The organism is Polycladomyces zharkentensis (assembly GCF_016938855.1).
Classification (GTDB): domain Bacteria; phylum Bacillota; class Bacilli; order Thermoactinomycetales; family JIR-001; genus Polycladomyces; species Polycladomyces zharkentensis.
Genome location: NZ_JAFHAP010000005.1, coordinates 1 through 57,671 on the forward strand (window position 1 = coordinate 1; position 57,671 = coordinate 57,671).

General features: G+C 48.4%; 60 protein-coding genes (1 of these 60 running past the window's edge). 47 read left to right on the plus strand and 13 right to left on the minus strand.

The window, feature by feature from the left end:
- The first annotated feature begins 158 nt into the window (after positions 1-158).
- The 8 genes from JQC72_RS04495 (at position 159) to JQC72_RS04530 (ending at position 4,357) form a co-directional block, all read left to right on the plus strand.
- Positions 159-476, plus strand: coding sequence for a hypothetical protein (locus JQC72_RS04495; protein ID WP_205493262.1), 318 nt, complete (start codon positions 159-161; stop codon positions 474-476).
- 206 nt (positions 477-682) lie between these two features.
- Entirely contained in the window at positions 683-946 is a 264-nt protein-coding gene (locus JQC72_RS04500; protein ID WP_205493264.1) for a hypothetical protein, read from the plus strand.
- Positions 947-1,047: 101 nt separating this feature from the next.
- A complete protein-coding gene (locus JQC72_RS04505) occupies positions 1,048-1,464 on the plus strand; it encodes a hypothetical protein (RefSeq protein ID WP_205493266.1) in 417 nt (138 codons plus the stop codon).
- A 25-nt stretch (positions 1,465-1,489) separates the two neighbouring features.
- Positions 1,490-1,888 carry a CDI toxin immunity protein gene (locus JQC72_RS04510; protein ID WP_205493267.1) on the plus strand — a complete coding sequence of 133 codons (399 nt, stop codon included), beginning with the start codon at positions 1,490-1,492 and terminating at the stop codon, positions 1,886-1,888.
- A gap of 136 nt (positions 1,889-2,024) precedes the next feature.
- Entirely contained in the window at positions 2,025-2,300 is a 276-nt protein-coding gene (locus tag JQC72_RS04515) for a hypothetical protein (protein WP_205493268.1), read from the plus strand.
- A gap of 9 nt (positions 2,301-2,309) precedes the next feature.
- Positions 2,310-2,690: a hypothetical protein gene (locus JQC72_RS04520; RefSeq protein WP_205493269.1), complete on the plus strand. Its 381-nt coding sequence runs from the start codon at positions 2,310-2,312 to the stop codon at positions 2,688-2,690.
- Positions 2,691-2,814: 124 nt separating this feature from the next.
- Complete coding sequence (locus JQC72_RS04525; protein ID WP_205493270.1) at positions 2,815-3,249, plus strand: hypothetical protein; 435 nt, start codon at positions 2,815-2,817, stop codon at positions 3,247-3,249.
- A gap of 493 nt (positions 3,250-3,742) precedes the next feature.
- Entirely contained in the window at positions 3,743-4,357 is a 615-nt protein-coding gene (locus tag JQC72_RS04530; protein WP_205493271.1) for a hypothetical protein, read from the plus strand.
- A gap of 28 nt (positions 4,358-4,385) precedes the next feature.
- On the opposite strand, the gene JQC72_RS04535 is transcribed toward JQC72_RS04530, so the two are convergent.
- Positions 4,386-4,676: an alpha/beta fold hydrolase gene (locus JQC72_RS04535; RefSeq protein ID WP_205493273.1), complete on the minus strand. Its 291-nt coding sequence runs from the start codon at positions 4,674-4,676 to the stop codon at positions 4,386-4,388.
- A gap of 134 nt (positions 4,677-4,810) precedes the next feature.
- Entirely contained in the window at positions 4,811-5,521 is a 711-nt protein-coding gene (locus JQC72_RS04540) for an alpha/beta fold hydrolase (RefSeq protein WP_205493275.1), read from the minus strand.
- A 168-nt stretch (positions 5,522-5,689) separates the two neighbouring features.
- Between JQC72_RS04540 and JQC72_RS04545 the strand changes: the two genes are divergently transcribed.
- The 17 genes from JQC72_RS04545 (at position 5,690) to JQC72_RS04620 (ending at position 21,956) form a co-directional block, all read left to right on the plus strand.
- Positions 5,690-5,941, plus strand: a complete 252-nt coding sequence (locus JQC72_RS04545) for a hypothetical protein (RefSeq protein WP_205493277.1) — start codon at positions 5,690-5,692, stop codon at positions 5,939-5,941.
- Positions 5,942-6,674: 733 nt separating this feature from the next.
- Positions 6,675-7,034, plus strand: coding sequence for an immunity 8 family protein (locus JQC72_RS04550; RefSeq protein ID WP_205493279.1), 360 nt, complete (start codon positions 6,675-6,677; stop codon positions 7,032-7,034).
- Between the two features lie 15 nt (positions 7,035-7,049).
- Positions 7,050-7,283, plus strand: a complete 234-nt coding sequence (locus JQC72_RS04555) for a hypothetical protein (RefSeq protein ID WP_205493281.1) — start codon at positions 7,050-7,052, stop codon at positions 7,281-7,283.
- Positions 7,284-7,467: 184 nt separating this feature from the next.
- Positions 7,468-7,887, plus strand: a complete 420-nt coding sequence (locus JQC72_RS04560) for a hypothetical protein (protein ID WP_205493283.1) — start codon at positions 7,468-7,470, stop codon at positions 7,885-7,887.
- A 487-nt stretch (positions 7,888-8,374) separates the two neighbouring features.
- Positions 8,375-9,280 (plus strand): ABC transporter ATP-binding protein, encoded by a 906-nt coding sequence (locus tag JQC72_RS04565; RefSeq protein ID WP_302104521.1) that lies wholly within the window; start codon positions 8,375-8,377, stop codon positions 9,278-9,280.
- Positions 9,277-9,987: an ABC transporter permease gene (locus JQC72_RS04570; RefSeq protein WP_205493287.1), complete on the plus strand. Its 711-nt coding sequence runs from the start codon at positions 9,277-9,279 to the stop codon at positions 9,985-9,987. Before JQC72_RS04565 ends, JQC72_RS04570 begins: the two co-directional genes overlap by 4 nt.
- 17 nt (positions 9,988-10,004) lie before the next feature.
- Positions 10,005-10,742 (plus strand): ABC transporter permease, encoded by a 738-nt coding sequence (locus JQC72_RS04575; protein ID WP_205493289.1) that lies wholly within the window; start codon positions 10,005-10,007, stop codon positions 10,740-10,742.
- 69 nt (positions 10,743-10,811) lie between these two features.
- Positions 10,812-11,549: a winged helix-turn-helix domain-containing protein gene (locus JQC72_RS04580; RefSeq protein ID WP_205493291.1), complete on the plus strand. Its 738-nt coding sequence runs from the start codon at positions 10,812-10,814 to the stop codon at positions 11,547-11,549.
- Positions 11,518-12,258 (plus strand): response regulator transcription factor, encoded by a 741-nt coding sequence (locus JQC72_RS04585; RefSeq protein WP_205493293.1) that lies wholly within the window; start codon positions 11,518-11,520, stop codon positions 12,256-12,258. The genes JQC72_RS04580 and JQC72_RS04585 overlap by 32 nt, the downstream gene beginning before the upstream one ends.
- Before the next feature lie 126 nt (positions 12,259-12,384).
- Positions 12,385-13,965 carry a sensor histidine kinase gene (locus tag JQC72_RS16710; protein ID WP_205493295.1) on the plus strand — a complete coding sequence of 527 codons (1,581 nt, stop codon included), beginning with the start codon at positions 12,385-12,387 and terminating at the stop codon, positions 13,963-13,965.
- A gap of 152 nt (positions 13,966-14,117) precedes the next feature.
- The gene (locus JQC72_RS16425; RefSeq protein WP_302104504.1) at positions 14,118-14,243 is read left to right on the plus strand and encodes a gallidermin family lantibiotic; all 126 of its coding nucleotides are present in this window, start codon (positions 14,118-14,120) and stop codon (positions 14,241-14,243) included.
- A gap of 183 nt (positions 14,244-14,426) precedes the next feature.
- Positions 14,427-16,511, plus strand: coding sequence for a lantibiotic dehydratase family protein (locus JQC72_RS04595; protein ID WP_302104523.1), 2,085 nt, complete (start codon positions 14,427-14,429; stop codon positions 16,509-16,511).
- A gap of 92 nt (positions 16,512-16,603) precedes the next feature.
- Positions 16,604-17,422, plus strand: coding sequence for a thiopeptide-type bacteriocin biosynthesis protein (locus JQC72_RS04600; RefSeq protein WP_205493299.1), 819 nt, complete (start codon positions 16,604-16,606; stop codon positions 17,420-17,422).
- Positions 17,423-17,647: 225 nt separating this feature from the next.
- Complete coding sequence (locus JQC72_RS04605) at positions 17,648-19,396, plus strand: ABC transporter ATP-binding protein (protein WP_205493301.1); 1,749 nt, start codon at positions 17,648-17,650, stop codon at positions 19,394-19,396.
- A complete protein-coding gene (locus tag JQC72_RS04610; protein ID WP_205493303.1) occupies positions 19,347-20,699 on the plus strand; it encodes a lanthionine synthetase C family protein in 1,353 nt (450 codons plus the stop codon). The genes JQC72_RS04605 and JQC72_RS04610 overlap by 50 nt, the downstream gene beginning before the upstream one ends.
- 15 nt (positions 20,700-20,714) lie before the next feature.
- A complete protein-coding gene (locus JQC72_RS04615) occupies positions 20,715-21,251 on the plus strand; it encodes a flavoprotein (protein ID WP_205493305.1) in 537 nt (178 codons plus the stop codon).
- A 102-nt stretch (positions 21,252-21,353) separates the two neighbouring features.
- Complete coding sequence (locus tag JQC72_RS04620) at positions 21,354-21,956, plus strand: nitroreductase family protein (protein ID WP_302104505.1); 603 nt, start codon at positions 21,354-21,356, stop codon at positions 21,954-21,956.
- A gap of 66 nt (positions 21,957-22,022) precedes the next feature.
- Here the strand turns inward: JQC72_RS04620 and JQC72_RS04625 are convergent, their stop codons facing one another.
- The gene (locus tag JQC72_RS04625; RefSeq protein ID WP_205493306.1) at positions 22,023-22,712 is read right to left on the minus strand and encodes a hypothetical protein; all 690 of its coding nucleotides are present in this window, start codon (positions 22,710-22,712) and stop codon (positions 22,023-22,025) included.
- Between the two features lie 270 nt (positions 22,713-22,982).
- Here JQC72_RS04625 and JQC72_RS04630 point away from each other — a divergent pair, with 270 nt between their 5' ends.
- From JQC72_RS04630 to JQC72_RS04650, 5 genes are all read left to right on the plus strand, one after another.
- Positions 22,983-23,741 (plus strand): GNAT family N-acetyltransferase, encoded by a 759-nt coding sequence (locus JQC72_RS04630; RefSeq protein ID WP_205493307.1) that lies wholly within the window; start codon positions 22,983-22,985, stop codon positions 23,739-23,741.
- Positions 23,742-23,745: 4 nt separating this feature from the next.
- Entirely contained in the window at positions 23,746-24,702 is a 957-nt protein-coding gene (locus JQC72_RS04635; protein WP_205493308.1) for a lysophospholipid acyltransferase family protein, read from the plus strand.
- 254 nt (positions 24,703-24,956) lie between these two features.
- A complete protein-coding gene (locus tag JQC72_RS04640; protein WP_205493309.1) occupies positions 24,957-25,916 on the plus strand; it encodes a metal-dependent hydrolase in 960 nt (319 codons plus the stop codon).
- Between the two features lie 172 nt (positions 25,917-26,088).
- Entirely contained in the window at positions 26,089-26,880 is a 792-nt protein-coding gene (locus tag JQC72_RS04645; protein WP_205493310.1) for a hypothetical protein, read from the plus strand.
- Positions 26,881-26,892: 12 nt separating this feature from the next.
- Positions 26,893-27,678 (plus strand): hypothetical protein, encoded by a 786-nt coding sequence (locus JQC72_RS04650; RefSeq protein ID WP_205493311.1) that lies wholly within the window; start codon positions 26,893-26,895, stop codon positions 27,676-27,678.
- A gap of 133 nt (positions 27,679-27,811) precedes the next feature.
- Here the strand turns inward: JQC72_RS04650 and JQC72_RS04655 are convergent, their stop codons facing one another.
- Positions 27,812-28,963 (minus strand): cysteine desulfurase family protein, encoded by a 1,152-nt coding sequence (locus JQC72_RS04655; protein ID WP_205493313.1) that lies wholly within the window; start codon positions 28,961-28,963, stop codon positions 27,812-27,814.
- A gap of 238 nt (positions 28,964-29,201) precedes the next feature.
- On the opposite strand from JQC72_RS04655, the gene nadB reads away from it, so the two are divergent.
- From nadB to JQC72_RS04685, 6 genes are all read left to right on the plus strand, one after another.
- A complete protein-coding gene (nadB, locus tag JQC72_RS04660) occupies positions 29,202-30,413 on the plus strand; it encodes an L-aspartate oxidase (protein ID WP_205493315.1) in 1,212 nt (403 codons plus the stop codon).
- Positions 30,362-30,706 carry an L-aspartate oxidase gene (locus tag JQC72_RS04665; RefSeq protein ID WP_205493316.1) on the plus strand — a complete coding sequence of 115 codons (345 nt, stop codon included), beginning with the start codon at positions 30,362-30,364 and terminating at the stop codon, positions 30,704-30,706. Before nadB ends, JQC72_RS04665 begins: the two co-directional genes overlap by 52 nt.
- A gap of 15 nt (positions 30,707-30,721) precedes the next feature.
- On the plus strand, positions 30,722-31,573 hold the full coding sequence (gene nadC, locus JQC72_RS04670; protein ID WP_205493317.1) for a carboxylating nicotinate-nucleotide diphosphorylase: 852 nt from the start codon (positions 30,722-30,724) through the stop codon (positions 31,571-31,573).
- Positions 31,570-32,673 carry a quinolinate synthase NadA gene (gene nadA / locus JQC72_RS04675; protein ID WP_205493318.1) on the plus strand — a complete coding sequence of 368 codons (1,104 nt, stop codon included), beginning with the start codon at positions 31,570-31,572 and terminating at the stop codon, positions 32,671-32,673. Before nadC ends, nadA begins: the two co-directional genes overlap by 4 nt.
- A 114-nt stretch (positions 32,674-32,787) precedes the next feature.
- A complete protein-coding gene (locus tag JQC72_RS04680; RefSeq protein ID WP_205493319.1) occupies positions 32,788-33,420 on the plus strand; it encodes a hypothetical protein in 633 nt (210 codons plus the stop codon).
- 788 nt (positions 33,421-34,208) lie between these two features.
- Entirely contained in the window at positions 34,209-35,621 is a 1,413-nt protein-coding gene (locus JQC72_RS04685; RefSeq protein ID WP_205493320.1) for a sodium:solute symporter family protein, read from the plus strand.
- Between the two features lie 156 nt (positions 35,622-35,777).
- On the opposite strand, the gene JQC72_RS04690 is transcribed toward JQC72_RS04685, so the two are convergent.
- Positions 35,778-36,419, minus strand: a complete 642-nt coding sequence (locus JQC72_RS04690; RefSeq protein ID WP_205493321.1) for a TetR/AcrR family transcriptional regulator — start codon at positions 36,417-36,419, stop codon at positions 35,778-35,780.
- A gap of 220 nt (positions 36,420-36,639) precedes the next feature.
- On the opposite strand from JQC72_RS04690, the gene asnB reads away from it, so the two are divergent.
- Complete coding sequence (gene asnB, locus JQC72_RS04695) at positions 36,640-38,460, plus strand: asparagine synthase (glutamine-hydrolyzing) (RefSeq protein ID WP_205493322.1); 1,821 nt, start codon at positions 36,640-36,642, stop codon at positions 38,458-38,460.
- Positions 38,461-38,567: 107 nt separating this feature from the next.
- Positions 38,568-39,734: an NADP-dependent oxidoreductase gene (locus JQC72_RS04700; protein ID WP_335342394.1), complete on the plus strand. Its 1,167-nt coding sequence runs from the start codon at positions 38,568-38,570 to the stop codon at positions 39,732-39,734.
- A 600-nt stretch (positions 39,735-40,334) separates the two neighbouring features.
- Here the strand turns inward: JQC72_RS04700 and JQC72_RS04705 are convergent.
- Positions 40,335-40,556: a hypothetical protein gene (locus JQC72_RS04705; RefSeq protein ID WP_205493324.1), complete on the minus strand. Its 222-nt coding sequence runs from the start codon at positions 40,554-40,556 to the stop codon at positions 40,335-40,337.
- A 170-nt stretch (positions 40,557-40,726) separates the two neighbouring features.
- On the opposite strand from JQC72_RS04705, the gene JQC72_RS04710 reads away from it, so the two are divergent.
- The gene (locus JQC72_RS04710) at positions 40,727-40,885 is read left to right on the plus strand and encodes a hypothetical protein (protein WP_205493326.1); all 159 of its coding nucleotides are present in this window, start codon (positions 40,727-40,729) and stop codon (positions 40,883-40,885) included.
- 6 nt (positions 40,886-40,891) lie between these two features.
- Complete coding sequence (locus JQC72_RS04715; protein WP_335342402.1) at positions 40,892-41,266, plus strand: SMI1/KNR4 family protein; 375 nt, start codon at positions 40,892-40,894, stop codon at positions 41,264-41,266.
- Between the two features lie 990 nt (positions 41,267-42,256).
- Here JQC72_RS04715 and JQC72_RS04720 read toward each other — a convergent pair.
- The 3 genes from JQC72_RS04720 to JQC72_RS16790 form a co-directional block, all read right to left on the minus strand.
- Positions 42,257-43,021 carry an amidohydrolase family protein gene (locus JQC72_RS04720; RefSeq protein ID WP_205493330.1) on the minus strand — a complete coding sequence of 255 codons (765 nt, stop codon included), beginning with the start codon at positions 43,019-43,021 and terminating at the stop codon, positions 42,257-42,259.
- A 122-nt stretch (positions 43,022-43,143) separates the two neighbouring features.
- Entirely contained in the window at positions 43,144-44,040 is an 897-nt protein-coding gene (locus JQC72_RS04725; protein ID WP_205493332.1) for a L,D-transpeptidase family protein, read from the minus strand.
- Positions 44,037-44,672: a L,D-transpeptidase gene (locus tag JQC72_RS16790; RefSeq protein ID WP_419179837.1), complete on the minus strand. Its 636-nt coding sequence runs from the start codon at positions 44,670-44,672 to the stop codon at positions 44,037-44,039. Before JQC72_RS16790 ends, JQC72_RS04725 begins: the two co-directional genes overlap by 4 nt.
- A gap of 135 nt (positions 44,673-44,807) precedes the next feature.
- Between JQC72_RS16790 and JQC72_RS04735 the strand changes: the two genes are divergently transcribed.
- From JQC72_RS04735 to JQC72_RS04765, 7 genes are all read left to right on the plus strand, one after another.
- A complete protein-coding gene (locus JQC72_RS04735) occupies positions 44,808-45,173 on the plus strand; it encodes a cupin domain-containing protein (RefSeq protein ID WP_205493335.1) in 366 nt (121 codons plus the stop codon).
- Between the two features lie 81 nt (positions 45,174-45,254).
- Positions 45,255-46,658: an amino acid permease gene (locus JQC72_RS04740; RefSeq protein WP_205493336.1), complete on the plus strand. Its 1,404-nt coding sequence runs from the start codon at positions 45,255-45,257 to the stop codon at positions 46,656-46,658.
- Between the two features lie 411 nt (positions 46,659-47,069).
- On the plus strand, positions 47,070-49,136 hold the full coding sequence (locus JQC72_RS04745) for a BglG family transcription antiterminator (RefSeq protein ID WP_205493337.1): 2,067 nt from the start codon (positions 47,070-47,072) through the stop codon (positions 49,134-49,136).
- Between the two features lie 4 nt (positions 49,137-49,140).
- Positions 49,141-49,404, plus strand: coding sequence for a PTS sugar transporter subunit IIB (locus JQC72_RS04750; protein ID WP_205493338.1), 264 nt, complete (start codon positions 49,141-49,143; stop codon positions 49,402-49,404).
- 40 nt (positions 49,405-49,444) lie between these two features.
- Positions 49,445-50,704: a PTS ascorbate transporter subunit IIC gene (gene ulaA / locus JQC72_RS04755; protein WP_205493339.1), complete on the plus strand. Its 1,260-nt coding sequence runs from the start codon at positions 49,445-49,447 to the stop codon at positions 50,702-50,704.
- A 942-nt stretch (positions 50,705-51,646) separates the two neighbouring features.
- A complete protein-coding gene (locus JQC72_RS04760) occupies positions 51,647-52,405 on the plus strand; it encodes a class I SAM-dependent methyltransferase (protein ID WP_205493340.1) in 759 nt (252 codons plus the stop codon).
- Positions 52,406-52,638: 233 nt separating this feature from the next.
- Positions 52,639-53,829, plus strand: a complete 1,191-nt coding sequence (locus tag JQC72_RS04765) for a DUF819 family protein (RefSeq protein ID WP_205493342.1) — start codon at positions 52,639-52,641, stop codon at positions 53,827-53,829.
- A 245-nt stretch (positions 53,830-54,074) separates the two neighbouring features.
- Here the strand turns inward: JQC72_RS04765 and JQC72_RS04770 are convergent, their stop codons facing one another.
- The 4 genes in view from JQC72_RS04770 to JQC72_RS04785 are tightly spaced (at most 58 nt apart) and all read right to left on the minus strand, a layout consistent with a single transcriptional unit that may run on beyond the window.
- Complete coding sequence (locus tag JQC72_RS04770; protein WP_205493344.1) at positions 54,075-54,365, minus strand: hypothetical protein; 291 nt, start codon at positions 54,363-54,365, stop codon at positions 54,075-54,077.
- A 58-nt stretch (positions 54,366-54,423) separates the two neighbouring features.
- Positions 54,424-55,065: a hypothetical protein gene (locus JQC72_RS04775; protein ID WP_205493346.1), complete on the minus strand. Its 642-nt coding sequence runs from the start codon at positions 55,063-55,065 to the stop codon at positions 54,424-54,426.
- Positions 55,062-55,931 (minus strand): ABC transporter ATP-binding protein, encoded by an 870-nt coding sequence (locus JQC72_RS04780; protein ID WP_205493348.1) that lies wholly within the window; start codon positions 55,929-55,931, stop codon positions 55,062-55,064. The genes JQC72_RS04775 and JQC72_RS04780 overlap by 4 nt, the downstream gene beginning before the upstream one ends.
- On the minus strand, positions 55,928-57,671 hold the 3' portion of the coding sequence (locus tag JQC72_RS04785) for a hypothetical protein (protein ID WP_205493350.1). The gene runs 344 nt beyond the window's last position; the window shows 1,744 of its 2,088 coding nt (coding positions 345-2,088); its start codon lies beyond the right edge, outside the window; its stop codon occupies positions 55,928-55,930. Before JQC72_RS04785 ends, JQC72_RS04780 begins: the two co-directional genes overlap by 4 nt.

Sequence of the window (57,671 nt, forward strand, 5' to 3'; positions counted from 1 at the left end):
TGGATCAATGATTGATTCACCGGACACGCCCTAGAAAAAAGGGTATGAGGGAGGAGGTAAAAACATTTGGACCCAAAAAGACTATTTTCAGCCATTATAAAAGGGGAAAAGGTAAGCCTTTCAATAATGTAGAAAAGTGAAGGGATGGAAATTAACCGATGAATATTCACGATGAGATGAGTATAGTGTTGAACGCATTATCGCTATTGAACAGGAAAAGTAAAAAAGAAATACTTACCCAAGAAGAAATAAAAGAACAAGAGGAGAATTTGTTGGATTTTGAGAAGAAAATGAAAAAGATAGAGGAAGTAATCAATCAATTGAGGTCAGCTGACAGCAGAGATGTGCAATCGGTTACCGATTTACTTCATGAGTTACATTTTTTATTTGAGGAATACCTCTGGCAAATCGATGAAATTCATACCTTGGTTAAGAAAATGTTTTATTACGAAGATTACAATCAACCTGATGAATGATGATTAAGGACCACTAGAAAAAAATCCATCATCGTTGTAATGGATGAAAATGTAGAAGAGCGAAATTTTCCAAGACGGCTGACTCAGGAGAAAATGAACGCAAATCGCAAGAAAATACGGATCAACCATTATAGACGCTGTCCGGATAGAGGAGTGGATACTCCGATAAAAGTCAGACTGGCTGATATGATCATGGCAGTGAACATGTGGGGAAACAAAACAAAGAAACAGGGGACTTGAAAATGGTGATTTGTCCTTTTTGTGATCAAGGAGTAGTCTATAAAGCAAAAGTAAGGGAATTCAGTGAAGAAATATATATATGTGGTGAGTGTGATACTGTTTGGGAATCAAGTGACTTAAGTGAAGAAAAATGTACAAGGTTTGATGTTTATATGAATAAAAGAGGTCGTGAAGGTGTATGGTCAGAGTTGACGGATTTAAACCATATCTGGAGGAATGGGTCTATATAGACTGAAGTCTGTTTTATTAATAGCCTCAGAGGATCAACTGTAGAAACATTATTGTTGCTCGCCGGAGAGACGGTTATCAGTCAGATGAGAGGAGCCATTGAGTGAAGGTGAATGTTGAATGGTGCAGGAGAGATCAAAATATGGTCCCAAAAATCCCGTATTTTTTTGGTTATGTGATATTGAAATCCAACTTATCGATTGAAGAAGTGGGGAACATTTTATCAGATCGATTGTTTGGAGGACTTCCTTTCGGAGGAAAGGAACAATGCCTATATGAAGAGGTTCCGGCAATTTTTATTGAGCCGTTTATTCTCGGCTTTAACATCATATTAAGTGGCTACGGTGGATTTGGTGAAGATGAGGGATATGTATTGGAAACACGACAGGATAAAAAATTTTCGATCGATTATGTTCAATCTTCTCATTATAGATTAGATGAATACCTTTATTTACTGGTAAAAGACGCTCTAAAAGACATCAGTGAAATCGTGGTGGAAAGGGCAGTATATGAAGAATAATAGACTGGGTGACCGGAGGCTGGCAATGGTGACATTGTTTGAAGAATGCATACATGCATTGGGGGAAAATTGCAAAGTACTTTCCAAAGAGGAAACCAATCGTTTATTCTCCAAACTTGGAGAGAAGTTTCCTTTTACTTCTTGGGGGCGGATTGATTGGGAAAAAGTAGATAATCGATTGTATTTGGCATCCAGTGATGAGATAATAAGATACTTCAAAAGAGAAACGAATCCATTCAATGGCATTGTATATATCATATGGGATGAAGCCGCGTTACCTGCTGTAAAAAGTGATTTGCAAACGATACTTCAGGTAATTGATGATGTTACTGCCGTGAGTTTTGACACATGGCTCTATTGTCCTTCTGACGAGTATGTAATAGAGTTTTACCATGAAGGAGAAATCGTTTTGGGAATGAGGTAAGTATATTTTCTCGACGATTCACTTCTCAGTTTGATTGGACAGGAAAATCACTCGCATTGAGGGATGCCAATTGTTTGTCAGGTTGTTTGCTGAATGCGGCAATCAAGAGTCCGCTTTGGAAATATACCGGGATGTCATGGACGGTCTGAAAGAAGAAGTGATAAAGGAAAAGATAATCAGTGTCAAGCCGTACTGGAAAATGAACGGCATTTATGTGGTTGAAGCTGAGCTGGATTTCAAAAATGGTTTGAGCGAAGAAAAATGTCATGCTTTTTTGACATCTATTGCTGATCAATGGCTGTGTTTTGGCGATCCGCCCAATGAAGTTTTGGCTTCAGTGACGACGGAAGGATGCAGCTACATGAAGAAGGGCGTGTATTTGATCAATATCCATTTCAGTGCGGAAGGATAAAGGAGCACGATGAATGCATTTCCCGGTATCGTGGTAAATGACGGACGAGAAAAGTTTCTTATTCACACATTCAAGCAAAAGTTCGTGGATGAGACTTTGCTTCCTCAAAGAATCCTGTTTTGGAATTCCTTTCAATACAATCCTCAAAGACTGACTTTGGATGATGCGAAACAATTATCACTGTATGACGCTCATGATTTATTCTTTTACAATGAACGGAACAAAAAAATTTACACAGCGGTCGATTACGGCTCACTTATCCGTTATATGGAGAACCTGGAGCCTTGGGAAGAGGTTGATGGGATCCTTTTTGATAAGGAACTGAACTGGGTTTTGGCGTTCACACAGGAAGATGTTTTGTTAGCTGTCGGGCTGGATCATGTGAAATAAATGGGTTTAGCTGTCATCTTCACTGTTCAAGCCTGTGACGGTTTGTATACACAATCAATCCGGCATTTGTTGAGGCCGGTTCTGTTGTTTGAGTTGAACGTTCTAGATTAAAGGAAGTGAATATGTGGTTGTCTTTGGCGACAAGTATCATTTTGCACTTGGTTACAAATTAAAAAACAACCCATTTGGAGAAAAGGGATTGGTAGGAGAATCCTGGGGTCAATTTGAAATGTGGGTGGATGGAGCGGATATTTGTAAATACATGAGAAATCGCGAAAGAAAGAAATATGAATGGAATTTAATCTACATCATGGCGTGGTTGAATGACCATTTGGAACATATTCTTGATGAGGACCCATTCCCTTTACCTGTAAAAGGAAAACATGCGATTGAGTTACTGAAGCACAGTCAAGAATTTGATTCCGACGATGATGAAGAGTTTGATCATGGTATGACAAAAAGCAGGAATGGGAGTTTAAACACTCCTGGTTTTCCTGTAGAGCGGGTTTCTATTTGCCTTACGTATGTTTTAGAAAGGTTCATGACCAAATCGAAATAGCCTGGGACAACAATGATCTGTATGATGACGTTGTTTTTTTACAAAAAGAGGGAGTAAAATATGTAGAGATCAACTTCTTTAAACAAATATCATGTAACATGGTTATTGATTTCGCAAACAACATGCTGACAAAATTCCCGGGGGATTTAAAGCTCACTGACGTCATTGCGAATATGAAAGCAATTTTAAACAAATAGCGATGCGCTTCACTGTAAACCAAATAACCTTTTTACTAAATTTAACCAATTTGGTGCACGTGGTGGTTGCGACAGATGATGCACATAGGAGGGGCTGACCTGGCCGCCCAACTGAATGCGCGCGTCATGCGCAGCGAAGGAACGGAACAGCTGGAAATTCTCGAGGTCGGATGTGGAATGAGTTTGAAGCTTTATGTTCCGCTAACGATGGTTTGTTAATAGCCCTCAACTGATTATGATCCGAAAGGGGCAAGAAGTTTGGATTGAAAAATCGATTGCAAAAACGGGGGAGTACAGTGAACCTAGCAACTTTATTTGTCAAAGAAAAGAAAGAGTTTGATGAATTAAGACGAATGGCAAATGATGTATTTTATTTGGAACGAAGATTGCCTGAGCAAGTATTTCGAGAACAATTCCATCATTATTTGTTTGAACAATTTGATTGGGCAATGTGTGATGAATTTTGGAATGTAATCCAACAATTAGCCGAAGAAACGAAAGATGACTTTGTGCTGACTGCGGTATTGGATCCTGATCCAGTAGGATATTATTACAAAACGTTTCATTACTATAATTGGATAAAGATACCTGTTGCGTTATCATCTGATGAATATTTTGCAGTTCTAGAATCAGGGCCGGAGGAAAGTCCGGCCGATGCAGTGCTGTACAATTCTTATACTGTTATTTGGCTGTCCCCATCTATGAAGTGGGCCATATGGGGAGAAAGAAACGACGGGATATGTGTTTTGGGATTGCAGGATACAAGTGTTGGTAACGACTTATTGCCTTTTTTAAAAACTTGGCGTCCCATTGATGAAACAGTTTTATCGTGGATTGCGCTTCATTATGTGGATCAAAAACTTCCACAAGAAATTGCTGACACTCTGGTCCTGAATTATTCTAATGGCTAGAAATTCAATCAAAGCATATTGCCTCGATCTATTTCACTTTTGAGGCAAAGTCAAGGAGTACTTTCGTGTATTCATCCGGCTTTTCAAAGTGGACAAGGTGACCTGAATCGACTTCGACAACTTCCACGCCTTTCAGCAGTGATTTTACCTTTGCCACATCTTGATCATCCATTGCCGCCATCAGCACGCCATTTTCGTCGTAGTACGAGCCATAATGGTTGTACCAATAATTCGTATGGATCAGCACTGCTGGAACTTTGATAGCCGCAAGGCTGGCTTCGGTATCAAAGCCTTTATACCACGAGTTGTCATACCACACGGCACCAAATGCCGGGTCGTAATGCGCCAGGCCTTGAAAATAGATATTTACGCTCGGCGGCAGGAAAAAGATCTCAAGGGGTTGGCCCGGATGCTTGTGAATATAATCGACCGAATAGTCAATGATACTTTGCTTCAGGCCACCAAAGAACGCAAAGTATTGCTGTTCTGGACATAGTATTTCTGAAAGTTCATCTCTTGTTTTTGTGAAACAAAGTCATGCGTCACCCTGGCGAGGTCACCGCCGGCCGTTTTCTTGGCGCGCGGCATGATCGAAGAGAAGTAGGGTGGATCTTCAAGCACCACGCCCTTTACAAGCTCTGGTCGGTTGGCGGCAATCCATGTCGTAATGAGGGCGCCCGATGAATGGCCCGAAACAACCGCCGGTTCTTTGATGACTTGTTCCATAAATTCAGCAATGAGCGCACCTACACGAACGTTCGTATACTCACTCTTCGGCAAACGGGCCGACTTGCCATGGCCGTAAACATCAACAACAAACACGTGATACTTCTTTGAAATCTCGGGCAGTACCTTCATATAGTCTTGCCACTTAGAGCCTTGGCCATGGATGAGGAGCAGGGGAACGCCGTTATCTGGCCCTTCGGCGTAATTCGTTTTATATCCCTGGATCGTCACCTGCTTCTCAGTAAAGCCGGCTTGTTTCACCTTTTCCATGCCGGACTTGTAGTACGTCAGATTCTGATTCATGTAGCCGGCGAGAATAAACGCCACAAGCAGAACAAATACAATAACAACCCACATCATGATTCGTAAAACCTTTTTCTTTTTTGATAGTTGCTTTGCTGGTGTTTTGGGTGCTTGCTTCTTTACCTGTTGAGGCACTGCCACTCATCCTTTTGTGAATATGTTTACAGTTGATCATACCGTAATGGGAATCACGGAGCAACACGGTCAGTGCAGGAAAGACTCTATCCTCCATTTTTTGGATCAAACGTACGGTGAAAGGATCGAAATCGACAGATGAACATTCACGATGAAATGAGGATAGTGTTGGGTCCATTAACGAAATTAAACAGGAAAAGTAAAAATGAAATACTCACTCAAGAGGAAATAAAAGAGCAAGAGGAAAATTTGTTGGAATTCGAGGAAAAAATGAAAAAGATAGAGGAAGTAATCAATCAATTGAGGTTAACTGACAGCAGAGATGTGGAATCGGTAATCGTAATGGATGCGAACGGCCGACTCAGGAGAAAATGCGCAATGGAACCGAATCAGAATTCTGATGATGGTTTCTTTTGTTGAGTACCAACATACTCTGCCATTGGTTTTCCCATACTGCTGCCATGGTATTGCCCATCTGCAAGTCCGTATAGAGGGCTGGATGGCTGCCAAATACGTGGATGACGTTTTCCGTTACGGTAAGGGATATGTGAACAAATCTGGACCGTAAATCAAAGAAGGCGGCGTGCGGTGTTCGAGATTTTCTCCAAAGAGGGAAACTGAACGGAGGTGACGAAGCGGCTTAAAGCTTATTTACTCAATGAAGTGAAGTTCAACAAAGTTGAAGTAGAGGAAAGGAAAAATCGATTGCTCATATGCCTGATGGACAACGAATCGTATACAGATCCATTTCTTCATCAGATGGTATTCTTTTTGCTCGTGATTCTTCTTTGGGACTGATGGATTTTTGGCTGGGGAAAGATGTTTCATGGTTATATCAACCAGATCAAATTGCCGAACTATATATGATAGATAAATCAAACATACAAGAAGTTTCCAGGGAAGAACGGAGTCTATCTTAAAGCAGGGGGATTTGGATCAGTATCTAAAAGGGTTTTAGGGGATGCACTCCGGTTACATTTAATATTTAAGGAATACTTTTGGCCAATTGATGAAATTCATACTCGGTTAAGAAAATGGCTGGACATTACAGAGACTGCAATTGAAATAACCCAATTCGATCATATCCAACATCGGGAGCCTGCACATCCTGTCCAATCATCTCACCGTTTGTATCGCAGATTGAGGTGCACATATGAAAGCAGAAGTTAAAAGAATATATTCTCCGGACGTATTGGATCTGAAATCCTATACACCGCAGGATCGTGAGTGTTTTGCATTACAATTGCAGGTAATGGTGGGGCCAAAGGGAATGGAGGGGGAAGAATCGTTTGATCTCACGGTTTGTACACCCAAATGGTTGTTAAAGCAATATAACAGGGATGACATTGTCGTAGGAAGACACCATATCATTGTATTTGAATATCATTATCATAAAATGATAGACTTTATCAAACGGTTAATAGAAAGTTGTGAAGGGGATGATTGGGAAGAAGTGGCTCAGAAAGTGTCTCGATATGGAATGTGGGAATTTGAAGATTATACAGGGATCTGATCGGAGAGGTGAATCGTGTCTGTATCAGCCTCCATTGATATTCACTTGGTTAGCCGAAATGGGGAACGCATGTCCACAGTAAAAGTAGTTCAAACACTGCTGGATGATGGATGGACATTGGATGATCATGGGCAGGTTTCTTATTTGCCCGTTGGTGATCGTGATGATTTTGATTTTGATCTGTCAATCTGTCCATTAATCGGAAATGTATCGATAGAAGTGAAGACATTGGAGCGATTACAGACGTGAATTGGTATCTCATCAGATTATTGCCGGCCTTTCAGCGAAACGGTTTACTTGTTCAGTCATTTTCCTATGAGGAACATGTCTGAACGGATGTACCCGTTTCCCCCTTTCGTCGATAAAGAGCGCAACGCCTCTTCCAAGGGTCACCGCATCGGCTGCTTTGACGCCAAGGCTGTTCTGACACGGTGTGAAAAAACGGAAGATCGGTTGGAAAGAACGGTTATGCGCGATGCATCCCATTGTCGTCAGTAGGTCTGTCAAAGGGGTCAATAAATTGGAAGTCAAACTGGAAGATGTAATAACCGCCATTCACATGTTGGTGGACAAAGCCAAGAAACAGGGGATTTCCGCTGTGGAACTGAACGATTACTATTGGTCGGTCGCGGCGGATGAAAGAGAAAATGTCACAGTACCGGATGAACCCTCACTCGTTGTCGGGTCATTGGTCGACGATTGGGAAAGTATCCTGAAAATGATCAATGGTCAAAACCCTCCCTCCATCGTCGATTTCGAAAGGTTGGGAAACGTATTGATTTCGATGGCGAGGCAATCCATCATTCGCATAAGCCATACTAAGGATGTGTCCGAACGAGAGCATGTCTGGTGAATACCGTTCCCATGTGTTCCCGGCTCGCTTCGCCTGCGCCTTGCAAGGAAACAAATCATGACCGCTCTGATCCGTAAGCGCTGGTCGCGGGCAAGAACGTTTCACCTGGAGAATTGCCCGCGATTTTATCCTGTGCTGTCGGGTGAGCCTGTTTCCTCTCGATTCTGAAACGAATACCAAGCCACAGACGTTCCCCCGGCGGTGTCCCGGCAGGGAGTTGCTGACAAAACGGTTGAATCTCGCGTGGTTTCGGGGAGCGTCCTGATTTCCCTTCAAGCGACTCCGGCTGTTGCTATGGGGAAATCGAGTCTCGCGTTGTTATCGACTTACCAGCGGCAGCACCGCTGGTTTTTTAATGGTGACGCTGCGTTTTCCTGCCGTGATCAGTCGATTTTAGGCAGATTTAAGATTGATCTTCGGCTCATTTTGGAGTGAGATGATAGCATTCCCCATGAAACAACAATGGGGAGTGAGATTGGTGACCGAGATGATCATTCAAACCCATCAGCTGACCAAGCAATATGGAAAACGCTATTCTGTCAGGGACCTGGACTTAAGGGTGGCAAAAGGCGAAGTGTACGGTTTTTTGGGACCAAACGGCGCCGGCAAGACAACGACGATCAAGATGTTGCTCGGTTTGGTCAAACCGACCAGGGGGAGTGTGCAGATTTTTGGACGGGACGTGTCAGAGGATCGAAAAAATATTCTCCGACATGTTGGAGCGCTTGTTGAATCCCCCACTTATTACGGACATTTGTCCGGATATGAGAATCTGAAAATCATCGCACAAGTGTTGGGCTTGCCCAGAAAAAACATTGAAGAAGCGTTGCACTTGGTCCGTCTCACCCATGATGCTGACCGGCAAGTGAAAAGTTACTCCCTGGGCATGAAACAGCGGCTTGGGATTGCAGCAGCCCTGATCGGGAAACCCAAACTCCTGATTCTGGATGAGCCGACCAATGGTCTTGACCCTGCGGGGATCAGAGAGATACGCGAGCTGATCAAACGTTTGGCCGAGGAACGGGGTGTCACGATCCTGATCTCCAGTCACCTTTTATCGGAGATCGAACAAACGGCCACTTCCGTCGGCATTATTTTTCAGGGACGATTGATTTTCCAGGATACGTTGCAAGCATTAAAGCAGCGGGCCAAAGGTCGGCTGGAATTCGAAGTGAGCAATCCCGAGGTAGCGAAACACCATCTGGAACAATTGGGATGGAACCCTTATCTGGACGGGGATCGGATTTGTTTTCACACCATGCCGCGGGAAAAAGTGGCACGGCTGGTCGAGACCCTGGTTCACGGCCGCTTTTCCGTGTACGGCATGAACAAGATCAACCAGTCGCTTGAGAACATTTTCATCGAGTTGACAGGAAAGGAACAAAGCTTATGATACGCGTGCTCATATCCGATGCTCGGAAGATCAAAGGAACCTGGATTCCCTGGCTTTTGCTCATTGCTCCCTTTGCTTTTTGCGGTATACAGGTGGTAAACTATCTCACCCGTTTGGAGTTGCTTCAACCCCTCGGCTGGATGGGTCTGATGGCGTGGACCAATTATTTTTGGCCGGTGACCCTCATACTCGGCATTACCATCTTGGCGTCCATGCTTTCCGGTCTGGAACATGATGCAAAAGCTTGGAAACTGATACTTTCTCTGCCGATCAATCGATTGACCCCCTTTTTCAGCAAGTTTCTCTTGCTCTTTTACAGCTTGACGATCTTCGTATGCCTCACCTTTGTGGGATTGGTCATCGTCGGCAATGTGTTTGATTTGGGTCCAACCCATTGGTCACTTGTCGCCCGACAGATGTTTTATCCGTTTTTTGCGTCGATGCCGGTCATGGTACTGCAACTCTGGCTCTCCATGATCATTCGGAATCAGGCGATTCCGCTGACCGTCGGTATTGTCGGCGCCACGCTCAGCCTGTTCCTGGCGTATTCGCCCCCGTTGGTTTTAAAGCTGTTCCCGTGGGCATATGTCCCGCTGGCATCCCCGGTCAATGAAGGAAGCTATGTTCAATGGCCTTTGGTGGGGACAATGTTAGGATTTTTATTACTCATAGCGGGAGGACTTCATTTTTCAAAGCGTGAAATATAACATGGAGGATCAACACAATGAATATCCCAATATCAATTCGATATTTTTATACGGAACTGTATAAATTGCGTTGGTCGATGATCGCATTGATTATTTTTCTCGGTCCTGCCATATCCCTGTGGATCGGTTTCGGCGTTCCGACAAAAATGGATCAAGCGGCCAATGATTGGTTGTGGTTCTTCAGTTTGACCGTACACAAGTATGCGATGTTCTTCTATCCCCTGATTGTGGGTGTATTTGCGGCGTTGGTCTGCAGATACGAACACATCGGGAACGGTTGGAAGCAGATTTTTTGCCTGCCGGTTTCCCGGTTTCAGGTTTATCTCACCAAACTGAGCATTGTCGCTTTCCTTACCTTCATGACGCAAATCTGTTTGCTCATCGGCTTTTTGCTCATCGGGTGGTTACATGGTTTACAAGATGCCATTCCCTGGATGACGCTGATCACCAAAGTGGTCAATGGCTGGCTGGCATCTCTGCCACTGATGACGTTGATGCTGGGGTGCTCCCTGCTTTGGAAAAACTTCGCCACTCCATTTACGTTGAACGTCGTTTTCACGGTTCCTTCCATGATTTTTACGGGGGCGGCGTTGCTCGGTTCGTGGTATCCGTGGTCCCAACCCTTTCTGGCCATGATGCCGAAGCATAAATGGGTGAATCACATTGACCCTTTCTATCTTTTCATCGGGATCCTGGTGACGTTTTGTGTCTTCATCTTGTCCACAAGCCGTTTTTTTGTCAAACGTGATTGGTAAGTAAAAAACAAATTTCATTCCGAAGGCGTGTCTGATTGGATCAGCGCGCCTTCCTATTGGAGGTCTGGTATGAATCAGATATTATTGATGACCAACAATCTGAAGATGGTGAAATTGGTAAGGAAATATCTATCAAATAATAAAATCAAGTTGGACCGGATTTCCCCTTGTGATATGCATAAGGCCTTGAAACAGCCGGATCAATATTTGGCCATTCTGATCGACACATGCGGTCTCGACCCCAAGTCATTGGAATCCGTCATCGTTACCAATCAGAAGCACGGCGTCCCCTTTATACTGTTAAACGGATCACAGGATAATGTAAAACGAACATTGAGCCTGTTTCATGATTTGTATCACGCTTCTTTGATGAAAGCCAAGCTGGAGAACGACTCAAAAATCATGTTAAATCGATATGTTGTTTTTGATCTGAAAAAACATCTTGTGATCAACAGAAACCAGGTGATCCCTCTGCCAAGCGTTGAATATAAGCTGTTAAAGGCTCTTTGTGAGAAATCACCCGGTTATTTGAGCACTCAACAACTGCTGGATATCGTATGGGGAGAAAATAAATTTGTGAATGTGGATACGGTATACGTACATATTCGCCGGTTGAGGCAAAAAATAGAAATCACTCCTGACAACCCCAGAATCTTGATTAACCGAAAAGGGGTGGGATATCGAATCAAAAGTGATTTTGACCACATCAACCAGGAAGAAAGCCATTGGGCAGAACAAATTTCTCAAAATAAATTCAGCCAGGGAGAGATCGAGGTTGGATCAGGCAACACTTTTACTGGTCGATGATGAGCGGGATATATTGGAATTACTGACCAAAACCTTGCGCTCCGAAGGCTTCCGAACGATTCTCACCGCCACTTCGGGATATGAGGCGATTCGGTTATGCGCGGAACACCGGCCGGATCTCATTATACTCGATGTGATGTTACCGGATCTGGAAGGCTATGAGGTATGCAAAAAGCTGCGCGAATGGACACATGCCCCCATCTTTTTTCTTACGGCACGGACAACCGACCTTGATAAGCTGACCGGCTATAACATGGGGGGAGATGACTATATTGAGAAGCCTTTTAACCCTCTGGTGATCGCCGCCAAAATTAAAGCACAGTTGAAAAGAGACCGGATGATGAAACAATCCTCCCCCGATTTTCCTTCCGTTTACGACTTTGGCGATTTTCAATTGATCGAACACACGGGGCAATTGTTGGTCAATGGAGAGGAAATCCCTTGCACGGCCAAGGAATTCAAGCTTCTCGCTTTTCTTTGCAAACACCCTTACCAGATTTTCAGCATGGGACAGTTGTACCGACAGGTATGGGGCGAGGAAAGTTTCGGTTATGAGAATACGGTCATGGTTCATATCGGGCAAATTCGAAAAAAGATCGAACCCAACCCCCGAAAGCCGAAATATATTATCACCATCCGTGGATTGGGCTACAAATTTGTCGGAAAACGGAGGCTTTCAAATGAAGCTGGAAACCCGCCTCATGATTAAATTTCTCACCGGTGTGTGTTTTCTGGCCCTGTTACTCACGGGATCATTGATTTTGATTTATTCATTTGCTTATACGTTGAGGGAGGAAAAACATAGAACAGTTACTCCGGAAGATTTGAAAAAGTGGTGTCGGCCACGAAAATCAACGAAGGAAAGCTTGATCTGAATCCGCAAATGAAACGACAAATGACCCAAAGGGACGAATGGGTTCAGATATTGGATGAGAGCGGAAGAGAAGTTTTTCGCTACAATACCCCAAACGGTATTCCACACGTTTTCTCACCGAGTGAATTGGTTCTTTACAAACAACATGTGGAGCAGGTCGGAACCGATATACATACTTGGTATCAAACCGTCAACGGAAAAGAATATACTTGGATTCTGGGACGGAAAAACCCATACGCCCTGTTGCAGCAGATCAAACGGCAGACACGGAGCAAAGATGGCTACATATTCATACCGCCGCGGTTATTGTCCGAAGTGAGGCAACGGGGCGGATGGATTCAAATCCTCGATCACCAAGGAAAAGAAATCTACCAATACGCCAGACCGCAAGATGCCAAAAAGCGTTATTCACTTGGGGAGTTTGCCCGTATTTCGCAACGCGGTTCTTCCTTCCGTTTTCTGACCGGAGAATTACAGGGTCAACACGTGACCTGGGTTTACCATCCTGCAGAAGTGGAGTCGGGTGAAGAGAGAACAGAATCTATCAACCGATTGTTCTTTTTTTGTGCTGTACTTTCAGCTGTAGGAATCTTTGCTCTTTTTGCCTATCGCTTCGGAAAAAGATTGGGGGAACCTTTACTGTTTATGATGGATTGGCTGAGAAACCTTTCCAACGGGGTCTATCGCATGCCCAGTCGCCAATCCGATGTTAAGTTCCCTCATTCCGGCAAGTCAAAAAAGACGTTTGCGCTTTATCAAGAGGTCATTCAAGCATTGGAACAGCTGACTGACAGGTTAAAAGAAGTGGAAGAGAAACGGAAACAGCTGGAGCAATCAAGGGAAGAGTGGTTGGCCGGTGTGACTCACGACCTGAAGACGCCATTGTCGGCAATCAAGGGTTACGCCGATCTTTACATGAGTCCGGGATATCAGTGGTCTGAACAGGAAATGGAAGATTATCTGCAGTTGGTCGTCCGGAAAACCGAGTATATTCAACAGCTGATCGATGACATGAGCCTGACGTTTCGAATCAAAAATCATGCATTGCCGTTGCAGCTGACTGCCTGCGATATGAAAGAGATGATCCGCCTGACCGCAGCTGAAGTGATTAGTGAGTCTTGCGTGGAGAACCCCCTGATCCGGTTGGATCTTCCTGCCGATACCACTGTGATGTATCCCATTGATGCCAAGTGGTTTAAACGTGCATTGGTGAACCTGTTGATGAATGCATGGATTCATAATCCGCCTGATACCGAGATTACCATCCAACTGGAGATAGAAAAGCCGTCGATTCAACATGATTATCCGGCACTGCGTATCGTGATAGCGGATAATGGAAAGGGCATGGATGAAAAAACATTGGCTTCATTGTTTGACCGGTACTATCGGGGGACAGATACGGATGGTCCCCCCAACGGAACAGGATTGGGGATGGCCATTGCCAAACAGCTGATTGAATTGCATCACGGCAACATCTCTGTGAGCAGCAAGCTCCATCACGGAACCACCATTACGATCCGTTTGCCTGCCAGGAATAAATGAAATGCAAGTATGCAAATCAGAATTATAGTTTCTTCCATTCCTTACAGATAATTTAGATTATGTTAAGAGATAGTTCAAGAAAAAAATAGGTAGAAAAGTATAATAGAATTTGTATTAACGTTAATACAATTAAAAAAATGGGAGGGATTGAGATGCCGGACAAGTTCGACCTTGATCTGCAAAGTGTTGAGGTCAAACAGATTGAAACAATGGATGGTTCTGGCTGGATCTGTACCCGAGGTTGCGATGAAGGCACCTTCGAAAGTTGGTGCTGTTAATCTAAAGTGCTAAAAGTTCCAAGGGGGGCAACCCCCTTGGAACGCTTTTCACACTGATATGGAGGGACTTTCCGTATGTACGAACCCATCCATACATTTATGCTACGTACACCGGTATGGCCTGCGGATAAGTTTCAGCAATTGCAGTGTGCAGGAGACTTACAAGCATCCTTGTTGAATGTGATGGACGACTGCTTTTTGGAGAGCATCGCGGTTGCGAGCCCTGCGTTATACAAGGATCTGCCTCATTTAAAAGGGGATTTAACACAACGAAAGACGCAACAGGTGGTGACAAGTGTTTTCAAATATGCTTCCAGAATGAGTACCAGACCGACCCCTTTTGGTTTATTTTCCGGTGTAACCGTGGGAGAACTCGGTGAATATACACAGGTTCATCTGCAAAGCACCCAACATCATAAGAAACGTGCCCGCCCTGACATGGAATGGTTGTTGACGATCATCGAAAAGCTGGAAGATATGGTTGAGGGACTTCAATATGTAAAGGTTCATGCAAACCCGCTCGTATTACGTGTGGGGGGAAGACTATACCTCTCTTATCACACAGAGTACGGAAAACAGACCAACGTGAAATCCAAGAGAGAAAAAATATCGATCAGGGCAAGCGAGCCGGTATTGGCAGCTTTGGACTTCAGTAAAGAACCTGTACTGTTTGCTGACTTGGTTGGCAAAATGGCACAACAGTATCCTGATGTTGAGGAGAAGCAAATCAGAGACTTCATTTTGCAATTGTTAAAACAGGAGTTTTTGATCAGCGATTTGCGCCCTCCATTGACCATAAAAAGTCCATTTCAATACATATTGGAGAAAATAAAGAGGAACCCTTTCTATCACGAGATTTATCATGATCTGTTGGAAATTGAACAATATATCAAACAATTGAATGAGACTGCCGTAGGAGAAGGAGTATCCATCTATCGAAAAGTGATTACTGAAATGAAAAGGATCAATGAAACCCAGTCCGTATTGCAAGTAGATTTGGCGCTTGCAAAAAGAAAAGCCGTGCTCAACAAAAAAGTTGCGGAAGAGGCAGCCAATGCGGCAACCATACTGTGGCGGATTGCCCAAACCCAGAAAGGGCTTCCCCATCTGAAAAGATACAAAAATCGGTTTCTCGAGCGTTACGGTAGAAACAGGGAAGTTCCGATCTTGGAGCTGTTGAGTGAAGAAACCGGACTGGGCCCTCCTGAGGAATATGATGCCGAGGCGAAAGGTGAAAATGAGGAACCGCGCAACAACGAGCGGGAACAAACATTGCTTCAATTGATGCAGACGGCATTGTTGCAAAAAAGCTATACCGTCAATCTGGACAACCACACGATCGAAAAGCTTGAGCCACCATCAATGGATGAATCGGATGCTCCCCTGACGATGGAGCTTTATGCGGAAGTGTTGGCGAACAGTGCCGAAGATATCGACAACGGTGACTTTACCCTTGTGATCGCTCCCAATCCCGGTTCAGGCTCAGCGGGACAGACATTCGGACGGTTTCTCGATATGCTCGACGATTCGGTTCGGGATAGTTTGGAGTCGGTTCATCGGGAACAAAGCAATACCCAACCAAATATCATCATGGCTGATTGCGTCTATTTTCCTTCCAAGGGAAGGGCCGCCAATGTATCGCTGGCTCCTGGTCTGCAGGAATATGAGCTGGTATTGGGCACCAACTGCGCCAATGACAAGAAGCAACTTTCATTGGATGATATTGTCGTGGGGGCTACGCTTGATCGCCTTTACCTGAAATCGGTTTCGCTTGGCAAGGAAGTGATCATCACCGCCAATAACATGCTGAATTTTCGGTCAGCACCTGCATTGTATCGATTTCTGCGTGAAGTTTCATTGGAAAACTTCCGTATTTGGCATTCATTTGACTGGGGGACATTAAGGAACTCTCCTTTTTTACCGAGAGTGCAGTATGGAAGAATCATTTTATCTCCCGCCAAGTGGAGATTATCCACTGAACTGTTGGGCGTTGGCAAAGAGGCGGCCGATGAGGAATGGGAGATTGCGTTGAAGCGCTGGAAAAAGGAGTGGATGGTCCCCCGCTACGTCTATCTGGGATCGACTGATCAACGGATTCTGTTTGATTTGGAGCATCCCGGGCAACGCAAGGAGTTAATGAAGGAATTGAAGAAAAAGGGAACCGTTCTTCTGAGTCATTTTTCCATGAGGATAACTGGTGGATTGAAGGGCCTGGCCAGAAACATTTTATTGGAGAGTTTGTTTTCCCGCTTAAGAAAAAAGATCTGAAACCCATCACATCACCCGTTTCGCCGTCGGTCAAAACATCCCCAAAGATCGACCGCCTGAAGCTTCCCGGCAGTGATTGTCTGTTTCTGAAATTGTATACGGCCAAAAGTCGTCAGAATGAACTGATTGCCGGCCCGCTTTCTCAGTTTACAAAAAAGATAAAAGAAGAGGGGTTGGCAGATCGATGGTTTTTCATGCGGTATGCAGATCCGGAAAGTCATCTGCGGGTGAGATTGTTTGGTAATCCGGACCGATTGATTACCAAGGTGTTGCCTAAGGTCCACCAATGGTCCCGATGGTGCGTAACGGAGGGGCTTCTCAAAAAGTTGACGATCGATACCTACGACCCCGAATGGGAACGCTATGGCGGCCCTGATCTCATGCATCACGCCGAGAAAGTGTTTGAGGCAGACAGCATGCTCATCGCCAGTCTCATCGAACAGCTTCGGTATGGAAAAACCCATCTTCCCGAAGAAGTTGTGGCGTGCATCAACATGATCGATTTGATGAGGCAGTTTGGATTGGATTTTGATGAGCAATTCCGTTGGCTGGATCAAATTGTGAAAAAGGATGAACACCGTAAGGAGTTTCAGCAATGGAGAAAAATATTGGTCAAGCTCACGCTTGATGACAATGTATGGGAACCGTTTCCGGGAGCCGACAAAGAAGCGATAATGAAACTTGCAAGACAGAGGAAGACCGTGATTGATATTTTTTTGAAGGAACTGGAAAGTGTTCGTGATCAAGGGCTGCTTTGGAATCAACCAAATCATATTTTGGGCAGTCTGTTGCATATGACTTGCAATCGTTTGATGGGCGACAACAGTAAGGAATTGAAAGCAAGAGCCTTTGCCAGGCATACGCTTTACGACCAGCGATTTTTGCGGAAACGGGTTCCGGTTGGTGAATAACCCAAACAACAGGGGTAAGGAGTCAGTTTCTTACCCCGACTCCTGTACAAGTGAAGGAGCAAAAGCATGGATAAAAAAGAAGAATTACAGGAACGATCCTTTTCCCGCCTTGTTCCAATGCTTTCCCATACACTTCGAATATTCCGGATCATTTGGAGCGTTGCCCGATTTCAGTTTCTCACCATGATCTTTCTGTCAATTCTAATGGGGGCCGCCCCCACGATCTTGATCTTAGCAACCCAAATAGTGGTCAACAATGTCGTCTTGAGTTGGAATGAGGGATTTTCTCAGGTGATTTATGCCCTGTCCGTCTTGGGGGGTGTCATGATTTTCAATGAAACCTGCAGCATCCTGCGGGTGTATGTTGAAAAAATTTTTGAAACCGCTTTGTCTTACCATGTGGACATATTGGTGATGAAGAAAGCAGCCGTCTTGCATCTCCGCGATTTTGAAAACCACGAAGTGCAGGATCAGATCAAGAGAGTCCAAAATGAGTCCAAGTTTCGAATATACGATGTGTTTAAGCAGGTAATGGCTGTATTCTCAGGGTTTATTACATTGCTTTCGTCCGTCTCAATCTTATTCTTTTGGCATTGGTGGGCAGCCGTCATGATACTGGTTGTTCCCGTGTTGTTTTTTCCCTTGTTTTTGAGGTTGGGTCAGAAGGAATTTTTGTACCTGTGGCAAAGGGCACCCAAGATGCGGGAGGCATGGTACATCAGTTATATCATGACCCGAGATTTTTCCTTCAAGGAAATCAAGCTGTATCAATTGGGCGCTTATCTGATCAGGAAATATCAGGAGATTCACAACCGGTTTATTTCTCAGGATAAGGAAGTTGCCGCTCAAAGGAGAACGCTTTCTTTTTTGTATCAGATCATCAACTATGCCGTCGTTCTGACCATCATTTATTTTATCTTAAAAGCCGCGTATTTCAAACAAATCCTGATCGGCAACATGGTAAGTTACCTGCAAGCTATCAGTCTCACCTTGTCTACTGTCCAAAGTTTGACGCAGGGGTTACTTCTTCTGTGTCAACACAACCTGTTTTTGGAACAGTTGTTCTCATATCTGGACATGAAGACGGAGTCAAAACAGCAAATGGATCTGCCAAGGAGAAAGTTGCAACACCCCATCTCACACATAGAGTTTCGTCAAATCAGATTTCGGTACCCTCAAACCGATCATTATGCATTGGACGGGATCAGCTTTCAGTTAAAAACCGGGGAGACTTTGGCTATTGTCGGACCCAATGGTTCCGGAAAGTCTACACTTATTAAAATACTGACCCAAATGTACACCGATTTTGAAGGAGAATACCGAATCAATGGCATTTCCGTCAAGGAGTATGATCCTGATGAAATCAACCGCAGAATCGGAAGTGTTTTCCAGGATTTTGTCAAATATGAAATGCCATTGCGTCAAAACATCGGTTTTGGCGATCTCCAAAAAATGAATGATGATATTTCCCTTTTGACAGCGGCAGAAAAAGCGGGATTGCATCCATTATTACAATCGCTTCCTGATAAAATGGAAACCCAACTTGGAAAACTGTTTCAGGGAGGCTATCAGTTGTCTGGTGGACAGTGGCAACGGGTGGCAATTTCCCGAGCGTATGTACGGGATGCGGATATATACATCTTGGATGAACCCAGTTCGTTTTTAGATCCTCAGGCGGAACACGAAGTATTCCGCAAATTCAAGGATTTGGTGCGCAACAGGATCGGGATATTCATATCTCATCGTTTGTCCTCGGCAAGGTATGCTGACAAGATCATCGTATTAGACCGGGGGAGAATTGTGGAGATGGGATCTCATGATGAGTTGATGAAACAGAATCAATTGTACGCGGAGATGTTTACCAAACAAGCATCGAGCTATGTGAATCACAATTTCACGAGCGTTCCGGATAGGAGGGTTCAAATTGGGCGAGGGACTGACGGGTTGCTCGGGAATCAACCCGGTTCTTGCTGACAGGGCAATGGAGATAAGCCAAACCATTTCCGAAAGATTGATCGACCCGATCGCTGTAAGGCGGATTGTCAAACAACCGGACAATGTTTCGGTAACGGGGGCGACTCCTTGGGGGGATATCAGTCTTTCTCATGGCTACCCGGGGTGCGTTCTCCTGTTTGCCCATTGGGATTGGTACGAACCCGGGCAGCAGTGGGATTATCATGCGCATCAACATATTCTGCAAATAAAAGAATATTTGGAGGAAAAAGGGGCCGGGAGCATTTCGTTGTTTTCGGGTCTTTCAGGAGTTGCTTTTGCTTGTCAGGCTGCTTCGAGAGAGGGTGAACGATATGTCCGTTTTCTCGACTTGGTCAATACCGCCATCATCAGGGAAGTCGATCGGTTGATAGAAAGGGATCGGGAACGCAGAAAAAAAGAACGAGGGGTGAGTCCAAAAGTTTATGATGTCATTTCCGGATTGAGCGGTATAGGCAGATATTTGCTCAATAACCCTCAAAACGGTGAGTTGAGCCTGGCCCTTGAAAAAGTTCTCCACTATTTGATCGAGTTGTGCGAAATGACAGAAGTGGACAACCATATGGTTCCGGGATGGTTTATCCCTCGGAAATACCAGTTCCTCGAACGGGAAATGACCCTGTTTCCTCATGGAAACTTTAATTGCGGCATGGCACATGGCATTCCGGGTCCGCTCGCTCTCCTGTCATTGGCTTCACTCAGAAATTATCGAGTGGACAAGCAATTGGAAACGATCCGGAACATCAGCGATTGGTTATTGAGAAGGATGCATGAGGATGAATACGGTCCATTGTGGCCTGACCGGATTCGGTTTGAAGATGAGATACAGGAGAAAAAATCGGAAAAATATTTTACTCGAGAAGCATGGTGTTATGGAACTCCCGGGGTTTCCCGCTCCATGTATCTGGCTGGAAAGGCATTGGAGGATGACGATCTGAAAGACATTGCCATACGGTCGTTAAAAGCGAGTCTGTCCAGACCGGAGGAGTTGCAGAAACTTGAATCCCCCACTTTTTGTCACGGAAAAACGGGTTTGATGCAGATATTGATCAGGATGGCTTGGGAGACCGGGGAGGAATGTTTTATTCAGCATGCGGAAACACTTGCGGTGCAGGTGATGGGCATGTTTCAGGAAGAGGCCCCGTTTGGATATCAGGATATCGAAGGTGGAAAAAGATTGGACAAAGCGGGGCTGCTGGAAGGCGTCTCGGGTATCGGATTGGCATTGATGAGCCTGAAGGACGAAAAATATTGGGATTGGGATGCAGCCTTTCTTATTTCATAAAAGGACGTGAACGAAATGGATCTGGATCTGTTGAAATCAAAAAATTTATTGGTAGGTGTCAGTGGCTCCATATCCGTTTTGGGGCTTCCTTCCTATCTGTCCATGTTTTCATATTATTTCAAAGCGGTGAAGGTGGTCATGACACCATCAGCAGATCGACTGATTCCGAGGGAAACAGTGAACCTGCTTTGTTCGGGGGCCTACACCGACGAAAAGGAACTGTTCAAGGAAGTCAGCCATGTGGAGTTGGCGAGATGGGCTGATGTCTTCATCGTGTTGCCTGCGACCGCCAACATTCTCGGACAGGCTGCCCATGGTTTGGGAAACAATTTGCTGACTACGGTCATTCTCGCCTATCCTGATCCCATTCTCTATTTTCCAAACATGAACGAGCGGATGTGGAAAAAAACAACGAAACGTCAGGATGCTGGAACAAGACGGGGATCAGGTTGTTGCGCCCGTACGGACCATGGCGTACGAGATCGCTTCGGGAGAGATGGGCCCCAACTACACGATTCCTTCCAAGGATGTGGTAATGAAACATCTTTATGAAATGGTGACCGGAAATCAGACATCCCTCCAAACGTAAAAGAAAGGCCAGTTCATGTAGATCATCCGTATTCCTTGTGACTCAAAACTGAGGGGGAAATAAGGATGTCCATGTCCGTAAAAGAGGCGATGGAAACACGCCGCAGCATTCGCAAATACGCACAAGAACCCATTCCCAGGGAAGATATCGAGGAAATGTTGCGCTTAGCCAGCTTGGCACCCAGTGCGTGGAACATACAGCCCTGGCGTTTTATCGTTGTGATGGATCCGGAGAAAAAAAGGGAATTGCATTTGGCTGCCAATCGACACCCCCAAGTGAAAAGTGCTCCAGTCGTTATCATCCTGACAAGTGACATGGAAGATGCCATTGCCCATATCGAAGAGTGTATCCACCCGGACATGCCGGAAGAGGGGAAACAATGGTTAAAAGAAACCATTCCAAAAGTATTTGGAGCGCAATCAGCCGAGCAACGAGGACAGTGGGGAGTTGCGCAGTCTAACATTGTCCTTGGATATCTGTTAATTGCGATTCGCAGCTTGGGTTATGACTCCTCGCCCATGTATGGATACAATCCGGAACGGATACGCCAGTTGTTTGATCTGCCAAGCCATGTGCAAATTCCTGCGATTATCGCCATTGGAAAACGGGCGGAGGAAGGGCATTCGCATCACCGTCACCCGCTGCACAGGATTGTCAGGTATGTGTAAAAAAAGAACTGCTGACCTGCCTTTGTCAGCAGTCCCACCGGCATCATCGGATGCCGGTTCCCTTTTTCATGGCAAGGTTTTGTTCACCGTGTCCAGCAACGGGTTCAGTATGCCCTCAACCAATCCGTTATCCCTGTTGTCGTCGTCATTTCCTTGGCCGTCGTCGCCCGGTTGATCATCGGGCGGTTGAGGTGGTTTCTCCTGTGGCGGTGGTGATTCGGAGTCCGGCGGATTGCTTGGTTCGGTTTGGGATGGCTGACCCGAATCATCCCGGCGCGGTTTCCGTGACGGTTGATCAGAAGATGACGGTTCCGATGCCGGTGAAGGGTTCGGCTCATATGCGGGTTGTTGCCTGTCGTTTGTGGAAGTGGCCTCGTTGGTATGATTGGCATTTGTATTGGGCTGTTCATATGTAGGTGCTGTGGCGGATGGTTTGTTCTCCGGTTTTGTCGCAACCACCGGCAAATCGGACGATTGGGACGAATGGTCGGCAGGTCGGGATGCATGTTTTTTGGACGCATCGGTTTGGCCTGACGGATGGACAACGGGTTGTTGTTGATCGTTGGAAGTAGTTACGGACGACGGGGTATAGGTGTAATGATCGCCGGTGATTTCTTTCAACACATGTTGTCCGACAGGCGCTTGCGCCGTTTGTGCGGGGATAAAGCCGGTCAACAGGAAGCATCCCGTTACGGTGGCAAATACCATTCTCCTCCGCTTTTTCAACTGTTTTCGACGTTCCGCTCTCGTCGGCATTGAACACTTCCCTCCTTTCCAACCCTATTCACCGGCCATTGTATCAAATTGCAGGCGGCTTGTCTGTACCAGCGGAAATGTAATTCGTGTCAAAGTTAGGAGATATTTGACAATCATAGCGGGAAGTTGCTTGTACATTTGTGTTCCGATCGGAAAAGCTCTCTGTTTTTTAACGATTGCACAATAGGGACTCAATCTTCACTACACAGGCGTTTGATACAATTCGTTTGCTCCCGGTAAGCAGACAATTCCCCAAGGAGGGGGTCCCTCATGGCGAAAACGATGGAGACACTTACCCCGTTGACAGTGAAGTTGGCGGAAAATGAGAAGGAGCGGGAACAAGCCTTCCGGTTGCGTTACCGTGTGTTTGTAGAGGAAATGAAAAATTCGTTACTACGCAATCCCCAACGGTTGGAATGCGATCACTATGACCCGTATTGCGACCATCTGATCGTCGTGGAACCTGAAAGTGGGGAAGTGATCGGTACATATCGTTTGTTGCCGGGTGACCGGGCTCGTCGCTGCGGATTTTACTCCGAGACGGAATTTGACCTTTCCGCTTTTCAAAGCGCGGCACCGGTCACATTGGAGTTGGGGAGGAGTTGCGTGGCTCCGGAATATCGCGACGGGAAAACGATTCAATATTTGTGGGCCGGTATCGCGGATTATCTGAAACGACACCGGTTTCAGTACCTCATTGGTTGTGCCAGTTTGCCGTCGATGGGACGGGAAGAATTGAACCGGGTTTACAGTTGGTTGCATTGGAAGGGCATGTTGACCGACGAATTCGGGATTCGACCGCTTCCTGACCGACGGGTGGAAGGTTTGGAACGCATCGATATCACGGGCCAGGAGAAAGCGATCATGCGGACCATTCCTCCGCTGATCAAAGGGTATGGTCGACTGGGAGCCAAACTGGCGGCCCAACCCGCATACGACCCGATCTTTGGTACATTCGATTGGTTGGTGGTGCTGGAAACGTCGAGCGTGATCAGGCGGTATCAGCGTCACTTTTTGGAGGGGAGGTAATGGTTTGTACGAATGGATCGCCAGATGTACGAAGAATGAACGGTGGATGCAGGCAGTCACGCAGTGGTTGCGGCAAATGCCGCTCCCGTTGGTTGAACGGATGTGCCGGTGGGGGGGCTTGTTGCTCTATGCGGTGGGTTTTGCGATGAGACGGAAAATACGGGAAAACCTGTCCCGATTGTTGCCGGAACGAACTTCCGGGCAAATCCGTCGCATCGTCCGGCGGTATTTTGAGCACGGGGTCCTTACCTTATACGAGATTCTGGTCGATGTACCGTCCGAGTTGGTCGGGAGCCGTGCAAGATTTACCGTCGAAGGGGAAGAACATCTGAGACGCGTGCTGGAGAGTGGAAAAGGGGCCATTTTGTTTACTCCTCATGTCGGTAATTATTTTTATTATTACTGGTACTTCTCACAGCGTTATCCCTGCCTGACGGTCGTGACGGCGGGGAGTGATGAGTTGCGCCCCCTGTATCTCCGCATGCAGGCACTCGGATGCCAAGGATTGGATTATGACAATACCCCGCCGCTGACGCTTTTGCGCAGGTTGCGGCAACATCTGCGCGAAGGCGGTGTCATTCTGCTTTTGGGAGATTTTTGGCGACCGAATTTTCCGCACGCGCTGATGTTCGGCAGACAAACACGCAGTCCCAGGGGAGCGGCCCTGATGGCTTTGGAAGAGCGGGTACCGGTGATCCCCTTTTACGGATACCGTGAGCAGGGTTTCTGTCATCGCGTGGTGATCGAACCGCCCGTTCACCTGTACAAGTATTTCGATTCCGGTCAAACCTTGGAAGCGACCAACCGGTTGAACGGTTTTCTGGAAAGAGCGATTCGTGCCTGTCCTGAGCAATGGTTTTACTGGTTTGATGTTGATCGCCGCTTTGATTCGGCGGGTGATTGGGTTGTGGATGATGGAGGGAGTTCGGATGAAATCGACCCGGTTTCCGTTTCTCCGTAAGCATCAACAAGTTCGTCAGTCAATGATTTCGAGCGCGTTTGTGACGGGCGATTTGTCGTCGTTTGCAGGTCGGGTGGGAAAAAGGGGACAGGTGTCCACTCCCGCCCTTCTGTATGGGGGGACGTTTTTGAAAGAAACGGGAAGCGGGGGAAAGAGAGTGAGGTGACCCATCCCACGGGCACACCGGGGATGGATTGTCTCACTCTCTTGTTTTGTTTGGGAAGCGTTCAGCATGAGAAAGGAGAGAAATGTGAATGGATACGGGAAGCCATCTGCTGTTCGGATTTACCATGGCCGGGCTGTCGTATCTGGACCCGGCGGTATCCGGCGACCCGACCCTGGCCCAGGCGGTGATGGTGGGAACGGTGGTGGGTTCCAATGCGCCGGATTTTGACAGCGTGGTGCGGTTGAAGGGATATTCCGCCTACATTCGCCACCACCGGGGGGTAACGCATTCGATTCCCGCCTGGTTCGTTTGGCCGGCGGTGATCGGTGTTCCGTTGGCCGCCGGATATCATGTGTGGGATCATTTTTGGACGTTGTACGGCTGGATTTGGCTGTCCGTCGTCTTTCATGTGTTCCTGGACTTGTTTAATACCTACGGGGTGCAAATCGCCCGACCGTTCGTGAAAAAATGGTTCCACCTCGATATTTTGGCGATCTTTGAGCCGTTTTTGTTTGTGGTGCATCTGGGAGGGTTGTGGTGGTGGTACCAGGGAGCCGATCCGCGTCAGGTGTTCGGCTGGGTGTATGCCGTCACCGTCGGGTATATCGCCGTTCGCACGTGGCATCATCGGCGGGTGATCGACCGGGTGCACAGGGAAACTGGTTTGGCGGGAGTTTGCCACGTATTGCCCACGTTTCACTGGTTCCATTGGCTGTTTGTCGTAGAGACGGAGGATGGGTTTTATACGGGGAAAGTGTCGGGGCGTTCTGTTCGGGTGGAGGATTTCTATCCCAAGGAGCGGGAAAACCCGGCAATCCGCGCGAGCATGAAAACGGACGGCGTGCGGGCGTTTCTCAGTTTTGCCCAATGGGTGCACGTTACCTGTCGCGAGTTGCAAGACGGGTACGAAGTCATATGGAGCGATGTTCGCTTTTGGTACGACAAAAAGCTGCCGTTCGGCGTCAATGTCCGGCTGGACAAAGACGGCAACGTGGTGTGGCATCGGTTGGGTTGGCGCAAGCGGCTGTGGGACCCGCCGTTTGTGTGAGTGATGGATATTGGAAGAATACAATGGGCTTCCCGCTTGTGTGAAAAGGGATGGCCGTTTTCCCACAAGCAACCTTGGAATCATTGGAAAGAGGAGAGTGAAAACGGCCCACCCGAGATCACGATGGTAGTCCACTTTGTCAGCAGCTACCCAAATTGGGTAGTTTCTCTTTATGCCGCCGCAGGAAGCGGCACAACTCGTCGCTGTACTGGCGGCCACCAAGTTGTTGGAGCGGATACCGGTTGTCAAGGTTTTGGATGAGGTGTTGGGCAAGTTCAAGGGCGTGATCCAAAATTGGGCGAGAAAATGGTTCCTCAGGCCTCGCCTGCAACCGGCTGGCGGTGCTTCGGTCGATTGGCAATTGGATGAACATGACCGGGATATCCGACATTTTGCCAAAACGGATGAGTTCACCGCCGTGCAGGACTCCGGCTCCAAAAAGGATAAAGCCTGGGATCGATTTGAGAGAGAAGATCCGTTGCCGGGAAGTGTGGGGGTCAGTAAAACGAATAGTTTGTTTAAAGAAGTACTGGATATGGCGTATAAAGAAGATCGCAGTAGAGTTCAAACCTTCGGCATTCCGGATGATATGGTAATACAGGATGGGCGTATTACCATTGTAGAAGAGGCAAAGATGTATTCCAAAAAGGATTTTGAACGGTTAGCAGAGTTGGCAAAGGAGAATCCTAAGCAATTTGTTAGGGAAGGGGTACCAGCAGCAAACGATCCAAGACAAAAGCGCTTTATCCAGTTAATTAAGCACAAACGTTCTGTAAATTATCTTCTAAACCACTTAGATCGATTGAAATTAGCCAAAGAGCTGGGAATCACCCGTTCCGATTCGGATGTGGTTTACATGCTGAAGGTTCCCAAACATGCACCGGAGAAAGCACTGAACGTGATTAAGGAGACCTTTGAAAAAACACTTCAGATTAAGGTGAAAATCCGAAAAATCGACTGGTAGGGAGGGAAAGGTATGGAAGATAGGGAAAAATGGCTGATATATACCTATTGGGGGTCTTATCTGAAAGAGGATTACCTTAGTATCAGTTTGGATGTTGTTGAGATCTTGATGAAACATTGGGGGATCGCTCGCCGATTGAACGGATGGAACTTTGACTTGGACAATGAAGGAATCAGAGACATTGATTCCATCGATAAGGTTAAAGAAGAAGTATTAAACGATCGGGATCACTACGAACTTTATGACGTGACATTTTTTAATCCTTCAATCACAGAAGAAATCTATGTCAACCGGCTGAATGTAAACAAAACAATGCTAAGAGTGGAAGAATACGACGAACTTAAGTATTTTCAAACCGACGATCCCGCGCTTAACGAACAGCGAACCCAAGCCCTGCTGGAAGTGTTCACCGATGTGGCAAGCCTGCCGGCCATCGAGGAGCTGTGGATGGGGGATGAATGGAACGCCTTTATGGGAAAGCCTGCTTATTTGTATCGCCCGAAACCGTTGTATGATCGGGTCTATGATACTCTGTACACATTGAAGACCAAAAACGAGGTAGAGAAGTTGGTTCAACAGTTTGAGCGGTATGTTCCGAGTGAATTGGTGATGGACTTCCTCAATCAGCGATTGGGAGCGGAAGCTGTCCGGGAGATGGGGAACGGGAAAATCCGGGTATTGTTTTACAACCGGGAGTTGACCCGATTAAAGGCAGATCCCAAAAAGGTGCTTTCAGAGTTGAAAAATCACGTGGATAACTATTGCCGGCAAAAAGGGGTGACCCTGTATCCGCTGTGAAAGTTGTCTCAAAGGCTTAAATGACAATAAAAGCTCCCTTGTGCTTTTGAGGGAGCTTTTTGACTGATCTTCGCGTCACAAGGAAGCGCTGATCCCTCTCCTGAGTAAACCGGATTTGCAAAAATACGGAGTTTCACCGGATCAACGACCGCAGATACGCGATCACTTCTTTCAACTGATCGACAAACACATCAATCTCTTCCTCGGTCGTTGTACTGCCGAGTGAAATCCGCACGCTCTGGTGCGCCTCATCTTGGCTGCGTCCCATTGCCATCAGCACGTGGGAGGGGGCATGTTTCCCCGCACTGCAGGCGGAACCGCTGGAGACGGCAACGCCCATCCGGTTGAGTTCCAGCATCACCGCCTGACCCTCGATGCGATGGAAGCTGAGATTCAGGTTATTGGGCAAACGTTGTTCGGGATGACCGTTCAACCGCACTTCCCCGATTTCCGTTTTGATCCGTTGCCAGAGCCGGTCACGCAACCGGGTGAGTCGCTCCCGGGTCTCTTCCACTTCGCGGGCGGCCAGTTCGGCCGCGATCCCCAAACCGACGATGGCGGGAACATTGTAGGTGCCGGGCCGCATACCGCGTTCGTGTCCGCCGCCGTGAACGATGGGGGAGATGCGGACGCCTTTCCGCACGTACAGCGCGCCGACCCCTTTGGGACCGCCGATTTTATGGCCGCCGACGCTCAGCAGATCGACATGGAGATCCCGCACCGAAAACGGGACCTTGCCGAAAAACTGGACGGCATCGGTGTGAAACAGCACGTCTTTGTTACGGAGCAATCGCCCGATTTCCGCGATCGGCTGGATGGTTCCCACTTCGTTGTTGGCGGCCATGATGCTGACCAGGATGGTGTCGGGTCGCAGGGCCCGCTCCACATCTTCGACGCGGACAAGGCCGTTTTCGTCAACGGGGAGTTCCGTTACCTCAAAACCGTTCTCCTTCAGCGATCGGCATGTTTCCAACACCGACGGGTGCTCGATCTGTGTCGTGATGATGTGTCGCCCTTTGTGCCGCCGCTTTTTTGCGGCGCCTTGGATGGCCAGGTTGTTGGACTCTGTTCCTCCGCCGGTGAACACGATTTCCCGGGGACTTTCGGCACCCAGCGCACGCAGGAGTTGCCCCCGTGCATGCTCGACCGCATCATGGGCGTGTTGTCCCCAATCGTGCAAACTGCTGGGGTTGCCAAATTCCGTGTCCATGTATTGGAGAACGCCCGCGCGCACTTCCGGCCGAACGGGCGTGGTGGCCGCATGGTCCAGATAGATCCGTTTCATTCGTTTTGAACGCCGGGAACCCTTGGCCGGCGCTGTTCCCTCCCTTTTTTGTTCAGTGATTAGCAATGTTTTTGAACTCCCTTTCATTATAGCGAAAGGGAGAAACAAAGTCCTCCCCATTTCCGGAAAAGAATCGTAACCGTTTTCACCAGCTCAAAATTGGCAGTTGACAATCAGGTGTATCATAACAACAATAAGAGTGATCGGTTGAGCTGATTATGTGAAAGGAATCACAAAGATGCGAACGGTACAAACGGATTACATCGTGGTGGGCAGTGGAATCGCGGGATTGATGACCGGCCTGTTACTGGGAAATACGGGCGAAGTGATCATACTCACCAAAGCACGTGAGGAAGCGAGCAATTCGTTTCGGGCGCAAGGCGGGATTGCCGCCGCGATCGGCGAGGGAGATTCTCCCGAACTGCATCGGGAGGATACTTTGCGGACGGGCGTTCAGCATTGCGATCCCACATCGGTGGATGTGTTGGTCAATATGGCACCCAAAACAATTCAATTGCTGATGGAGTTGGGTGCGAAGTTCGATCGTGACGGCGAGCAATGGGCATTGGGACGCGAAGGTTCCCACAGTGCATCGCGCATTCTGCATGCCGAAGGGGATGCGACGGGTGCGGCCATCACCCGGGCATTGCTTCAGCAGGTGGCGAAGCGCCCGCATGTCAACCTGATCTCCCATACGATGGTGGTGGATTTGGTCGTATCCGACGGAGAGTGTGTGGGTGTACTTGCAGCCGACGCCGAAGCCGGTGCGACGCTGTATTTGGCGCGAGGCGTCGTGCTGGCCACGGGTGGTTGCGGACAAGTGTACCGATATACGACGAATGATCTCGTATCCACGGGTGACGGGTTTGCCATGGCCCGACGAGCGGGCGTGCCGCTGATGGACATGGAATTCGTACAGTTTCATCCCACTGCGTTGGCAGTGGAACAAAATCCGATGTTTTTGGTTTCGGAAGCGGTGCGCGGTGAAGGTGCCACCTTGATCAATGACCGTGGTGAAGCATTCATGCAGCGATATCATGCGTGGGGCGACCTGGCACCCCGGGATGAAGTGTCGCGGGCGATTTACAGTGAAATGCAGAAAGGTCGCCGCGTCTTTCTGGATGCCGGCGTGATCGGTGAGCGGTTTGCCCGTCGATTCCCCACGATTGAGCGCCATTGCCAAGCGCACGGTATCAATCCGGCAAGCGATCCGATTCCTGTCACACCTGCCGCACATTTTATTATGGGCGGAATACGGACCGATTCATACGGGCAAACGCCGCTTACTCGCCTGTTTGCATGCGGGGAAGTGGCATGCACCGGCGTTCACGGTGCCAACCGTTTGGCGAGCAACTCCTGTTGGAGGGCGCCGTATTTTCCCAGCGCGTGGCGGAACGGATGGCGCATCTGCCGCCGCGGGAGAAAGTGCCGGATCACGTGCCTGCTGTAGAGCTGTACACGGATCGTACGCAAATGGAACAGTGGAAAGATCGAATTCGGACGATCATGTGGGAAAAGGCGGGGATCATTCGAACGGCACAGGGCTTGACTGAAGGGCTGAATGCGTTGCGCGAGCTGGAGAGCGAAGTGCCGGTCTCGGCATGGGAGTGCCGCAATATGATTACCGCGTCGCAAGCCATCCTGCAATCCGCTTTGTGGCGCCAGGAAAGCCGCGGTGGACACTATCGGGCGGATTTTCCGGAAACATTGGAGGAGTGGGCGAAAAAACACCACGTGGTATAGAAAGGAGCGGGGAAGATGAACCCGTTGGAACTGGATGCTGTCATCCGAACGGCATTGAATGAAGACGTCGGACCGGGAGACATCACAACGGAAGCCTTGGCGGATGAACATCATGAGAGCGCGGCTGTTTTCATCGCCAAACAACCGGGTGTCATCGCCGGTCTTCCCGTGGCGGAGCGCGTGTTTCGCCTGTTGGATGCGGATGTGCGGTTTGAACGGTTGGTGGAAGAAGGAGATGAAGTGACGGCATACACCGCTGTGGCCCGCGTGATCGGACTGACGCGCGCCCTGCTTACCGGGGAGCGTGTCGCGTTGAACTTCATGCAGCGGATGAGCGGCATTGCGACAGTGACCCGCCAGGTCGTGCGCCAAGTGGAAGGGTTGGACTGCGTCATCCTCGACACCCGCAAAACGACGCCGGGACTGCGTATGTTGGAAAAGTACGCCGTACGGGTCGGCGGCGGCACCAACCACCGCTACGGTTTGAGTCACGGTGTCATGATCAAGGACAACCATGTGGCGCTGGCCGGCAGCTTGGAAGCGGCTGTTCGCCGCGTGCGGGAACGCCTGGGGCACATGGTGCAGGTGGAAGTGGAGTGTGACACGTTGGAACAGGTGAGGGAAGTGCTGAAACTGGACGTGGATGCCATTCTCTTGGACAACATGGAACCCGCCGAGCTGCGGGAGGCAGTACGGTTGATCGACGGCCGGGTGTGGACGGAAGCCTCCGGCGGCATCACACCGGACAATGTCCGGGAAGTGGCGGAAACCGGCGTCAACGGCATTTCGCTCGGCTGGTTGACGCATTCGGCCAAGGCGATGGATATCGGTTTGGATTGGACTGGAGAAAAGGGGGATGAGCGATGATTGACATGTTGACCGCGGTGCATCAGGATTTGCCGGAAGAATACCGCACGCTCTCCGACCAGGAACTGGATCGCCGCATCTTGGAAGCGAAGCGCCGGCTCGGATCGGATTTGGTGATCCTGGGTCATCACTACCAGCGGGATGACGTGATCCAATTCGCCGACTACCGTGGGGACTCGCTGAAACTGGCCAAGATCGCGGAGAAACTGCACGATGTCAAATACATCGTATTCTGTGGCGTTCACTTCATGGCCGAAACGGCCGACACACTGACCACGGATGAACAGATCGTCGTGTTGCCCGATATGAAAGCGGGCTGCTCCATGGCTGACATGGCGGATATCGACGAGGTGGAAGAAGCGTGGGAAGTGATTCAGGACGAGTTTGGTGATACGGTCATCCCGGTTACCTATGTGAACTCCACGGCGGCGATCAAGGCGTTCGTCGGTCGTCATGGCGGGACGACCTGTACGTCCTCCAACGCGGAGGCCGTGTTGAAATGGGCGTTTGAGCGGAAAAAGCGCATCTTGTTCCTGCCTGATCAGCATCTGGGACGCAACACCGCGTACAAAATGGGCATCACGCTGGAGCAAATGGTTATCTGGGCTCCGGAAACGGGTGAATTTGAGGATTACCATTGTGATCGGGAAGACGTGCGCATGATCCTGTGGAAAGGACACTGCTCCGTACACCAAAAATTCCTGCCCGAACACGTGCACCGCGTCCGCGAACGCGATCCCGAAATGAAAGTGATTGTTCATCCCGAGTGCTCGTTTGAAGTGGTGCAACTGGCAGATGACAATGGTTCCACCGATTACATTATCCGCACGATTGAAGCCGCTCCGCCGGGAAGCAAGTGGGCGATCGGCACGGAAGTCAATTTGGTTCAACGCTTGGCCCAAGAGCATCCGGAACAGAAAATCATGTTGCTCAGCACGACCATGTGCCCCTGTCTGACAATGAACCGGATCGACCGTCCGCATCTGTTGTGGGCGCTGGAAAACCTGGTGGAAGGCAATGTGGTCAATCAGATCAAAGTGGACCCGGAAACCACTCACTGGTCCAAAGTGGCACTGGATCGGATGCTGGCTATCCAATGATGCCGGGTAAAAGACCGTCTCTCTGTTTGATGGGAGGCGGTTTTTTTCATCCGCAACTGCCATATTTGTGGTATCATACGGAAAAATGTGACCGAAAGGCGGAGGCTGCCAGGGATGAGAAAGTGTATCGTAGTGTTGCTGTTGATGATATTCCTGGTGGGTTGCAATGCGGAGTTCATGGATCGGGAGCCGGACCGACTCCCCGTCATTCCAACCCATGACCATGGCCATTCGTTTACATACAAGGGGAAAATATATACGGCACAAGCAGTGTTGGGTGTCCCCTCGTCGCAGTTGGGAGAACCCGTCGGCCGGGTACAGCCGGAGGACATGGTGGTTTACCGTATCAAAGGGTTGTCGGAGGAGTGGTTGGCCACTCAATTTGAAGGCACACCCACCGTATATACGTCCAAAAAAGGGATCAATCTCCAAATGCTTGCCCCCCGTGAAATCATCGCGGAGGATACTACACCGATTGTGAGTTACTTTACCGACGATCCTTCCATCAGAGACCAAACAGTGATCGCTCGATTGATCAACCGCATTGTCAAGGGCCGTTATGCAATGGGGAAGGTGGAGGGGAAGATCAGGAACCTGAAACTGCTTTCCTTCGTCTCTTCCCGCTATCCGGGAATACGATATCAGATTTATTATACAGAAAGATTAGACGGTCAAACCTTTTTGGATGACAATGTCGGCCGGGTGTATCCGGGAGCGGGTTCCATGCTCAAACCGTATTTGGATTGACACTCCACACGTCTGAAGACGTGGGATTCTTGGGTCGTTAGTAGGGTACTTCCTATGGTCGCCGTGGGCTTTCTGACAGCCATTTCTGTAATTGTGATGACACATTGATTCCATGGTCATCCGGGCATATTCATTTTTGAATGAATCAGCATGCAGGGTATGCCGAATGTTATTCAAAATTGAATCAGTTGATGGTTGATCTATCCTGATTCATTTGTTTGCGCAACTGGTGGTGTTCACTCCTTCCACCGCCATCACACTTGTAATCAGTCAACTTTATTTATTTGGAAAATTAGAAAATAATCTATAAGATAATATTGGTATAAAACTTGCAATAGTGAAAAGGTGCAAAAGGGCGAAGGGAAATTGCCGTGTCAACTGGTTGGGTGGCTTTCATTGAACAAATGCATCAATTGCCTGCACCAAGTATGGCCAAAGACCATCCAGGCCTGCCGGTAGTGAAAAGAAGAAGGATGTTGATTTCTGCGGGACAGATGGAACGTTACTCGGAATCGTGACAAATACCGGGTATCGCCAACCCGAAGTGGTTTGGGCGATTCAAAATGCGGCTGATCGCCTGTTGCAGGTAGCCGCCCGGAAATGGATGAAACAGTGACCGTTACGAGCACATGGAATCACATTTGGCGGGAATCCCGTCTCCTGTTCGGCTGCTCTGGCCACCACTGAGGTATCTAAGGAGAAAAAGTTGATTGAAAATTGCCGGGAGATGAGAAGGTACGCCCCGTGAGAGACCTGAAAGAGATGAGATCGCATGAGGTGGGATTATGATGCAATTGCTTGATATCATTGTCATTCTCATTTATTTTGGCACGATGATCGTGATTGGGCTCTACGGTTCAATGAAAGCCAAAACAACCGAAGAGTATGTCCTGGCCGGGAGGAATTTGGGCTTCTTTATGTTCTTTGGTTGCATGGCGGCGGTTATTTTGGGTGGGGCATCTACGATTGGAACTGCAAAACTGGGTTATCAGTATGGAATATCAGGGATGTGGTTTGTGGTCATGATTGGATTAGGGATGCTCCTGTTGGGAATTTTTATGATCCGGCCACTCTATGGGGAAAAAGTGAAAACCATCAGCGAATTATTGGGTAAACGTTATAATACTGAAACAAGGTATCTCAGTGCCGTTGTGGCCAGTATCTATACACTCATGGTTTCTGTTACACAAGTGATTGGAATGGGAACCGTTTTTCATGCCGTACTGGGTTGGGATGATCATGTATCCATGCTGGTCGGCGGAGGAATTGTCCTTTTTTATACGCTGTTGGGTGGTATGTGGAGTGTCACCATAACGGATATTGTTCAATTTGTGATCAAAGCCACCGGCATTTTTGTCATCATGTTACCCATGAGCTTATATGCGGCAGGTGGATGGTCCAATCTGGTTTCCAGATTGCCTGATTCTCATTTCGATCTGACTCACATTGGACTTACCCAGATCTTGCAATATTTCCTGCTCTACACGCTTGGTTTGATCATTTCCCAGGATATTTGGCAACGGACATTTACGGCAAAAACAGAAAGGATTTCTCGTACAGGCAGTATTGCTGCCGGCGTTTTCAGTATTGCTTATGCGATTGCGATCAGCATCATAGGGATGTGCGGCGTTGTTGTCATACCCAATATCGATAATCCGCAAAATATTTTCGCAGCCATGGCGCTCAAAATTCTTCCGCCCGGTGTATTGGGACTGGTGCTGGCTTGTGTGTGTTCCGCGCTGATGTCCACTTCCTCAGGTACATTGCTCGCCTCATCCACTTTAATCACGAATGATATACTCAAACCATTTTTCTTCCAAAATGCAGATGAAAAGCGGTTAATGACCGTTTCCAGGGTCGTAACTTTGCTGGTTGGATTGACTGGCATCGTCTTTGCCATTTGGATTCAAGATGTATTAGTGGCACTGGATGTAGCGTATGCGATTCTCTCCGGAGCCATATTCGTACCTGTGGTGTTGGGATTTTTCTGGAAAAGAGCAACTGCGAAAGCAGGATTTTATTCGATTATCATCAGCACTTTGGTCATCATCGCCGGGTTAGCGATCGAAGGGATTACTTCAACCAATCCGATAATGTACGGAATCGCCGTCAGCTTCTTGGTGATGATCATCCTTTCACTGATCCCTGCGTCGAAAGAAGTTGTTGTCAGCAATGAGACAGCCAAGCAGGAGCACAGTTAATATCCAATAGTCTTTGGAATTCGGCAGGGAAAAAAGGTTCTTCTCCAATCTCCAAAGATGTGAATGCATGGGAATGGAATCTCATGAAGGTTGCTGATTTGGGTCGACGACCAAAAAGCCGCTTGGTCCCGTTCTGGGATCAGCGGCTTCTTTGTTTTATGAACCGTGAGGTTCCGGTGGAAGTTCATGCGGGGGAATTTGCAGATGCTGGACCCGCAATCGTGTCAGTTGTGTGGCCATGTAGTCGGGGGAATAGGGCATATCGTGTTTCAGCCACCAGGAAATGACGCCCAGATAAGCGGATGCGGCATAGTGTATCAAGATCTCTTTGGGTACTTTGGGATGGATCGCTTTGGTCATGCTTTGTTCCAGGCGGCTGTCCAAGACGTTGACAAAAACGTCCATGAGCCGGGACCAAAAGCTTTGTTGCCCTTTATTGCCGAGCATCACTCGATAAAATTTCTCGTGTTTGGCAACATGCTCAAATACATAGACCAAGTCGGGAAGCGGCTGAATGACATTTCCGTCTGAATCGACGATGTCATAGTCGATCAGCCGGCATTTCTTCATTCCGGTTACCAATTCTTCCAAGATCTCTTCCACGCTTTGCGCGAGCAGATCTTCTTTGTCCCGGTAATGCAAATAGAAAGTGGCGCGGTTGAGGGTGGCGCGCTGGGTGATGTCTTGCACAGTGATGGCACTGAAGCCTTTTTCACCGATCAGATCGATGAGTGCGTTTCTCAGCATTTGGCGCGTGCGGATGACACGGGGATCCAATTTTCGGGACTTGTGTGGCATAGGTTTTCTCCTCCTTTGTTGATCTTTTTGTTAATTGATAAACAAATGTATCCCCTTCGTCGCTTAATCAACAAATCAGCAGGGATTGCTCATTGAAATCCCCGTTAACGGTATTATAATTGACAATGTGTCGTTTATAAAACGGTTTGTTTAAAAAATGGAATTGCATGATGGAGTCGGAGCCGATTTCCATTACAGTCACGAATAGGAGATGGTACACATGTGTGGTATCGCCGGTTGGATCGATTGGGAAAAAGACCTTTCCGGTGAGCGGCCGGTTTTGGAAAAAATGGCTCATGCGATTCGCCATCGCGGACCGGATGCAGACGGATTTTGGCTGTCGAAAAGGGCCGCTTTGGCGCATCGCCGCTTGATTGTGATCGATCCGGAAGGCGGTCTGCAGCCAATGGTTTATCGCCAAGGGGATCGCGTTTATACTTTGACATATAACGGGGAGATCTATAACTACCTTGAGTTGCGGCGCCTCTTGCAGGAACGTGGCCATGTGTTCAAGACCAACTCCGATACGGAAGTGCTGTTGCACACCTATTTGGAATGGGGCGAAGATTGTGTTCATCATTTGAACGGGATTTTCGCTTTTGCCATTTGGGATGAAGCGGAGCAAAAGCTGTTTTTGGGACGCGACCATTTGGGGGTCAAGCCGCTTTTCTATGTCGAACGCGGTAGCGCCGTCTTGTTTGCTTCTGAAATCAAGGCTTTGCTCGCGCATCCGGCTGTCAAACCGGAAGTGGATCAGAACGGGTTGGCCGAGATTTTCGGCATGGGGCCGATGCGCACTCCCGGCGTCGGTGTGTACAAAGATGTGAAAGAAGTGCGTGCCGGCCATACAGTTGTGTTCACGCGGGAAGGAAAACGCATCACCCGATATTGGGAACTGAAAAGCAAGCCGCACACGGATGATGTGGAGACGACTGCGGAACGCATCCGCGAAATCCTGGAAGATACCGTGCGTCGCCAACTGATTTCCGATATGCCGCTCGTAGCGATGCTCTCCGGAGGATTGGACTCCAGCGGTTTGACGGCGATTGCCGGGAAAGAATTCAGCAGGGAAGGCAAAACGCTCCATACGTATTCACTCGATTTTGTCGGAAGTGACCGGGATTTCCAAGAAGACTTGCTCCACCGCGATTTGGATCAGCCTTGGGTCAAGCGGGTGTCCGAACATGTGAAAACCGAGCATCACACAATTGTCCTGGATGCGGATGAACTGCTGGAGCACATGCTGGTGCCGCTTCGGGCCCGCGATTTGCCGGGAATCGGGGAAATGGAAACATCGCTGTATTTGTTGTTCAGAGAGATGAAAAAAGATGCGACGGTGGCCTTGTCCGGTGAATCGGCGGACGAAGTGTTCAGCGGTTATCCTTGGTTCCACCAGGAAGAGTTTCTGAATGCGCGCACGTTCCCGTGGCTGGTGAGCACTGGTTTCATCAGCAAGGTCATGTCGCCGGAAGCATTGGAGAAAGCCCGCCCGGATGAATATGTGGCGGCGAGATACGAAGAAGCGATTGCCGAAGTGCCGGCGTTGCCCGGTGAAACGGCGTTGGAAGCGCGCCAGCGGGAAATGTCTTATCTCTTTATCACCCGTTTCTTGCCGTTCATGCTCGACCGCAAAGACCGCACCAGCAGTTATGTCGGTTTTGAAGTGCGTGTTCCGTTCTGCGATTATCGCTTGGTGGAATACCTGTGGAATGTCCCGTATCAAGTGAAAACGGTGGATAACATCGAAAAAGGCATTTTGCGGCGGGCACTGAAGGGCTATTTGCCGGACGATGTGCTCTACCGCCGGAAAAGCGCATATCCGACCGCGCAAAATCCGAACTATTTCCAAGCGGTCAAGCGCTGGATGAAAGAGATTTTGACTGATGCCAATTCCCCGGTATTACCGTTAATCGACAAAAAGAAAGTGGAAGCGGTCATCGATGGACAAACAGATCTCGATGCCGGCAGAATCACCAAATTGCTGGAATACCTGATCCAAGTGAATATGTGGTTGAAAGAATACGGGATTGTCATTCGTTAACCCTTGTCGTTATTCCCTACAAAAACCTGCTACTACTACAGTAGCAGGTTTTTTGCAGAAGATAGAAACACATTTTTGCGATAGATATTTTAGGAGAGATTGTTGAAATGGAATCGGAGAGAACAGGCTCACCTGTCAAAGCGTCTCTTATGGCGTGTCTGATGAATACTGTCCCTCATTGTTCTCCCGGATCACTTCACCTGCGTCTGCAGGGAAGCGGTGGCTTTTGCAATAAAGAAATAGATGTTTTATCATTATTGAAAATGTCATTCTATCCAGATACCAGTATTTGTATTTTTCGAAAATCAAAAATTTCCTGTCTCCATCTGGGAGGGACTTCATTGAAAGCGATTGTCATAAGAAATTATGGAGGTCGCGATCAACTGCAACTGGAGGATATTCCCGCTCCATCTGTTGAAAAGGACGAAGTTTTGGTAAAGATTCACGCAACCTCTGTCAATCCCTTGGATTGGAAAGTACGAGAAGGGATGTTGAAAGGTCGTCGGGATTTTCAATTCCCTCTCATTTTAGGTTGGGATTTTTCCGGAGTGGTGATGGACGTCGGTGAAGAGGTAAGCCAACATTACCAGATTGGAGATGCCGTTTTTGGAATGCCCGACCTGACCAAAAACGGAACTTATGCGGAATATATTTCCGTAAAGGCTGATTACTTAGCACCCAAACCCCGCAATTTATCTCACGTCGAGGCTGCTTCCATCCCGCTGGTGGGATTGACTGCGTGGCAAAGCCTGGTCACTCACGGAAATCTCCAACAGGGGGAGAAAGTGCTGATTCATGCCGGGGCAGGTGGTGTAGGAAGCTTTGCCATCCAGCTGGCCAAACATCTGGGAGCCTATGTGGCAACAACGGTGAGTGAGCGGAACAAAGATTTTGTCTCCGAGCTGGGAGCGGATGAAGTCATTGACTACCAAAAACAGAATTTTGCTGCTCAACTTGCGGATTTTGACGTGGTCTTTGATACGGTAGGTGGAGCCGCGCTGGAGAAAAGTTGTTCCGTGTTAAAGCCTGGTGGAAGGTTGATCACCATTGCCGGGTCCGCGAATGCTTCCCTGGAAGAAAGATACGCCATCCGTATCGATCCTGTAGAGGTGGAACCCAACGGTCAACACATGAAAGAGATCCTTACTTTACTTGAAAACAGAAAAATTCGTCCCGTCGTGGAACAACAATATCGCCTGGATGAAATTCGAAAAGCCCATGAAGTAAGCGAGTCGAGGCATCTCCGCGGAAAGATTGGCATCGTAGTTCAATGAAATGGAAGGGAGACAGATGTTTTCACACCACGTGACTGTGGCGTTTTTTGTTTATCTCATAACAGATATTTTTTGGCTAAAACCGATTGATTATTGATTAACCACTTTATCCGTGACTTTTTCCTTCACCAGACGAGTGACAAGAAAAGACTAACCAAGGACACCAGCTGAGCTGCAGCGCTGGCCCAACCGAGGTTCGGCAGAGTGCTGTACTTGAGTATCAAGCCTCCCATGGCGGAACCTCCCACAATCCCCAAACAGAGAAAATTGCTCCCCCTTTTATTCGGGGAGCATTGGGTGGGATTCTGAATCCGGACCTCAACCGGTTACGATCAGCTCGCCGTCCAACACTGTTCCCTTTTCTAACGATATACCTGTCACTGTCAAAAGGTTGATCGGATTGATGTGCCAACATCGGCTCAATCAATACAAAAATCCCCCTGCTATTGTATGTACGGGGGATTCTGACTTATGGGAAGAAAGTCGACCAAAAAGAAAAGCCCAACAAGGGCTGAGTAAAACCCACAATGTGGTGTCCAATCCATTTACCATTGTAACATATTATATTTATTACACCACTATTTGTTCTTTCTAAATGATTCACTGGGGATCAAACCCTGCGTGAATATGAGCAAAAGGGGGGCTGAGTGCTCCAACGGTTAACGACATAAAATCCTCTTCAATCTTGTGGAGGTGAGAAGATGTTATTCTTAACTTTATTGCACCCAGGGGAACATTCATTTTCCAGCGTCTTTTATTGGCAGGTACTGCCTCGAAAAAATAACCGCATTGGAACGGAATAGCGAACGTTCGATTTTTCAAGTAATGATCGTTCTCCTTCACGGCGGCAGTGCCGATTTGCAGATTGGACGTGTTTCTTGTCAGAAATTGCTTTTGAACCAGTCGTTACCGCCTTGGTGGACCAACTACTAACATCAAATCACCTGCACCGTTATACTGGGTGCAAGTGATTTTCATTCAGGAGGGATTCCATGAGTAAATCCATGGTTCAAAAGACCCTGGATGGACTGAAACAGCGGCTTGTAAACAATAAACTGACAATTCAGCAAGAAGAGGGTTCGATAATGGAGGTTGAGTTTGCGTTTCATGAACCGGCAACTGAGCAAGAAATTCAAAATTTCACCGATTGAACAGGTATTCAATTACCAGAAGACTACCAGGCATTTCTCCGAATGCATAACGGAGCGGTCTTGTTTAAACCATGGTTTGGCGGCGAAATGGAGTTGTTTCATTTGGCAGAGGTCGAAAATAAACGAGGGATCGTCGGGTATTTTCTTGATCATTGGTATCCCATCGCCGGTCAAAATGGACATTTTTTAATGATTGATGGAGAAAAAGCCAATCGGGGTGAGAAAGATTATCTGATGTGGTGGGACTCAAGCATCGTAGATGATGCCAAACATCTTAATCTCAACTTCGAGATTTGGATCGATCGGTTTATCGTGGCACAGGGCAGCATGTTTTGGTATTGGCCGCTATATAACGTCCATCACTATTATCGTAACCGTTAGATCGCGGAATGATCTGCCGATTGAATTGGGAAATCAGTCGGGGAATGGTGTGTTTGGACCTGACTGCCGTTTGCCCGGATCGGGACAACAAACAGTTACACTGAAAAATCAGGGGTGGCAGTGCCCCGGTCTGTGACACCAAATAAAAGCCGGACGGGGTACCGTCAGAAAAAGTGTACAGATGCATGAAATCCGTTCATTTTGAACGGGATTGGAATAAGCTGTAAATGCCATGAAAACCCCAAGGGAGCAGGGTTTGTCGCCATTTTTGTTATCTGTCGGCGATCTGTCCCCCGTGTACTGAGAGACAAAAAATGATGAAGTCGAACAAGATCTCCGTTTTCCTGTTATTTCCTTCCGGTCGCAGGGATAAATCTTGAATCGCGGAGTGATAATGAAGATGCGGGTACGCAACGGTTGAGCTCAGTTTCATCTGTTACTCTCCACCAAGCGAGAGTGCAGATGGTCATCCAAAGACGCATGCAGGTCTGTCAATGGCTTTGTATGCAGTCGGAGGAAAAATGCCTTACGTTTGGAAAAGGCTGCGTTGCAGTCGAGTACCAACCCGATTGCAGCGGGGTCCCAACCAATCGTACGGCTTCGAGCGAACGAACCATCATCATCAGTTGTGAAATGTTTGGTCATGGTCAAGAGATCATGGCTGGATATGAAGCGATTCATGATGGTTCCAGGTAAATCGTTGCGTACCCGTTTTTTGTGCCTTCATCCGGGGCAGTCCGTATCCAAAAAACCCGGGGGATATCTAAGACGTCAAGCTATCAAGCGACTTGTTTCGTTACAGCTCTCCTGTCAGAATCCATCAAGGAGGGCATTGCACGCTGCTCTTGGGAAACTGGAACAGTTGTGTTGAAGAACGGCTGTTATTCCTGTTCGGATTGGTGAAGGGAGACAGTCGTTTTTTTGTTAACCTCATTTGATGTTGGATTGCTGTCCGATTTTGTCATTAAAGAAAGCAAGTGATAAAAAGGATCATTCATTCTCCGTCATGCCGGAGGGTCGATACCATTCCACGGCATTGCGCCAGAGCACCTTCTCGGCCAGCGTTTCTCCCAAGGTCTCACGGATGAGGTTGATATCTGCATCCTGAAATGGTCTTTCGGCTCTGGTGGAGGGTAGATCCGTACCGAACATCAGTGCATGGGGATTGACCGCAGTGATGGATCGAATCGCTTCTTTCACATCCAAATTCACTCTGCCGAAACCTGTCGCTTTGACCCGCACCCCTTTTTCCACCAGAGAGAGCAAAGCGGGAAAACCTTCACGGGATAATCCCAGATGATCGATGGAGACAGCGGGCAATCGGGTCAAGACTGGGGCGAGGTCAGCCAACAACCGGGAATCGATATACAGTTCCACGTGCCAGCCGGCCAGTTCATATACGTGTGAGGCAAAATGCTCCAATCGGTCCAATGGCACTGATCTTCCGCGATGAACGTTGAATCGGACTCCCCTGACTCCGATTTGGTGTAGGTGCAAGATTTTATCATCGGGATAATCGACAGGCAGTTGAGTGACACCGACAAAGTTCGGACCAAGGGTTGTCAGCGCTTCTGACAAATAGCTTTGATCAAATGATTGAAAGGAACCGGATACGACCGCCCCTCCGATCAGACCAAGGTGACGGGTCCTCTGGATGTAATCCTCACAAGTGAAAGGATCGGGCAAAAAGCCTTGATTTTTCGTCAGGGGAAAACGTGGGTCGATGATATGAAAATGAGCGTCAAAAATGATCATCGATTCAGAAAACTCCTTTGAAAGAATGAACAGGATACGCGAATGATAAGTCCGGGAATCGTTCAGCGATCGATTCCCGGACACGTGTTTTAACGGGAACGAGGGAGGTGGATAAAAAATGATCAGTTCACTTTTTTGGCGACAGATTGATGGAGATAAGCTTTGTATCCGTTGGACAATTGGATTTCGTACCATTCACGGCCTTGCCCGGTCAATGTGAACACCGTACCGTTTGCCGCTTTTTGGATGATGGGAGCGGACAAAGACGGTGCCGATCGGACGTTGGCCCGGCTGGCCGTGATTTGCACGCGGCCGGTTGCAGGCCGGATCGTGTCCGTACCAGTATCATTGCCCACATTGACCACGTTGGCGCTGTAGACGTATCCCGTTTTGCCGTTGCTCAGTTTTACGCGATACCAGTCCCGCACCACACCGGTTTTCTCAATAACGGTGTTTTTGGCCAACTGAGTGATGACAAACGCGCCGGTGGAAGGTCCGGTGCGGATGTTGGTTTTGTCCACGGTGATTTTCAGTTGGCCGGAAGCCGGTTGGACACCGTAAGAGGGATCACCCTCCCAGCGGCCGGTGTGTTGGCCGTTGTGAATCCAAACGGGTGTGCCTTCCGGTACGATATCGTAGAGCTGGATCACGTCCTCGTTGCGCATCCGCACACATCCGCTCGATGCATGGGTGCCGATGGATTCCGGCTGATTGGTGCCGTGAATGCCGTAGGTGCGTCCTTTGTCACCGTTGACGCTGATGCCCAGCCAGCGTGGACCGAGCGGGTTGTTCGGATCGCCGCCGGGAATGTTTTTCCAACCCGGTTTGACAATCTTGACAACGAGGGTGAAGGTGCCTTCCGGCGTCAGGGATTGGGTTCGGCCGGTTGCGACAGGGTATACCTTGTAGAGATCACCGTTTTTGTACAAATACAGTTTGTTCGTCTGCTTGTCCACTTCAATTTGGTAATGGACGGATGGTGCCGCGCCAACGTTCGTGAGTGTAAACGTGAAGATCAAGGCCAGCGCGACAAGTGGAACGAACCACCATTTCCAATGGCGAACCGTTGTCGTTCCCTCCTCTTCTCTCTGTCTCCCCCGTCCCGTAAAAGAAACCGCCTCATTGGCGGGTGGCTTGTTTCTATTTCTAGCATACAGAGATTCCGAATCCTCGTGAAGAGGAAGAAAGAGGAGATTTTGCGAAATCTCTCAATCATCATTTGCGGACGACACTCCGGTGAACATTTCAGATCAAGCCATCGTTTCCCGAGCGGATTTGGCGGTACGCCGCCGGGGACATCTTTCCAACCGGGATTCACCACTTTCATGACGATGGGAAACATCCCTTCCGGCGTCAGCCGGAGCGACCGTCCGGTGGCGCCGGAATAGGAGCGCACCACCATTTCATTTTGGTATAATGTCAAGGGGTTGGTCGATTTGTTGACCGCGATGCGGTATCCACGGAGGCACCGGCGCCCGGCACGACCCGTTCCACCACCCAAAAGCTGATCAGCATGGCAAGACGTTGCAAGACCCATTCCTACCCGATAAAAAATTGGCGGATCAACTGACGGTGTTTGTGTTTGTGTGAAAATGTAGATTTCTATAAAATGGGGAATGCTGCTGACAGATGGTGATAACGACAAAATCATCGTCTTGGTCGGGCGAACGGCGAGCGACCATTGTAATGGCTGAAACAGAACCGGAGGAAGAGGAGACTCCCGGAAAAATGTTCACCGGTGTTATGTTTGGCTTTCAGGGTGTATAGACAAATAAGGGGGGAGTGCATGAGAAAACGAAGCCGCGCGAACGTGGAGCACTATCGGTGGGGTGAGGCGTGTGACGGGTGGCATTTGGTCAAGCAACCGGAGATGAGCGTGATCCAAGAACGGATGCCACCGGGAACGGAGGAAACAAGGCATTATCATGCGCGGGCGCGCCAGTTTTTCTTTGTGCTGTCCGGGGTCGCTACAATGGAGATCGCTGGGCAGACGGCGGAATTGCATCCGCAGGAGGGAATCGAAGTACCGCCGGGAGTACCGCATCAGATGCAAAACCGTTCCACGCAACCGGTGGAATTTCTCGTGATCTCTCAACCGTTTGCACAGGGAGATCGGGTGATCGTTCCCGCTCGCGAATCGGAAAAAGCTTGACCCACTCGCGAAATGCGGAGTAGCATGGTTGTAGGTGTATATTATTAAACTAGTTTTAATTATTCGAAAAGAGGTGAAATGATGGCAAAGGCATCGCAAGCATCCAAGGAAGACTTGCAACGGGGATTGAAGGAGCGTCACATTCAACTGATTGCACTGGGTGGTGCCATCGGAGTCGGGCTGTTTCTCGGATCGGCGAAAGCGATTCAAACGGCGGGGCCGGCTTTGATGCTCGCTTATGTGATCGGCGGTATCGTTATTTTCTACATTATGCGGGCATTGGGCGAGTTGGCGATGTATCGGCCTGTTTCCGGCTCTTTCAGTACATACGCTGAAGAGTTCATCGGTCCCTGGGCCGGTTTCTTCACCGGATGGACGTATTGGTTCATGTGGGTGGCCACGGGCATGGCCGAAATTACAGCAGTGGGCAAGTATGTGCAATTCTGGTTTCCTTCCGTTCCCCAATGGATACCTGCATTGGTGGCATTGATCGGCGTATATGTGGCCAATTTGATCGCGGTCCGTTTATATGGTGAGTTTGAATTTTGGTTTGCGATGATTAAGGTGGTCACCATTTTGGCCCTGATCGGTGCCGGTTTGCTGATGATATTTACGGGATTCGGCAATGCCGGAGAATCGGTCGGATTTTCCAACCTGTGGAGCCATCAGGGCTTTTTCCCGCATGGTATAACAGGTGTGTTGCTCGCATTGCAGATGGTGATGTTTGCCTACCTCGGTGTGGAATTGATCGGTGTGACTGCCGGTGAAGCGGAAAAACCGGAGAAAACGTTGCCGGCGGCGATCAACAAAGTGTTGTGGCGGATTTTGATCTTTTATGTCGGTGCGCTGCTTGTCATCATGTCGCTGTATCCCTGGAACCAGTTGGACAGCGAGCAAAGCCCGTTCGTCATGACCTTTGAAAAAATCGGCATTCCCGCCGCTGCGGGCATCATCAATTTCGTCGTGTTGACGGCCGCCCTGTCCTCCTGCAACAGCGGCGTTTTCTCCACGGGCCGCATGTTGTATGCGCTGGCACAAAAAAGGCAGGCGCCCTCCATCTTCAGCCGTGTGAGCAAACAGAAGGTACCGGCCAACGGATTGACTGTATCCGCCTTGGTATTGCTCGTCGGCGTACTGCTCAACTATGTGGTGCCGGAGCGGGTGTTCACTTATGTGACCAGCGTGGCAACAGTGGGGGCGATTTGGACGTGGGGTGTGATTCTGGTGGCCCACATGCGGTATCGCAAGGCGGTACGGGAAGGCCGCGTTCCGTCTGTTTCGTTCCGGATGCCGGGAGCGCCCTGGACCAATGTGTTGTCTTTGTTGTTCCTGGTGTTGGTGGTTGTTCTGCTCGGGTTTGACAAGGATACCCGCGTGGCTTTGTATGTCGCCCCGGTGTGGTTTATTCTGGTGGGCATCGGCTACGCATTGACGCAAAAAGGCAAATCGGCTCAGACTGGAGATACGAAAGCCTCCGTTCGATGAGTGGAACTCCGTTTCCGTATCAGGTAAATCGATAAGGACGCAACGTTTACCAAGGGAGCGACTGACCAAGCCCTGAGCGAAGAACCGGAAAGTGAAGGAATTGATTCGCGGGCATTTTCCTTTAAGCGAAGCGTCCTGCAGTTCGGAGCGATCTGCTTCCTTGCAGGGCGCAGGTGGAGCGATCCGGGAAAGCGAGAGGACCAACAGATACTACCTCGGACACATTTTGTTCAGCAGTCTCACCCTCTCCCGACAGGGAGAGGGATTTTTTCGGCATCCAAGTGCAGGAGAAGCAGCAAAAGCTGAACGAAAATCCAATCTTGTGCAAACGGATGTGTACAATTTGTGATGAAAACGCTTTCTCAATTTCCATCACCTTTCATATAATAGTTCGTGAGGAAGGGGTAATCTATGCAGTTGGATCAAAGAAGTTTGCGGTTATTGCAAGAAATCATTTCTTCACCAGATGTAAGGTTTGGAGATCTGCAGCGGAAACTCACCCTTTCCCGCAGACAGATTCAATATGATCTGGAGAAGATCAACGATTGGTTGAGTGAAAAGAACCTGCCACTCATCGAGTACGATCGGCGTCACGGTTTTGTGATTGAGAAATCCCTTTTGCATACAGTAGAGGAATTGGGATCTTTCCAATCAGAGGAGATGTATGTTTTATCCGATGAAGAGCGTGTCAGATTCGTATTGCTCCTTTTGCTCGCGAAAAAAGAAGACTTGTCCCTGTTTCATTTTAGCAGCGCTCTCCAAGTGAGTCGCAACACGGCGCTAAACGATGTCAAAAAAGCCAAAGCCTTCGCCGGAGAATACGGCATCGACCTCCGTTATACCCGAAAAGAGGGTTATACACTGGATGGATTGGAATGGGACCAAAGGCGCTTGCTTGCGTCTTTGGTCCGAACCAGCCTGGCCCACGAGAATGGAGAATGGCTGCTGGGTCAAGCGCTGGGTACGGATGTAAAATGGGTAGCCATGATTCGCCAAGAACTGGAACAAATTGAACATCAGTTGCGAGTCCGGTATACAGACGAACGTTTGGCAGAGCTGGCTTACGAGATGGTCTACACCATGATCCGCATCCGAATGGGACACAGGCTGGTTAGGCCGGAGAGTGATTGGCACGAAGTGATTTCCACTCCGGAGTATGTGGAGATCAAGAAACTCGCTCAAACGTTGCAGTTGAAAGAGGAGGAAGACTCCGCAGAATTGGCTTATTTTGCTCTTCAACTGCTTGTCACCAATGTCGTCGATACCGGTCATGAGCCGGATGCTCACAGTCAGAGGCTGATGAGGCAATCGATTGGAATGGTGGAAGAGTTTGAGAAACATGCCTGCGTCGTGTTGCAGGAAAAAGAAAAACTGGCCCGCCAAATTTTCCAACATCTACGTCCAGCCTATTTTCGCGTGAAATTTGGGTTGGAATTGGAGAATCCTCTGCGGGATCTCATTCGGAAGGAACACGGGGAGCTTCATCACCTGGTCAAAAAGGCGATGAAGCCGTTTTGCCAACTGGTGGGGCGTCCGGTGTCCGATGATGAATGTGCGTATGTGACGATGCATTTCGGCAGTTGGCTGAGAAGGCAGGGAACGGAGCTCTCATCCCGGCCGAAAGCGGTTGTTGTTTGCCCCAAAGGGATCGCCATCTCCCAAATGCTCTTAAAAGAACTGAGAGAGATGTTTCCTGACATTCTTTTTCTGGACAGCTTGTCTGTAAGGGAATTTTACCGTTCTTCCATTTCTTATGACATCGTTTTTTCCACGGTGTTTGTAAGAACTGAGGCACTGTTATTTATTGTGAACCCAATGATTGACGAGGATGAGAAACAACGGATTTGCAAAGAAGTTACGCAAGTTCTGTACGGAATTTCACAGACGGAACTCAATGTTCCGGCCTTGATCGAATTGATCGGCCAGTATGCCGACATTCGTGATGATGAAGGATTGGCGAAAGCGCTTCACAGATATTTCAATACCAAATACAAAAAAAGATTGGTGAGGAAGGAGAAAGACAAACCCGTGTTGGATCAACTCATCACCGAAGAAACGGTTCAATTGGCCGACGAGGCAGAGAACTGGCAAGAGGCTGTCCGTTTCGCCTCCAAACCTCTTCTTGAGAATGGATCGATTGAGCCGTCCTATGTTGAGGCGATGATCCGCTCCATTCGAGAAACCGGACCTTACGTGGTGATCACGCCCAAAGTCGCCATTCCTCACGCCCGGCCGGAAGAAGGAGTCAACATGTTGTCCATGAGCCTCCTTCGTTTGAAAAAAAGCGTGCTGTTTGGCGAAGATAAGCCGGTTCACCTTATTATCGTACTGGCCGCCACCGATGATGAATCCCATTTGAGAGCACTCGCCCAATTGACGGAACTGTTGTCACGGGAAGAAAACATTGATCAACTGATCCGATCTGGAGAAAAAGCGGATGTTATGAAATTGATCCATCATTATTCGAAAGGAGAATGAGAAAATGAAAATTTTGGTTGTATGCGGAAATGGTCTGGGCAGCAGTTTCATCTTGGAGTTGAATGTGAAAAAAGCGCTTGCCGAACTCGGAAAAGAAGCCGTCGTCGAACATACGGATCTGGCGACGGCGCGCACGGAAAAGGCGGATCTTTTTATCGGGGCCAAAGACATCATTCATGGCTTGGACGATGGGACACGGAACATCATCGCTTTGGACAACATCATGAATATAGGGGAAATAAAGGAGAAACTCACTCCATATTCATGAAGTGAAGCTTTTGAAGCAGAGGAGAAGGGAGCATGTCCTTATGTTTGACCTGATAATGAAAGACATTTTGGGAACCCCGGCCATTCTGGTTGGTCTATTTGCACTGATCGGCCTAATCTTGCAGAAAAAGGGAGTGGCCGACATCATCGCCGGTACGCTGAAGACCATCATGGGATTTGTGATCATCGGCGCAGGGGCAAACGTGATTATCAGTACACTGGACATTTTCGGGAAAATGTTTCACAAAGCGTTTCACCTTTCCGGGGTGATCCCCAATAACGAGGCCATCGTTGCGGTGGCCCAGCACTCATTTGGCATGGAAACCGCCCTTATCATGGTGTTTGGGATGGTCGTCAACATCTTGCTCGCCCGGTTTACACGATTGAAGTATATTTTTCTCACCGGGCATCATACGATGTTTATGGCCTGTCTGATCGGGGTGATCCTGTCGACAGGCGGTTTAAAAGGAGCCGATCTTGTCATCATCGGTTCTGTATTATTGGGTTTGTGCATGGTTCTGTTTCCGGCTTTGTTACAACCTTATGTCAAACAAATCACCAACAGCGACGACTTTGCGGTGGGGCATTTCGGGTCACTCGGTTACTTTGTCGCGGGAACGATCGGAAAATATTTTGGCAATAAAGAAAATTCAACGGAGAACATCAAGGTTCCGAAGCAACTCAGTTTTTTACGCGACACTTCGGTGGCTGTATCTTTGACCATGACCATTCTCTTTGTCATCGTGGCGTTCTTTGCCGGTCAGTCGTTTATCGAAAGCCAGCTTTCGGGTGGAACCAACTTTATCGTTTACTCGCTGATCCAGGCCATCACTTTTGCTGCAGGTGTGTATATCGTTCTGGCCGGTGTTCGCATCCTGATTGCGGAGATTGTACCGGCGTTTAAAGGGATTGCGGATCAGATTGTGCCCAATGCCAAACCGGCACTCGACTGTCCGACTGTTTTTCCTTTTGCACCCAACGCGGTGATCATCGGCTTCATCATGAGCTTTCTGGCCGGATTGATCAGCATGTTTTTGCTGCCTGCGTTCGGGCTTGCCGTGATCGTTCCCGGATTGGTACCGCATTTCTTTACCGGTGCGACAGCGGGTGTGTTTGGAAATGCGACCGGCGGAAGGCGTGGAGCGATACTTGGAGCGTTTGCCAACGGCCTGCTGATCAGTTTTCTTCCGGCTCTGCTGTTGCCGCTTCTGGGGACCCTTGGCTTTGAGAAGACGACCTTCGGTGATTCTGACTTCGGAGTGGTCGGCTTGATCCTCGGCTTTATCATGAGATTGTTCTAAAACCGGTAGACCCTTCCGTTGATGGCAAGGGTCTTTATCATGGAGTAAGTTGCTTTGGACCTATGAAGAGCGAGCGGGAAAACCCTGCCCTTCAGGATTGGGATGAAAGCGAGCGTCGGACGCGGGAGGCTTAGTTCCTATCGCGTCCGATATCATTTGGGTACTATCGAGTCGAGAAGTTAGAAAAACAAAACAACTATGCGAGCGAAAACTCGTTACGAAAATCACCGGGCTTGGACGAAGCCATCGTGGATGGATGTGGGTTGCCACACCGGATGAAGGAGAAGGCCTCCGGTATTTCATCCGTGTGGAGCAAGTCACGGGTCAAAGAAGAAATAAGGAGAGCGATCCACTGCATAACGGATGGGGGGAGGATGTCGAGGAGACAACCTCCCTGAACCCCGCTTTCGCCGTCCGGCGGGGTTTTTTGATGGCGAGAGGAAATAGGGTCATCACACCAAAAAATATCATCATGAAACAGAAAATAAGGGGAGAGTTCCGGATTGCCGATCGGTATGACCAAAACCCCTACCGAACAATCTGCCGTCGTCGATTTGAGATGGATTCAGGAGGGATCTCCTTGCGGATCACGGGATTAGACGTTCCGGCAAATTGTCATTTTGACCATGCGAAGAGAGTAATCGAGCAGTGCTGTCGAGAGGAAGGGCTTCAGATTACTTTGAAGGAACCTATCGTCTTATCCAGGTTCTACCCATTGGCATTTTAGGAAAGGAAGGGAACGTGGAACATTGGAAGTGACAATTTGGCCGATAAAGAATCTCGTTCAAAAGAGTCGGAAAAGCGAATGGATCGAAGAGGCCATTCAACGGCTGAAGCAATCGTTTGAAAGTCGGCTCAAGTAAATTTCAAGAGAATGGGATAACCGTGTGGGGAACTCCGGGACAGAGATTGAGCAACCAAACAATGAAAGGGGAGAGCCGTATGAGAGTGACGGATTATGCCCGGATTGCCGATCGGTATGACCAAAACCCCTACCGGCAACAAATCGAACCCGATGAGGATTTGAAACGGTATCTGAACCAACACCCGGACCGGAGATGGCGTGTGTTGGATCTGGCATGCGGGACGGGACTGTATTTGGAGAAGCAAGTACAGGCGTTTTCTTCCCAGCTTGTTGACTGGCACGGGTTGGATGCCTCGCAGGAGATGCTGAATCATGCCGAAAAAAGGGTTCCCCACGCGAAACTGGTTCGGGGATGGGCGGAAAAGATGCCTTATGAGTCGGAAAGTTTCGATGTCGTGGTGAACAATTACGCGTTTCATCATTTCACCCGAAAGGAAGAGGTAATGGATGAGGTAACTCGCGTGTTAAGGAAAAACGGGCTGTTCAAAATGTGGAACATTGCCGTTCAAGAAATGGCGCGATGGTGGGTGTATCAATACTTTCCTTCCGCCCGGTTGGTGGACGAGGAGCGCTTTTGGCCGAAAGACCGGATTTATACCGAATGTTCCGCCAGGGGGTTTCAGGTGGAACTGTATGTCCACTATCAAATGGTCCTCAAACCGTTGGCCGAATGTGTCCAACATGCCCGCAATCGGGATATTTCCGTTCTGACGTTGATCGATGATCGGGAATATCAAGAGGGGTTGGACAGACTGGAACGGGAGTTTCAGGACCGACCGGAAGCCGCCATCGTCCAAGAGTTTGCGGAGCTGTGTTGTCTCGCTGTCAAACGGTAAACTGAGGCGCCTCGTCAGTTGAAGTGTTTGGTTCATTTGTCGGTTCAAAAGAGGAATCCCCCATATGGAGAAAAAGATTCAGGTGATTGATTTGACGGGATGGAGTATGTCCCCTTCAACATTCTTTCATCCATCACCCCGTTTTGGCCGTTCGGCGGGGATTTTTATATCCAGTCATGACATGTTATTGTATAAAATAAAATGAAAAGTCAATCTTCAAAGGAGGGGAACCGATGAATCCGCATGAGACTGCCTTGGTGACCAGTCCGTTGGGAGTGGGAGCCGTCGTTACGCTGTTGATTGCCGGCTCTTTTTGGTTGGACCGCCGTTACCGGTGGTTTTCCTGGTTGGGAACGGCGATTCTCGTCATCACCGGTGGGGCTGTATTGGCCAATATCGGCGTGATTCCCCCTTCGATCGAGACGGGTTCCGGCCCGGTCAATCCATTTTACACGTTTGCGTATGATTACGGGGTTCCGTTGGCTATCGTCTTCATCCTGCTGTCCACTGATCTTCGCGCATTACGGGGAGTGGGGAAGCCCGCCCTGATCGCCTTTGTACTGGCCGCGATCGGTACGTTGGCGGGAACGGTGATCGGAGCGTGGTTGTTGGCTGATGCGATCGGACCGGAAATGTGGAAACTGGGTGGGCAATTCGCGGCCAGCTACATCGGCGGTGGGGTGAACTATGCCGCCGTTGGGCAGGCAGTGCATACATCCGGGTCGTTGTACGCCGCGGGTGCCGCTGCGGACAATATCATGACCAACCTGTGGATGGTGGCCACGGCAGTGATCCCCACCTTGTTGGCCCGTTTTTATCCGTCCATCCGCAATCGGAGGGGGACTGATGCGGCACCGGCAGCGAACGGCTTCATGAGCGGCGGACCGACCACCGTTTCCATCCATGAGATGGCGTATTTGACGGCGGTGGCACTGACGTTGGTCGCTGTTTCCCAGTGGATCACGCCAATCGTGGCCCAATGGGTCGGATTCGAGATTCCCACCGTCATTTTCTACACGACGTTTGCTTTGCTGTTGTCCTGGTTTACGCCGATCAACCGCTGGGGTGGAGGAGAAGAACTGGGCAATTTGATGCTTCATTTCTTCTTCGCCACCATGGGGGCGGGAACGATCCTTTCGACTCTGGTGAACAAAGGGCCGACTGTCTTCCTCTTCCTGACCGTGTTGGTGGGCGTGCATGCGCTGATCGTTTTCGGGATCGGGAAATGGACGCGGATCGAGATCGAAACGCTGTCCATCGCCAGCCAGGCAACCGTCGGCGGTCCGTCCACCGCGCTGGCGCTGGCCGTCTCCCAACGATGGACGTGGCTGGTGACGCCGGGAGTGTTGTTGGGCGTGTTGGGCTACGCCATCGGAACTTATGTGGGAATTGCCACGGCCCGCTTGTTGCAGGCGTTGTTGTGAGAGGAATTTTGACAGGGTCAGAAAAACCCGCCCTGAACATTGGCGGGTGAGACTGATACAAAGTGGGCCGGGTTGTGGCTGGTAATTCCCTCAGGGGAAAATGATGCACATGATTGCTCAGATCCGCTTGAACCACATGTGATTTTGGGAGCAGGCCCGAATTTCCCCGTCGAGTGAGGAGCGGGATGTGGAATCGGTGACCGCAGCCTTTTCACGCCCCGCCGATCTGACTCGGCGGGTGTGTATCATCCTTGTATGAAAGGAAGTCCTTGAACCAATCGGATCCCGGCTAAAACGATGAACATGATATAGATCACCAAAACAGGTTTTGACTTTCTGTAGAAAAGGAAGCCGATTGTGGACAAGATCAGGGTAAAGATGGAGAATCCAACCGCAACGGCAACACCATCCTCATCCACCATACCCGGATATTGATGTAGGCTTGCAAGGTAACTGGTGGCTAAAGTAAGAAAAGATAGCAAATAGAATAGCGTAACCAGAAAAATGCGAATCCCTTTTTTCATGTAAACGGGCAAACAGTGCCCTTCCTCCTTTTCACGATCATGGTCAATCGCCGCATTTCAATGATCTGCCTCAATGAAACCTCCTCATATGATGAATGAGGTATTGAGCGCCACCGATAAAAACCGTCCCCAAAAGGACGGATTTGAACACAACGGCTGGAAGCTCATCCCAAGTCAATGGCTCCTGATTAAAAGCATAAATGTTGACCACGGGCAAAAGAGCCCCTTTTGTCAGAATTTGTGTGCTGGAATAAACGATCGGGAACATCAGTGACCAACCGGTGTTCATGGTCATGGCCATTGCCAAAAAGCCAAGTCCGCAGAAGAAGTAGGATTCTGCGATCAACTGTACCGACATAGGTTCCCAAATTCCCGGTGCAGTCCATTTTTCTATCGCAAATAACAATATTTCCAGGAGCAACACATAGAAAAGGAAAAACACCCCGACCCGGACAACTCCCAGCTTCCAACGGGAAACAGGATAAGTGAAAATCGTTTCACTTCCCGGCTCTTCCAACAGGTCATAAAACAGAAAAATACTCCACCATGCCGAAAAAATCGGGGTAACATACTCCAAAGCCGGTATGATAAAAGGAAGAGCGTCTTTTACCGTCAGTGTATATAGGAACAGCAGTACCATCGCCATCATCGGTATATACGCTTGGATGCCCATGGATTTCCAATCGAACAATATGCTGATTTTTCCTTTCATCGGTCGTTCCTTCTCTCACTCTTCATCAAGTACAAATAGCCATCCTCCAATGTCGGAGTGCATTCACGGGCATTCGGCGGCTCTTCATCCGACAGAACGCGCAATTGGTACATTTGATCGGTTTTGTGACTGGAAATCACTTCCCATTCCTCCGCCGACCGGTAAAATTCCTCTTGCGAAAGGGAAAATTCCCATACTTTCCCTTTTGCTTTCGCCGCAATCTCATCAATCGTTCCATTGGCAATCACATTCCCCTGATACAGCACCGCCGTTTTGTGGCAGGTCGATTCGATATCCTCCACAATATGTGTAGAGATGATGACGATCGAATCTTTCCCCAGATTACGCAGTAGCTTCCGAAAGCGAATGCGTTCCTCCGGGTCCAACCCGGCGGTCGGTTCATCCACTACGATGATTTTGGGATCACCGATGATCGCTTGGGCGATTCCTAGCCGGCGAACCATTCCGCCGGACAGCTCCCCTATTTTTTTGTTCTTCTGATCCATCAAATTCACTTTTTCCAATACGGATCGAACTTGACGCTCTTTATCCCTTACCCCTTTCAGGGTCGCAATGTGAAGGAGGGCTTGGTGGACCCGAATCTGTTGATACAAGGAAAACTTTTGGGGCAAATAACCGATAAGCGGGCGGATGTTTTCCGGGTTGCTCCAATCTTTGTTTCCAAATCGGATTCGTCCTTTGGAGGCAGGAATCAATGTCGTCAATATCCTCATCAGCGTGGTTTTTCCTGCACCATTGGGGCCGAGCAACCCAAACGTGCCCGGTTCGATCTCCAGATCAATTCCTTTTAGTGCGCGGTGTTTCCCGTATGATTTTTCCAAGCCGTGAATTTGCAGCAGGCTCATTTTTCATCACCTTTCTCATTCATCCGAGAGCGAATTACATCCCATGTCAGCTCTTGCGGTTGATTCAGGAGTTGATAGTATTTGCGGAAAAATTGATTCAACCGGTGCGGGTTTCCTTTTTGATGGTCGATAAAACGCTTGACTTCTTCATACATCTCCATTTTATTCTTATATTTCGTGATGTCTCGCTGAATGAATTGCCGATCTTTCGGATTGGAAACAGCGGCCAATTGATTTTTCAACATAGCCAAGGATTCACGGTTGATTTGGATTTTGCGGACCAGATCCGGCTTTTCTTCCAAGACGGGACAAACTCCCTGCAACTGCAACCAATACAAATACGCATCGGTAAAAAGATCCTTCATCTCCTGAGATTTGTGGATGATTGACTGCTTTTTCAGATATGCTGAAATCGTGGATTTGATGATGTAGGTTTGGTTATGCACGAAATCAGGGTTGTTGTTCACATCCTGATCAATTCCCAAAATCTCATGATCACGGAAAACCCAGGATTTCGATATCACATCTCCTCCTTCTTCCGGAATCGTCAACAAAAACAGATATTTGGGTGGATGCTGTTGTAGAATGCCTAGGCTGGAAGTAACCAACCGGTTTGCTTCAGATACATTTTTCTCCAAGCTGGTGAACCCTCGTTCGATTCGATAGAGCGATTGGGGATAAATGATCTGCATCCCGTTCACGGTCTTGGCAGTCAGATACTTTCCTCCTGCTAACGTAATGCCGTTTGGCACACTTCCTTGCCACGTTGATGGACCTGTCTTGGGGAGGTTGACAAACAAAGGCTGGGGTCCTTCATAATTCAGTTGATAATGGATGGGGTGGTTGGGATATAACCCTTCACGTAAAAGGAGACCTGTTTGTTGATCGTATCGCATCACCTGAAATGAACCGGGAACCGGCAGCCAAACAAAATAATTGGGCAGCATAATCGCTTGTTCATTGGCAAAAAAGTACGGAGAGGAAGTCCCTTCATATTCCAATGCAAGTGTGATCGGTTCCCCTTGTTGGAGTACTGCAGGGAAATGGACCTCCAGTTGATCCCCTTTTTGTTGGAAGGTAAGGGGTTTGGCATTCATCTGTACACTTTTGATCTTCAGGTCATGGTACAGAGAGAAAACCAGATCCCGCCCCGATGCCTGTGGGATCACTTTCATATTCAGTTGTACGGACAGATTTCGGAATACTTTCATCCGGATATCGTATTCAGAAACGGTAAAAGGAGTTTTGTTTACGAATGAACGCATCGTGTGATTGCGGTAATATTTCCAGTCGTAAGCCATCACGGAGTTGTTTCTGTTTCCCGTGACGACCACTTGATCCTCTTTCATTATAAAGAAATAGCCTATAAGCAAGCATATCGACAGGTATACGGGAAAGATGATCCAGCCCACTTTTGAAAATCGTCGTGCGCTTTTCAGTTGAATCACGGTGATAAGGGCAAAACCTACCGTGAATAAGATCAATCCTTTTTGCAACCAACGATGGATTTCCAGTTGCAATCCGTAAACCGGATCAAAAGTTGCATAAGGATCTGTTTGTCCCAGGTTGAAGAAATCAAGGAGAGGCATGGGATCAATATGAGGCAACAAGTAAAAGAAGTTTTGCAGAATATCATGGTTCAAGGGACCTAAACAGATCCACAATCCTACCAAAAAAATTAAATAAATCCTTGATTTTACAAACAAACCCACGGTCATCCCGATTAATCCCGCAATCCAA

Excerpts from the sequence above, each read along its gene's own strand:
- JQC72_RS04720 (WP_205493330.1), bottom strand. The coding sequence starts at position 43,021 with ATGATCATTTTTGACGCTCATTTTCATATCATCGACCCACGTTTTCCC.
- JQC72_RS04520 (WP_205493269.1), top strand. The coding sequence starts at position 2,310 with ATGAATGCATTTCCCGGTATCGTGGTAAATGACGGACGAGAAAAGTTT.
- JQC72_RS04595 (WP_302104523.1), top strand. The coding sequence starts at position 14,427 with ATGGACGACTGCTTTTTGGAGAGCATCGCGGTTGCGAGCCCTGCGTTA.
- asnB (WP_205493322.1), top strand. The coding sequence starts at position 36,640 with ATGTGTGGTATCGCCGGTTGGATCGATTGGGAAAAAGACCTTTCCGGT.
- JQC72_RS04765 (WP_205493342.1), top strand. The coding sequence starts at position 52,639 with ATGAATCCGCATGAGACTGCCTTGGTGACCAGTCCGTTGGGAGTGGGA.
- JQC72_RS04650 (WP_205493311.1), top strand. The coding sequence starts at position 26,893 with ATGGAAGATAGGGAAAAATGGCTGATATATACCTATTGGGGGTCTTAT.
- JQC72_RS04710 (WP_205493326.1), top strand. The coding sequence starts at position 40,727 with ATGAGTAAATCCATGGTTCAAAAGACCCTGGATGGACTGAAACAGCGG.
- JQC72_RS04645 (WP_205493310.1), top strand. The coding sequence starts at position 26,089 with ATGCCGCCGCAGGAAGCGGCACAACTCGTCGCTGTACTGGCGGCCACC.
- JQC72_RS04665 (WP_205493316.1), top strand. The coding sequence starts at position 30,362 with ATGGCGCATCTGCCGCCGCGGGAGAAAGTGCCGGATCACGTGCCTGCT.
- JQC72_RS04565 (WP_302104521.1), top strand. The coding sequence starts at position 8,375 with ATGATCATTCAAACCCATCAGCTGACCAAGCAATATGGAAAACGCTAT.
- JQC72_RS04775 (WP_205493346.1), bottom strand. The coding sequence starts at position 55,065 with ATGAAAGGAAAAATCAGCATATTGTTCGATTGGAAATCCATGGGCATC.
- JQC72_RS04750 (WP_205493338.1), top strand. The coding sequence starts at position 49,141 with ATGAAAATTTTGGTTGTATGCGGAAATGGTCTGGGCAGCAGTTTCATC.
- JQC72_RS16790 (WP_419179837.1), bottom strand. The coding sequence starts at position 44,672 with ATGATTTTGTCGTTATCACCATCTGTCAGCAGCATTCCCCATTTTATA.
- nadA (WP_205493318.1), top strand. The coding sequence starts at position 31,570 with ATGATTGACATGTTGACCGCGGTGCATCAGGATTTGCCGGAAGAATAC.
- nadB (WP_205493315.1), top strand. The coding sequence starts at position 29,202 with ATGCGAACGGTACAAACGGATTACATCGTGGTGGGCAGTGGAATCGCG.
- JQC72_RS04615 (WP_205493305.1), top strand. The coding sequence starts at position 20,715 with ATGGATCTGGATCTGTTGAAATCAAAAAATTTATTGGTAGGTGTCAGT.
- JQC72_RS04550 (WP_205493279.1), top strand. The coding sequence starts at position 6,675 with ATGAAAGCAGAAGTTAAAAGAATATATTCTCCGGACGTATTGGATCTG.
- JQC72_RS04515 (WP_205493268.1), top strand. The coding sequence starts at position 2,025 with ATGGACGGTCTGAAAGAAGAAGTGATAAAGGAAAAGATAATCAGTGTC.
- JQC72_RS04510 (WP_205493267.1), top strand. The coding sequence starts at position 1,490 with ATGGTGACATTGTTTGAAGAATGCATACATGCATTGGGGGAAAATTGC.
- JQC72_RS04690 (WP_205493321.1), bottom strand. The coding sequence starts at position 36,419 with ATGCCACACAAGTCCCGAAAATTGGATCCCCGTGTCATCCGCACGCGC.
- JQC72_RS16425 (WP_302104504.1), top strand. The coding sequence starts at position 14,118 with ATGCCGGACAAGTTCGACCTTGATCTGCAAAGTGTTGAGGTCAAACAG.
- JQC72_RS04760 (WP_205493340.1), top strand. The coding sequence starts at position 51,647 with ATGAGAGTGACGGATTATGCCCGGATTGCCGATCGGTATGACCAAAAC.
- JQC72_RS04570 (WP_205493287.1), top strand. The coding sequence starts at position 9,277 with ATGATACGCGTGCTCATATCCGATGCTCGGAAGATCAAAGGAACCTGG.
- JQC72_RS04580 (WP_205493291.1), top strand. The coding sequence starts at position 10,812 with ATGAATCAGATATTATTGATGACCAACAATCTGAAGATGGTGAAATTG.
- JQC72_RS04620 (WP_302104505.1), top strand. The coding sequence starts at position 21,354 with ATGTCCATGTCCGTAAAAGAGGCGATGGAAACACGCCGCAGCATTCGC.
- ulaA (WP_205493339.1), top strand. The coding sequence starts at position 49,445 with ATGTTTGACCTGATAATGAAAGACATTTTGGGAACCCCGGCCATTCTG.
- JQC72_RS04685 (WP_205493320.1), top strand. The coding sequence starts at position 34,209 with ATGCAATTGCTTGATATCATTGTCATTCTCATTTATTTTGGCACGATG.
- JQC72_RS04735 (WP_205493335.1), top strand. The coding sequence starts at position 44,808 with ATGAGAAAACGAAGCCGCGCGAACGTGGAGCACTATCGGTGGGGTGAG.
- JQC72_RS04640 (WP_205493309.1), top strand. The coding sequence starts at position 24,957 with ATGGATACGGGAAGCCATCTGCTGTTCGGATTTACCATGGCCGGGCTG.
- JQC72_RS04780 (WP_205493348.1), bottom strand. The coding sequence starts at position 55,931 with ATGAGCCTGCTGCAAATTCACGGCTTGGAAAAATCATACGGGAAACAC.
- JQC72_RS04700 (WP_335342394.1), top strand. The coding sequence starts at position 38,568 with ATGGAATCGGAGAGAACAGGCTCACCTGTCAAAGCGTCTCTTATGGCG.
- JQC72_RS04495 (WP_205493262.1), top strand. The coding sequence starts at position 159 with ATGAATATTCACGATGAGATGAGTATAGTGTTGAACGCATTATCGCTA.
- JQC72_RS04625 (WP_205493306.1), bottom strand. The coding sequence starts at position 22,712 with ATGCCGACGAGAGCGGAACGTCGAAAACAGTTGAAAAAGCGGAGGAGA.
- JQC72_RS04745 (WP_205493337.1), top strand. The coding sequence starts at position 47,070 with ATGCAGTTGGATCAAAGAAGTTTGCGGTTATTGCAAGAAATCATTTCT.
- nadC (WP_205493317.1), top strand. The coding sequence starts at position 30,722 with ATGAACCCGTTGGAACTGGATGCTGTCATCCGAACGGCATTGAATGAA.
- JQC72_RS04655 (WP_205493313.1), bottom strand. The coding sequence starts at position 28,963 with ATGAAACGGATCTATCTGGACCATGCGGCCACCACGCCCGTTCGGCCG.
- JQC72_RS04630 (WP_205493307.1), top strand. The coding sequence starts at position 22,983 with ATGGCGAAAACGATGGAGACACTTACCCCGTTGACAGTGAAGTTGGCG.
- JQC72_RS04740 (WP_205493336.1), top strand. The coding sequence starts at position 45,255 with ATGGCAAAGGCATCGCAAGCATCCAAGGAAGACTTGCAACGGGGATTG.
- JQC72_RS04680 (WP_205493319.1), top strand. The coding sequence starts at position 32,788 with ATGAGAAAGTGTATCGTAGTGTTGCTGTTGATGATATTCCTGGTGGGT.
- JQC72_RS04575 (WP_205493289.1), top strand. The coding sequence starts at position 10,005 with ATGAATATCCCAATATCAATTCGATATTTTTATACGGAACTGTATAAA.